A 55,666-nucleotide genomic window follows, 5' to 3' on the forward strand; every position below is an offset into this window, starting at 1 on the left:
CCCGGGGGAGCCGTCGCCCGACCTGACCGTCACCGTCCTCGACGACGGCGGCGGCGGCATCTTCCACCTGCTCGAACAGGGCGGCCCGGCGCACGCCCACGCCTTCGAGCGGGTCTTCGGCACGCCCACCGGCGTCGACCTCGTCGGCCTGGCCCGCGCGGCCGGGTGGCGGGCGGGCGACTGGAGCGGCGACCCGGCCGAGCTCGCGGCCCGCCCCGGATCGGGGCGACGGCTGGTCCGGGTCGCGGCGCGCCGCGAGGGGCTGCGCGACACGCACGCCGAGCTCCGCCGGGTGGTCGCCGCGGCGCTGGACTGAGCCGGTCCCGGTCCCGGTCCCGGGCCCCGGGCCGCGGCGGGGGATCCGCCGTCGCGTCCCCCGCGGCCCCGGCTCGGGCTCGGGCTCAGCCCTCCAGGGACTCGCGGACCGCGCGCATCTTGGCGGCGGCCTCGCGGACCTCGCCGTCCGGCTCGGAGTCGGCGACGATCCCGCACCCGGCGAACAGCCGCGCGGTGCGGCCGTCCAGCTCCGCGCAGCGCAGCGCGATGCCCATCTCGCCGGCACCCCCGGCGTCGACCCAGCCGACCGGGCCCGCGTAGCGGCCGCGGTCGAGCCCCTCGATCTCGGTGATCAGCGCCGTCGCGTCCGGGGTCGGGGTACCGCCGACGGCTGCCGTCGGGTGCACCGCGCCGATCAGCGTCAGCAGCGACGCCGGCCGGGCCGGGTCCAGGCGGGCGTGCACGTCGCTGGACAGGTGCGACACGTTCGGCAGGGTCAGCACCGACGGCGCGTCCGGCACGTGCAGCTCGGCCACCAGCGGGCGCAGCGACGCGGCCAGCGAGTCGACGGCGTAGGCGTGCTCGCGCCGGTCCTTCGACGAGCCGATCAGCGCGCCCGCGGTGTCGGCGTCCGGACCGGACCCGGGCCACATCGTGCCGGCGAGGACCCGGGACTCCACGGTCCGCCCGCGCAGCCGCAGGAGCAGTTCGGGGGTGGCACCGACCAGACCGTCGACGGCGTAGCTCCAGCACGTCGGGTAGCGCCGGGCCAGCCCGCGGAGCAGGAACCGGGGGTCCAGCGGGCGGTCGGCGAGGGCGAGCAGGTCGTGCGCGAGCACCACCTTCTGCAGCTCCCCCCCGCGCATCCGCCCGACCGCGGCGGCGACGGCACCCCGGTACCGGTGCGCGGAGACCTGGCCGTCGGCGTAGCGCAGCCGGCCGCTGGGGCGTACGGGTGCGGGGACGGGCAGCGCGCCCGGCGCCTCCGGGGCGTCGGCGGGGCCGATCTCGGTGATCCAGGCGCGGTGCCCGCGCCGCCCGACGATCACCCGCGGCACCACGAGAACGGAGCCCGGGCAGCCGTCGGCGAAGGTGAACGAGGCGAACGCGAGGGCACCGGTGCCGGGGAGGCGGACGTCGTCGTAGCCGGCCGAGGTGTCGAGCCGGTCGACCACCCCGCGCCACCAGCGGTCGGCCTCGGCGAACCGCTCGGGCCCGGACGCGGTGAACCGGGCGACCTCGCCCCACCCGACCAGACCCTCGCCGTCGCGCACCCAGGACAGCGCCCCGGCGGCGCCGGGCAGCACGTCCAACAGCCGCCCGTCGAGCCGCAGCGGGCGGGTCCGGACGCGCAGCGCGGTGCCGGCCGGTGCGATGGTCACCCTTCGAGAGTAGACAACGTGCGCCGCGGGGGCGGGTGCGAGGGTGCGAGGCACCGGACACACCCGGGTGCCGGAGCGCTCCTAGAATCGGTCCCCGTGACCAGTCCGAGCGGCCGCCCGACCGGCGATGTGCTGACCGAGACCTCGGCCGTCGCGGCCCGGCTCCTCGGCCGGACGCGGTACCACCTGCCCGAGATCGTCCTGGTCGTCGCGCTGACCTGGACGCTGGTCGCGCTGGTGGGGCTGGGGGGTGCGTTCCTGGAGGACGCGGCGATCGACGGCAACCGGGGCACCACCGCCGCGACCGTGCTCGACGGCTCGGACTACTGGCGCACACTGGTCAGCTTCGTCGACGACGAGGGCCGCCTGCAGACCCCGGCCGCCGGCATCTCCTACCCGGTCGGGCTCACCCCGGGCGAGAACATCTACGTCGAGTACGACACCGCGGACCCGACGCACGTGCGCGTCGCGGGCCGCACCGCCGTCGACGGGATCCTCCCGGTCGCCGGGCTCGTCGCGGGCGGCTGGGTGCTGCTGGGCCCGCTCCACGTCTGGCTGCGCCGCCGCCGGGCCCGCACCGGCACCGTCTGAGGACCTCGGCACCGGCCCCGTCCGCTCTCACCCCCGCGAGAGGAGCCCGACCTCGGCGGCCACCTGCGGTGCGGCGACGAGCAGCCCGCCCTCCGGCAGCGGTGTCGACCGGCCGTCGCGGCCCAGCACCAGCGCGCCGGCCTCGGTGGCCAGGCACAGCGCCCCGGCGACGTCCCACTCGTGGTAGCGGGTCAGGATCGCGGCGACCGCGTTGCCCAGCGCGACCTGGGCGATCGCCAGCGCGGCCGAGCCGAGCACCCGCACGCCGACGTGCGCGGCGCGGGCGCGTTCGACGAACCCGGGGTCGGGGTCCTCCGCGCAGATCAGCGACCCGGCGACCCGGGTGGGGCGCCGCGCGGGCACCGGCACGCCGTTCGCCCGGAAGCCGCGCCCGCGGGCGGCGGCGTAGATCTGGCCGCGGCCCGGGTCGGCGACGACGCCCACGGCCGGGCCGTCGCCGTCCACCAGGGCCAGGCTGTAGGCGCACCACGGCAGGCCCGCGACGTAGTTCGCGGTGCCGTCGACGGGGTCGACGACCCAGCGCAGCGGGGCCGAGTCCGCGCCCGCGTCGGCGCCGAACTCCTCCCCGACGACCGGGCAGCCGGGGAACTCCGCGGCCAGCACCCGGCGGGTGTGCCGTTCCAGGGTGCGGTCGGTGTCGGTGACCCAGTCGAACGGGTTGGCCTTGGCGGTCGCGTCGAGCGACCCGGCGTGCTCGCGGCCTAGCGTCGCGGTGATCACCTCGGCGGCGTCGTTGGCCAGCCGGCCCGCCGTCTCCAGCGCGCGGGACAGCACGGTGGGGTCCACCGGCCGGGGGGACGGCACCGGGGGCGGCACGGTGTGTGGCGGGGTGTGGGGCACGGCCGTCATGCGACCCGAGTGTCCGGGCGGGTGATGTCGTGGCGACGACGCCCGGGTGTCCACCTCCTGCCGGACGTGCCAACTCGTGACCCGCCCACCCGATGTTCGCCCAGGGTTGGACGGCTGATCACGCCGGGGACCCGTCCCGCTGTCCCGCCCCCGTCACCGTTCCGGTCCGTGCGCGTCGCAATCGTCTCGGAATGCTTCCTGCCGGTGGTCAACGGCGTCACCAACTCGGTGCTGCGGGTGTGCGAGCACCTGCGGGCGGGGGGCCACGACGTCGTGGTGATCGCGCCGGGGACGGCCGGGCCGGACTCCCACGAGGGGATCCCGGTCGTCCGGATCCCGGCGGTCGAGCTCCCGGTGGTGAACTCGATGCCGGTCGGGGTGCCCAGCAGACGGATCCTGACCGCGCTGCGCCGGTTCCGGCCCGACGTGGTCCACCTGGCGGCACCGTTCGTGGTCGGGGCACGGGGGCTGGCGGCGGCCCGGCGTCTGGGGGTGCCGACGGTCGCGGTCTACCAGACCGACGTCGCCGGCTTCGCCTCCGCCTACGGGCTCGGTCTGACCGCCCGGGCCGCGTGGCGCTGGACCTGCCGGCTGCACGGCATGGCCGACCGGACGCTCGCACCGTCGAGCTGGGCGACCGGGGCGCTGCGCGAGCGCGGCGTGCCGCGGGTGCACCAGTGGGCGCGCGGTGTGGACACCCGCCGGTTCACCCCGTCACGGCGCAGCGACGCCTGGCGCTCCGAGCTCGCCCCGGGCGGCGAGCGGCTCATCGGGTTCGTCGGCCGTCTCGCCCCGGAGAAGCAGGTGGAGCGGCTCGCCGTACTCGGTGACCTGCCCGGGACGCGGCTGGTCGTCGTCGGCGACGGGCCCAGCGCCGACGGGCTGCGCGAGCGGCTGCCCTCGGCGGCGTTCCTCGGGCACCGCGGCGGCGACGAGCTCGCGCACCTCTACGCCAGCCTCGACGTGTTCGTGCACACCGGACAGGCCGAGACGTTCTGCCAGGCGGTGCAGGAGGCGCTCGCCTCGGGGGTCCCGGTGGTCGCGCCCGACGCGGGCGGTCCGCGCGACCTGGTGCTGCCCGGCCGTACCGGTTACCTCGTCGCTCCCCGTCCCGAGGGGGGCGAGCCCGGCGACCCGGCCACCGACGCCGCCGACCGCGAGCTGGTCACCGCGGTCACGGCACTGTGCGAGCCGCAGCGCAACCGGGAGTTCGGGCTCGCCGCCCGCCAGTCGGTGCTGCGCCGGACCTGGACCGCGGTCGGCGACGAGCTGCTCGCCCACTACGGCGACGTGCTCCGCGCGGCGGCCCCGGAGCGCGTCGCGGCCTGAGCGGGCCGGCCTGCGTAGTCGTGCGGATCCGTGGTGGCGGCCCGGCGGGGACGGTGAACCCATGAGCCGCACCGTCGTCGTCGCACCCCGTGGTGAGCTCGCCGCGGTCGACACCTCCGCCACCGTCCGTCTGATGTCGAGCCTGCTCGACCCCGATCCCGCGGTCCGCGGCGCCGCGCGGTCCGAGACCCTCGCTGCGCCGCACCGCCGGATGCCGCCGGTGCTGTTCGCGCTGTCGGAGAACCTCGTGGCCGAGGGCGAGATGGCCGAGGCCGCGCGCTGGTTCTACGCGGGCCAGCTGCGGGCCCGCTACGACGCCTGCCGGTGCACCGACACCACGGCCGCCCAGGCGCTGGCCGTGCTGCGCGACCGGTTCGGTGAGCCGGTCAACCGCTGGGCGTTCGCCGACCCGGCCCGCGTCCGCCGTGCCGCCGTCCGCGCCGTCGCCTGGGACCGCTCGGCCCCGCACGACTACGACCACCGCTGGATCGCCCTGCACGGCATGGGCGCCTTCACCGGGGCCGGCACCGGGGTCAGCACGCCGCAGGCCGAGTGGGCGGGCGTCGCCGCCCGGGTGCGTGCCGAGTACCTGAGCGGTCTGCGCGAGGTGCTGCGCGAGCAGTTCGGCCGGCGGTGAAGCGGTGGTCGGGTCGCTAGGCTGGGGTGCGTGTCCCGCGCCGAGCTCGACAAGAACCCGACCGACGTCGCCCGCATGTTCGACGGCGTCGCCCGGCGCTACGACCTGACCAACACCGCGCTGTCGGGCGGGCAGGACCGCTACTGGCGGGTCCAGACCCGCCGGGCCCTGGGGCTGCGCCCGGGGGAGAAGGTCCTGGACCTGGCCGCGGGTACCGCGGTGTCGACCGTCGAGCTCGCGAAGGACGGCGCCTGGTGCGTCGCCGCGGACTTCTCCCTCGGCATGCTGCGTGCGGGCGCCCGCCGCGCGGTCCCGAAGGCCGCCGCCGACGCACTGCACCTGCCCTTCGCCGACGGCAGCTTCGACGCCGTCACCATCTCCTTCGGCCTGCGCAACGCGAACGACACCGTCGCTGGCCTGCGTGAGATGGCCCGCGTGACCCGCCCCGGCGGCCGCCTGGTCGTCTGCGAGTTCTCGACGCCGACCTGGACCCCCTTCCGCGTGCTCTACCAGAACGCGGTGCTCGGCCACGCCCTCCCCACGATCGCCCGCACGGTCTCGTCGAACCCCGAGGCGTACCTCTACCTGGCCGAGTCGATCCGGGACTGGCCCGACCAGCCGGCGCTCGCCGACAAGATCGCCGACGCCGGCTGGGAACGCCCCGCCTGGCGGAACCTGACCTTCGGCGCCGTCGCGCTGCACCGGGCGTACAAGCCGGCCTGACCCGCCGCTCCCGCCACCCCTGCCGTTCCAGCCCCCGGCCGCCCCGGCCGCCCCCGCCGTTCCCGCCGGCCCGCCCCCGCCCTCCGCAGGGCGGCCCCCGGAGTCGAGTCCCGGGGCCCGGGACCCACGGATCCGCTTACCCGGTAAGCGATTCGTCCCGACACTCCCTCGGCCTAGGGCCCCGTTCCGTCGCGGACCGGCTCCCGACCGCACCGCGTCACGGATTCGCGCCCTCCCCGGGACCTCGTGCCGCGGGCTTGCGCGATCCGCCCTCCCGGACGAGGAATCCGGGAGGGGGGAGGAGCTGTATCCGCTTACCGGGTAAGCGGATTCCGCGGCAGGAGGCGTCGGGGCCGGAGCCGGCGGGGGTGCCCGGCGGCCCGGCGGGCCTGCGGTGGCGGCGTGCGGGACGCAACGTCCGGCCGCGTCCGCGGCTCGGCCGCCCGGGTCCGCGAGCGCCGCCCGGGTCCACGAGCACCGCCCGGCCCGATCCGTGAACACCGACGGTCCCGACCGGCGAGCGCCGGCGGACCGATCGTCACCACCCGGTGACGCCGTGTCGAAGCGCGTTGCGCCGCAGGGAGTCCCGCGCCATCGCCCGATCCGCCCACGCGATCACGGCGGCGCCGTCCTACACTGCTCGCGCAGTTCGTGAACTTTTTCACAAGGGTGGTGCGGGCCACGCGGTCCGGAGCGCGCCGACCTGCACGGATGCGGATCACATGTGACCCGCGCCCCGTCACAGGTAAGGCTCGCCTGGGTTCTTGGTCACAGGGGACCGGACATAAGGTCGCCGCGACCGGCTCGTCGATCACCACCAACGACGGTGGCGCCGCGACAACGAAGGTGTAGGAATGCTCGATCCCTATCTCCCGCTCGTCCTGCTGTTCGTGTTGGCGGCGGGCTTCGCGGTGTTCTCGGTCGCCTCCGCGCCGTTGATCGGTCCGCGCCGGTTCAACCGGGCCAAGCTGGACTCCTACGAGTGCGGTATCGAGCCCTCGCCGCAGCCGGTCGTCGGCGGCGGACGCGTGCCGGTCGCCTACTACCTCACGGCGATGCTGTTCATCCTGTTCGACATCGAGCTGGTGTTCATGTACCCGTACGCCGTCGTCGCCGACGCGGTCGGTGTCTTCGGGTTCGTGGCCATCACGCTCTACATCGCCACGATCGCCTTCGCGTACGCCTACGAATGGCGTCGCGGCGGGCTCGAGTGGAGCTGAGGCTGTCATGGGACTCGAGGAGAACCTCCCCAGCGGCGTCCTGCTGACCAACGTCGAGAAGCTGGTCAACTGGACCCGGAAGTCGTCGCTCTGGCCCGCCACCTTCGGCCTGGCCTGCTGCGCCATCGAGATGATGACCACCGGCGCCCCGCGCTACGACCTGGCCCGGTTCGGCATGGAGGTCTTCCGGGCCTCGCCGCGCCAGGCCGATCTGATGATCGTCGCGGGCCGGGTGAGTAACAAGATGGCGCCGGTGCTGCGTCAGATCTACGACCAGATGCCCGAACCGCGCTGGGTGCTCGCGATGGGTGTGTGCGCCAGCTCCGGCGGCATGTTCAACAACTACGCGATCGTCCAGGGCGTGGACCACGTCGTGCCGGTCGACATGTACCTGCCCGGCTGCCCGCCGCGGCCGGAGATGCTGATCGACGCGATCCTCAAGATCCACGCAAAGATCATGGACGAGCCGCTCGGCCCGAAGCGTGCCGCCGAGCTCGCCGAGTCCGGGTACCGGACGCCGATGGTCCCGTCCTCGGTCAAGTACGCGCCGAAGCACAAGCAGCTCGGGGCGCTGCGGACCACCCACACCCCCGACGTCCCGAACTACCTGGAGCCGGGCTCGCAGCCCAAGCCGGCCCCGAACGCGCTCGCGCCGGGGGAGACCCTGGAGCTGCCGTCGCTGGCCGACGCGGCCCGCGGAGGTGACGCGAAGTGACCGAGCCGACCGGTACGTCCAAGGACGGGGCCGAGCCCACCGGCGGCGCGCACTCGTCGTCGCAGGAGAGCGGCGCAGCGGTCGAGGAGCAGCGCGCGGCGGGCGGCGAGGCCCCCGGCGACCTGGCGGGCCCCGGCGACGCGCTGGGCGGCGCCCGCCCCGCGCAGAAGATGACCGAGACGCGCACGCGCTCGGGCATGTTCGGCGTCCGTGGCTCCGGCGACACCTCCGGCTACGGCGGTCTGCGCCTGCCCGGCTGGGCCCCGGCGCCGGCCGAGCGGCCCTTCGGCGGCTGGTTCGACGAGTTCGCCGACGAGCTGGGCGCGGCGCTCGACGAGCGCAGCATCCCGCGGTCCGCGATCGAGCAGGTCACGATCGACCGCGACGAGATGACGCTCTACGTCGAACCCGCCCGGCTGCACGAGGTCGCGCGCACCCTGCGCGACGACCCCGGCCTGCGTTTCGAGTTCTGCTCCGGTGTGTCCGGTGTGGACTACTCGGCACCGGACGGCGCGCCGGTCGACCGGCCGCTGCACGTCGTCTACCACCTGCTGTCGATGACCTACCGGCGCCGGGTGCGGCTGGAGGTCGCCCTCGATCTCGAGAACCCGCACGTCATGAGCGTCGTCGACGTCTACCCGACGGCCGACTGGCACGAGCGCGAGACCTGGGACATGTACGGCGTCGTCTTCGACGGCCACCCGGCGCTGACCCGGATCCTCATGCCCGACGACTGGGACGGCCACCCCCAGCGCAAGAGCTACCCGCTGGGTGGCATCCCGGTGGAGTACAAGGGCGCGGAGATCCCCCCGCCCGACGAGCGGAGGGCCTACTCGTGACGACCGACGCCGATCCCACCACGAACCCCGCGACGCCGGACCCGTACGCCGCGACCGGCCGGGAGACCACCGAGGGCACGGTCTACACCGTCACCGGCGGCGACTGGGACGACCTGCTCGAGGTCGAGCACGACGACCGCATCGTCATCAACATGGGCCCGCAGCACCCGTCGACGCACGGCGTGCTGCGCCTGGTCCTGGAGCTGGAGGGCGAGACCGTCACCCAGGGCCGCGCGGTCATCGGCTACCTGCACACCGGTATCGAGAAGAACTGCGAGTACCGGACCTGGACCCAGGGCGTCACCTTCGTGACCCGCGCGGACTACCTGTCCCCGCTGTTCAACGAGGGCGCCTACTGCATGGCCGTGGAGAAGCTGCTCGGCGTCGAGGTCCCGCAGCGGGCCGAGCACCTGCGGGTGCTGCTCTGGGAGCTCAACCGGATCGGCTCGCACCTCGTCGCGCTGGCCACCGGCGGCATGGAGCTGGGCGCGCTGACCGGCATGACCTCCGGCTTCCGCGAGCGCGAGGAGGTGCTCCACCTGCTGGAGTTCCTCACCGGCCTGCGGATGAACCACGCGTTCATCCGGCCCGGCGGGCTCGCCCAGGACATGCCCGAGGGCTGGCAGGACAAGGTCCGCGACTTCCTGAAGGTCATGAACTCCCGGCTGCCCGACTACGACCGGCTGCTCACCGGCCAGCCGATCTGGCGCCAGCGCCTGGAGGGCGTCGGCTACCTGCCCGTCGACGGCTGCCTGGCCCTCGGCGCGTCCGGGCCGATCCTGCGTTCGGCCGGGCTGGCCTGGGACCTGCGCAAGCACATGCCGTACTCGGTCTACGACCAGTACGACTTCGAGGTCCCGACGGCCACCGAGGCCGACTGCTACGCCCGCTACCGGCTGCGCGTCGCCGAGATCCACGAGTCGCTGCGGATCATGGAGCAGGCCGTCACGAAACTCGACGACCTCGGGCCGGGCCGCGTCATGGTCGACGACCCGAAGGTCGCCTGGCCGGCGCAGCTGTCGGTCGGCAGCGACGGCATGGGCAACACCCTCGAGCACGTCCGCAAGATCATGGGTCAGTCGATGGAGTCGCTGATCCACCACTTCAAGCTGGTCACCGAGGGCTTCCACGTACCGCCGGGGCAGGCCTACGCGGCCGTCGAGTCCCCGCGCGGCGAGCTCGCGGTGCACGCCGTGTCCGACGGCGGCACCCGCCCGGTCCGCATCCACGTCCGGGACCCCAGCTTCGTGAACCTGCAGACGATGCCCGCGATGAGCGAGGGCGGCCAGGTCGCCGACGTCATCGCGGCCGTCGCCTCGATCGACCCCGTGATGGGAGGTTGCGACCGATGACGGTCCCCCCGCAGGAGAAGAGCCCGGTCTGGCCGGTCTTCGACGAGCTCACCCGGTCACGGACGGCGGAGATCATCTCCCTCTACCCCGAGCCCCGCTCGGCGCTGCTGCCGCTGCTGCACCTGGTGCAGTCGGTCGAGGGGTACGTCAGCCCCGACGGCATCCGCTACTGCGCGGAGGCGCTGGAGCTGACCACGGCCGAGGTCGCCGCGGTCGCGACGTTCTACACGATGTACAAGCGCACCCCGTGCGGTGAGCACTTGGTCAGCGTCTGCACGAACACCCTGTGCGCGGCGCTGGGCGGCGACGACATCTACGCCCGCCTGCGCACGCGGCTGGGTACCGAGGACCGTCCGCTGGGCCACGAGGAGACGGCGGGCGAGCCCGGGACCACCGGCTCGGTCACCCTCGAGCACGCCGAGTGCCTCGCGGCCTGCGACCTGGCCCCGGTGCTGCAGGTCAACTACGAGTACTTCGACAACCAGACCGTCGAGTCCGCGGTGGAGCTCGTCGACGCCCTGCGCCGCGGGGAGCGTCCGCAGCCGACCCGCGGGGCACCGCTGACCGACCTGCGCACCGTCGAGCTGGAGCTGGCCGGGTTCACCGACGACGCCGCCACCGTCGACACGACCGCCCGCGTCGAAGGCCCGTCCGGCGCGGTCGAGTCGGTGCGCGGGGCGCGGATGGCGCAGGAGAACGGCTGGACCGCCCCCGCGCTGCCCGACGAGCCGCCGGCGATGCCCGCGCTACCGGAGAAGAAGTGATCGCATGAGCACCACCGAGCCCGTGCGCAAGCCGGACCCGATCACGCCCGTCCTGACCAGGCGCTGGCTGTCGCCGCGGTCCTGGTCGATCGACACCTACGAGCAGCTGGAGGGCTACACCTCCCTGCGCACCGCGTTCGCCGCCCACCCCGACCAGCTCATCGCGCTGGTGAAGGACTCCGGGCTGCGCGGCCGCGGCGGTGCCGGGTTCCCCACCGGCATGAAGTGGGGGTTCATCCCGCAGGACGACGGCAGCGGCACGGGCCCCGGCGCGAAGCCGAAGTACCTGGTCATCAACGCCGACGAGGGCGAGCCGGGTACCTGCAAGGATATCCCGACGATGATGGCCGACCCGCACGCGCTCATCGAGGGCTGCATCGTCACCAGCTACGCGATCCGCGCCAACTTCTGCGCGATCTACGTCCGCGGTGAGGCGCTGCACTGCATCCGCAGGCTGCGCGCCGCCGTCCGCGAGGCGAAGGCCAAGGGCTACCTCGGCCGCGACATCCTCGGCTCCGGGTTCGACCTGGAGATCGTGGTGCACGCCGGCGCGGGCGCCTACATCTGCGGCGAGGAGACGGCGCTGCTCGACTCGCTCGAGGGCCGCCGCGGGCAGCCCCGGCTCAAGCCGCCGTTCCCGGCGACCGCCGGCCTCTACGCCTGCCCGACGGTGGTCAACAACGTCGAGACGATCGCCAGCGTCCCCGCCATCGTCAACGGCGGCGCGGCCTGGTTCCGCTCGATGGGCCGTGAGCGCTCGCCCGGCCCGAAGATCTACTCGGTCTCCGGCCACGTCGAGCGTCCCGGACAGTACGAGGCCCCGCTCGGCATCACACTGCGGGAACTGCTCGAACTCGCCGGCGGGATGAAGGACGGGATCCCGCTGAAGTTCTGGACCCCGGGCGGCTCGTCGACACCGCTGTTCACCGCCGAGCACCTCGACGTCCCGCTGGACTTCGAGGGCGCGGCCGAGGCCGGCTCCATGCTGGGCACGACCGCGGTACAGGTGTTCAACGAGACCGTGTCGGTGCCGTGGGCGGTCATGAAGTGGACCGAGTTCTACAAGCACGAGAGCTGCGGCAAGTGCACCCCGTGCCGGGAGGGCACGTACTGGCTGGTGCAGGTGCTGCAGCGGATGGTGCGCGGCGAGGGCACCCCGACCGACATCGACACCCTGGTCGACGTCTGCGACAACATCCTCGGCCGTTCCTTCTGCGCCCTCGGCGACGGTGCGACGAGCCCGATCACCAGCGCCGTGAAGTACTTCCGCCAGGAGTTCCTGGACCTGATCGCCGACCAGCCGGACGTCGAGCGCCCGGAGCAGCTGGCCGCACTCACCGGAGCGAGCGCATGACCCTCACACCGGAGCGGAACGCCACCGAGGACACACCCGTCCCCGAGGGGCACGTCCGCCTCACCATCGACGGCCAGGTCGTCGACGCCCCCCAGGGCGAACTGCTGATCCGCACCTGCGAGCGCCTCGGCATCGTGATCCCGCGGTTCTGCGACCACCCGCTGCTCGACCCGGCAGGCGCCTGCCGCCAGTGCCTGGTCGAGGTGGAGATGGGTGGCCGGCCGATGCCGAAGCCGCAGGCCAGCTGCACCATGACCGTCGCCGACGGGATGGTGGTGAAGACCCAGCACACGTCCGAGCGGGCCGACAAGGCACAGCAGGGCGTGATGGAGCTGCTGCTCATCAACCACCCGCTGGACTGCCCGATCTGCGACAAGGGCGGTGAGTGCCCGCTGCAGAACCAGGCGATGGCGCACGGCCGGGCGGACTCGCGGTTCGTCGAGAAGAAGCGGACCTTCCCCAAGCCGCTGCCGATCTCCAGCCAGGTCCTGCTGGACCGCGAGCGCTGCGTGCTCTGCCAGCGCTGCACCCGGTTCTCCGAGGAGATCGCCGGCGACCCGTTCATCGACCTGCTCGAACGCGGCGCGAACCAGCAGATCGGGATCGCCGAGGACCAGCCGTTCCAGTCCTACTTCTCGGGCAACACCATCCAGATCTGCCCGGTCGGCGCGCTGACCAGCGCCGCCTACCGGTTCCGGTCGCGTCCGTTCGACCTGCGCTCGACCCCGGGCGTCTGCGAGCACTGCAGCTCCGGCTGCGCCTCGCGCACCGACTCCCGCCGCGGGACCGTGCTGCGCCGGCTCGCCGGCAACGACCCGGAGGTCAACGAGGAGTGGCTCTGCGACAAGGGCCGCTTCGCCTTCCGCTACACCGGTAGCCAGGGCCGCATCACCCGGCCGATGGTCCGGCGCGCGGACGGCACGCTGGAGGAGGCCTCCTGGACCGAGGCGCTGCAGGTCGCCGCGGACGGGCTGCTCGCGGCCCGTGCGGGCGGCGGCATCGGCGTCCTGCCCGGTGGCCGGCTGACCGTCGAGGACGCCTACGCCTACGCCAAGTTCGCCCGCGTCGTCGCCGGCACCAACGACGTCGACTTCCGCGCCCGCCCGCACTCGGGGGAGGAGCTGGAGTTCCTCGCCGCGCACGTCGCCGGCGGGACGGTCGAGGACTCGGTGACGTTCGAGCGGGTCGAGAACGCCCCGGCGGTGCTCACCGTCGGCACCGACCCCGAGGAGGAGTCGGGCATCGTCTTCCTGCGTCTGCGCAAGGCGTACCGGAAGCGCGGGCTGCGCCACTTCCAGGTCGGTCCGTTCACCAGCTACGGCGCCGAGAAGACCGGCGCCACGGTGCTGCACGCGGTGCCCGGCGCGGAGGCCGCGGTCGTCGCCGACCCGGGGGCCGACGTCGTCGCCGCGCTGGAGCAGCCGGGCGCGGTGATCCTGGTCGGCGACCGGGCGGCGGAGTCGCCGGGCCTGTACTCGGCGGTGTCCGCGCTCGCCGCCCGCACCGGCGCGGCGATCGGCTGGCTGCCGCGCCGGGCCGGGGACCGCGGCGCGGTCGAGGCGGGCGCGCTGCCCACCCTGCTGCCGGGCGGCCGGCTCGTCACCGACGCCGCCGCCCGCGCCGAGCTGGAGCAGGCCTGGGGCGCCCCCGTCCCGGCCACCCCCGGCCGCGACGGCGACGCGATCCTCGCCGCCGCCGCGTCCGGCGAGCTGGCGGCACTGGTCGTGGGCGGGGTCGACCCGCAGGACATGGCCGACCCGACCGCGGCGATCACCGCGCTGCGCGAGGTGGGGTTCCTGGTCAGCCTGGAGATCCACACCTCGGCGGTCACCGAGCTCGCCGACGTGGTCCTCCCGGTCGCCCCGGACGCCCAGCGCTCCGGTGCCTACGTCAACTGGGAGGGGCGCCGCCGCGAGTTCGCCGTCGCGCTCGACGCGACCGGCGTGCTGCCGGACTGCCGGGTGCTCGACACCCTCGGCGTCGAGATGGACGCGGACCTGTTCACCCAGACTCCGGCCGCGGCGGCCGGGGAGCTGGAGCGGCTCGGCTCGCGCCGTCCCGGCGGCGTCGCACCGGACCACACGGCGGGCCGCCCCCGGCGTCCCGGCCACGGCCAGGCCGTCCTCGCCACCTCGCGCCAGATGATCGACGACGGCAGCCTCCAGATCGACGAGCCCGCGCTCGCCGGCACCGCGCGACGGCCCTACGTGAAGGTCAACGCGGCCACCGCGGAACGGCTCGCGCTGGTCGAGGGGGCCGAGGCGACGGTGCGCACCGACCGCGGGGCGATCACCCTGCCGGTCGCGCTGACCGACCTCCCCGACGGCGTCGTCTGGCTGCCGACCTGCTCGCCCGGATCGCACGTCCGCCCCACCCTCGGGGTGGGCCACGGTGACCTCGTGACGGTCGGCCCGGCCGGGAACGGAAGCGCGTCGTGAACCTGTCCCAGGTACCGCCGGCCCCGGTGGACCAGCTGACGACCACCCAGGCGCTGCTCGCCGACGACCCGATCTGGCTGATCCTGATCAAGGTCGTGGGGCTGTTCGCGCTCGGCGTCGTACTGACCTTGTTCATGATCAACTGGGAGCGCAAGGTCGTCGGCCGGATGCAGCACCGTCCGGGCCCGAACCGGACCGGCCCCGGCGGCTGGCTGCAGAGCCTCGCCGACGGTCTGAAGCTGGCGTTCAAGGAAGACATCATGCCGGCCAACGCCGACAAGAAGGTCTTCTTCATCGCCCCGGTGATCTCGACGATCCCGGCGTTCGTCGCCTTCTCGGTGATCCCGTTCGGTGGCCCGGTCACGATCTTCGGCGAGGAGACCGTGCTGCAGCTCGTCGACGTGCCGGTCGGCGTGCTCGTCGTGCTGGCCTGCTCCTCGATCGGCGTCTACGGCATCGTGCTCGGCGGCTGGGCGTCGGGCTCGCCGTACTCCCTGCTCGGCGCGCTGCGCTCGGCCGCCCAGGTCATCTCCTACGAGATCGCACTCGGCCTGGCCGTCGTCGGCGTCGTGCTCTACTCCGGCTCGCTGTCCACCGCGACGATCGTCGGGGCGCAGGCGTCGGGCTGGTACTTCTGGCTGCTGCTGCCGAGCTTCGTGGTCTTCGTGATCGCGATGGTCGGTGAGACCAACCGGGCCCCGTTCGACCTCCCCGAGGCCGAGTCGGAGCTGGTCGGCGGGTTCCACACCGAGTACTCGTCGCTGAAGTTCGCGCTGTTCTTCCTGGCCGAGTACGTGAACATGGTGACCGTCTCGGCGATGGCGGTGACGCTGTTCCTCGGCGGCGGTATGTGGCCCTGGCCGCTGAGCTTCCTCAACGAGTACGGCTGGCTGCAGTTCGTCGCCTTCATCATCAAGGTGCTGCTGTTCCTGTTCGTGTTCATCTGGCTGCGCGGCACGCTGCCCCGGTTCCGCTACGACCAGTTCATGAAGCTGGGCTGGAAGGTCCTGGTCCCGGTCATGCTGGTCTGGATCGTCGCGATCTTCGGCATCCGGGCGTTCGTCAACACCGGCTCGGACAACTACGTCCTGCTGCTGTCGCTGATCGGGTTCGCGCTGGCCGTCGTGCTGGCGGTCGCGTTCCTGCTGCCCGAACGGCAGATCGAGCCGCCGCCGGTGGAACCGGCGTCGGACTACCCGGTGCCGCCGCTGGACCTCACGGTCCCCGACTCACCCCCGAAGCGTCGGAAGGCCGTCACGGCCGGAAAGGACGCGCGCTAGATGTTCGACTTCTTCAAGGGATTCGGCGTCACCTTCTCGACGATGTTCAAGAAGGTCGTCACCGAGGAGTACCCGGAGGACTTCCCGCCCGCCGCGCCCCGCTACCACGGCCGCCACCAGCTCAACCGGCACCCGGACGGGCTGGAGAAGTGCGTCGGCTGCGAGCTGTGCGCCTGGGCCTGTCCCGCCGACGCGATCTACGTCGAGGGCGGGGACAACACCGAGGATGCCCGGTACTCGCCGGGTGAGCGCTACGGCGCGATCTACCAGATCAACTACCTGCGCTGCATCGGCTGCGGCCTGTGCATCGAGGCCTGCCCGACCCGGTCGCTCACGATGACCAACTTCTACGAGCTGGCCGACGACAACCGGCAGGACCTGATCTACACCAAGGAGCAGCTGATGGCCCCGCTGCTGCCGGGCATGGAGCAGCCCCCGCACCCGATGCGCCTGGGCTCCGACGAGCAGGACTACTACGTCTCCGGCCCGACGCTCGCGAAGGTCTCCGCCCAGGACCAGACGAAGGAGCAGACGCGATGAGCATCGGCGCGGTGCTCGCGCAGGCCGCGGGCGAGGTGAGCACGGGCGAGGCGGTCGCGTTCTGGATCCTCGGGCCGGTGGCGCTGGCCGGTGCGCTCGGCCTGGTCTTCGCCCGGCACGCGGTGCACGCCGCGCTGCTGCTGGTCCTGACGATGTTCTCGATCGCGGTGCTCTACCTGGTGCAGTCCGCACCGTTCCTCGGGTTCGTGCAGATCATCGTCTACACCGGCGCCGTGATGATGCTGTTCCTGTTCGTCCTCATGCTGGTCGGACGGGACTCCAAGGACTCGGTGATCGAGGTCCTGCGCGGGCAGCGGGCCGCGGCGCTGGTGTTCGGCGTCGCGCTGGCCGCGCTGCTGGTCGGCGGGCTCGCCCGCGGCCTCACCAGCGTGACCCCGGCGGGGCTGGAGGCGGGCGGCCTCGGGTGGAACGGCAACGTCCCCGGCCTCGGGCGGCTCATCTTCACCGACTACCTGCTGGCATTCGAGCTGACCGCGGCCCTGCTCATGGTCGCCGCGCTCGGCGCGATGGTGCTGTCGGGCTCGCAGAGCAGCCAGCACACCAAGATCGGCCAGCGGGCGACGGTGCTGAAGCGGCTGCGCGGCGAGCACGCCCGCATCTCCCCGCTGCCCGGCCCCGGCGTCTACGCGACGGCGAACTCCGTCGCGGTCCCGGCGATCCTGCCCGACGGCTCGATCGCCCCCGAGTCGCTGTCGGAGATCATCGAGTCGGTCGCGGTCGACGTGCCCGACACGACGACGCCGGACGCGCACGCGCTGACCGGCCGCCCCGCACCCGACCGGACCGCCGCCTCCGGTGAGGCCGCCGAGACCGGGGAGCACCGATGAGGCCCGAGTACTACCTGCTGCTCTCGGCGCTGCTGTTCACCATCGGCGCCGTCGGTGTCCTGGTGCGGCGCAACGCCGTGGTCGTGTTCATGTGCATCGAGCTCATGCTGAACGCGGTGAACCTGACCCTGGTCACCTTCTCGCGGATCAACGGCAACCTCGACGGCCAGGTGATGGCCCTGTTCGTGATGGTCGTCGCGGCCTGTGAGGTCGTCGTCGGGCTCGCGATCGTCACGGCCATCTTCCGCACCCGTCAGTCGTCCTCGGTGGACGACGCGAACCTTCTGAAGTACTAGGAGTGTGCGCGTGAACCTCGTCCTCGCACAGGCCGCCGCACCGGCGACCGGAGCCGCATCGCTGGCCTGGTTGCTGATCGCGCTCCCCGCGGCCGGTGCCCTGGTGCTCTTCCTCGCCGGACGGCGGGCCGACGGCTGGGGCCACTGGCTCGGCCTCGCCACCGTCGTCGGCGCCTTCGTCGTCGGTGTGACGATATTCCTGCAGACCCTCGGTCTGTCCGCCGACGACCGGCTGCGCGAGCAGTCGCTGTGGTCCTGGATGTCCTCCGGCGCGCTGAGCGTCGACTTCGGACTCCGGATCGACACGCTGTCGCTGACGTTCGTGCTGCTGATCACCGGGGTCGGGGCGCTCATCCACCTCTACTCGGTGGGCTACATGAGCCACGACCCGAACCGGCGGCGGTTCTTCGCGCAGCTGAACCTGTTCGTCGCCGCGATGCTGGTGCTGGTCCTCGGCAACAACTTCGTCATGCTCTACCTCGGCTGGGAGGGCGTCGGTCTGGCGTCGTACCTGCTGATCGGCTTCTACCAGGACCGGCCCGCCGCCGCGACGGCGGCGAAGAAGGCGTTCCTGATGAACCGGGTCGGCGACGTCGGCCTGGCCATCGCGATCTTCCTGCTCTGGCTGGAGCTCGGGACGCTGCAGTACACGGAGGTGTTCGCGCGCATCGGCGAGGTCGGCGGCGGCACGATCCTGGCGATCACGCTGCTGCTCCTGCTCGGTGCCTGCGGCAAGTCCGGCCAGTTCCCGCTGCAGTCCTGGCTCCCGGACGCGATGGAGGGCCCGACCCCGGTCTCGGCCCTGATCCACGCGGCCACGATGGTCACCGCGGGCGTCTACCTGATCGCCCGGGCCTCGCCGATCTACAACCTCTCCGAGACCGGACGGCTGGTCGTGGCGATCATCGGTGTCGTCACCCTGATGATCGGCGCGATCATCGGCTGCGCCTACGACGACATCAAGAAGGTCCTGGCCTACTCCACGGTGAGCCAGATCGGCTACATGATCCTCGCCGTCGGGCTCGGGCCGGCCGGGTACGCCCTGGGCATCCTGCACCTGCTGACCCACGGCTTCTTCAAGGCCGGGCTGTTCCTCGGCGCCGGGTCGGTCATGCACGCCATGAACGACGACGTCGACATGCGCCGCTTCGGCGGGCTGTGGCGGAAGATGCCGGTCACCTTCGTGACCTTCGGCCTCGGCTACCTCGCGCTGATCGGCTTCCCGTTCCTGTCCGGCTACTTCTCCAAGGACGCGATCATCGAGGCCGCGTTCGCCCAGGAGGGGTGGCAGGGCTGGGTGTTCGGTGGGCTCGCAACGCTCGCGGCCGGTCTGACCGCCTTCTACATGACCCGCCTGATGATCATGACGTTCTTCGGTGCGGAGCGCTGGCGCACGGTGCAGTCCACCGACGGCCGCGACTACCACCCGCACGAGTCCCCGGCGACGATGACCGTCCCGATGGTCGTCCTCGCGGTCGGCTCGGTGCTGGGTGGTGGCGTCCTGTACGGGCTGGTCCCCGAGTGGCTCGCCCCCTCGGTGGGGGAGCGGGTCGAGCTGGAGGGCGGCGCCCTGCCGCACGCGGTGATCCCGTTCCTCGTCGTCGGGATCTCGCTGCTCGGTGCGGTACTGGCCTACGTGTTCGTCGGCCGCTCCCCGGTGCCGGTGCAGCGCCCGCAGCGGGTGTCGCCGGTGGTCGCCGCGGCCCGAGCCGACCTCGGCGCGAACGCCTTCAACGAGGCGTTCATCGAGCGGCCCGGCATCGCGCTGACCCGGTTGCTCGCCTGGTTCGACGACCGCGGGATCGACGGGGCCGTCAACGGCACCGCGTCGGCGTTCGGCGGCGGCTCGAGCCGGCTGCGCCGGCTCCAGACCGGTTTCGTCCGGTCGTACGCACTCTCGATGCTCGGCGGGGCGGTCATCGTCGTCGCCGCGATGCTGGCGGTGAGGTTCGTCTCATGACCCCCCTGGACACGGCTCCCATCGTCCCCGACTCGGGGGGCAACCCGTTCCTGATCGTCCTGCTGCTGGTGCCGGTCGTCGGCGCGCTGGTCATGTACCCGTTGCGGGCCAACACCGGGCTCGCGAAGGCGGTCGCGATGGCGACGGCCCTGGTGGAGCTGGCGCTCGTCGTCGTCGCGTGGGCGCTCTACTCCATCCCCGCGGCGCAGGCGGGCGCCCGGTTCCAGCTCGAGTTCTCGATGTCCTGGATCCCCGCCTTCGGCACGCACATCGCGTTCGGCGTCGACGGCATCTCGCTGGCCCTGATCGGGCTCACCGCGTTCCTGGTGCCCGGCCTGATGCTGTTCGCGTGGGCGGAGAAGCTGCCCGAGGGCCGCTCGGCCGCCGGGTACTTCGCGCTGCTGCTGGCGACCCAGGCGACGCTGGTCGGCGTCTTCGCCGCCACCGACGTCTTCCTGTTCTACGTCTTCTTCGAGGCCATGCTGGTCCCGATGTACTTCCTGATCGGACGCTTCGGCGGGCCGCGCCGGCAGTACGCGGCGGTCAAGTTCTTCCTGTACTCGCTGCTCGGCGGCCTGATCATGCTGGCGTCGCTGATCGGGCTGTTCGTGGTCAGCGAGCAGCAGCTCGGCCAGGGCACGTTCACCTGGGCGGACCTGCAGGCCATGGCGTCGAGCGTGCCCGAGTCCACCCAGATCTGGCTGTTCCTCGGCTTCTTCGTCGCGTTCGCGATCAAGGCGCCGCTGGTGCCGTTCCACACCTGGCTGCCCGACGCCGGCGCCGAGGCCCCGATCGTGGGCGCGGTGCTGCTGGTCGGTGTGCTGGACAAGGTCGGCACCTACGGCTTCCTGCGCTACCTGCTGCCGCTGTTCCCGCAGGCGTCGCAGACCCTGGCGCCGCTGGTGCTGGTGCTGGCCGTCGCCGGGATCGTCTACGCCGCGCTGCTCGCGGTCGCCCAGACCGACATGGGCCGGTTCGTCGCCTACACCTCGGTGGCGCACTTCGGCTTCATCGCGCTCGGGGTGTTCGCGTTCTCCTCGCAGGCCTTCGCCGGTGCGACGCTGTACATGGTCAACCACGGTCTCTCGACCGGCATGCTGTTCGTGATGGTCGGCGTGCTGATCAGCCGTGGCGGCTCGCGCCTGATCGCCGACTACGGCGGCGTCGCGAAGCTGGCCCCGGTCATGGCGGGATGCCTCCTGCTGGCCGGGATGAGCTCACTGGCACTGCCCGGCACGAACTCGTTCGTCTCGGAGTTCCTGGTGCTGGTCGGCTCGTTCCCGAACCGGCCGGTCTTCACGGTGATCGCGACGATCGGCATCATCTTCGCCGCGCTCTACGTGCTGTGGTTCTACCAGCGCACGATGCAGGGCCCGGTGCGCGGCACCGCGGTCATGGCGGCGCTGGAGCGCGGCGGCGCGGGCGGCCCGGGGTCGATGATCGACCCCGCGGTCGCCGCGCAGCGCACGGGCTCCGGCTTCCCCGACCTCCCCGCCCGTGAGATCGGCGTGCTCGCGCCGCTGATCGTCGCGATCGTGGTGCTCGGCTTCTACCCGGGCCCGGTGCTCGACCTGATCAACCCGTCGGTGACGGCGACGATGACCGAGCTCGGGCTGCCCGACCCGGTCGTGGCTGGAGGGATCTCCCGATGAGTGTGCTCGCGCAGGTCGCGCCGATCGAGATGCCGGCGATCGACTGGGCGGCCACCGCGCCGCTGTGGATCGTGTTCGCCGGAGCGTGCGTGTCGGTGCTGCTGGAGGCGTTCCTCCCGCGGCACCAGCGTTGGCCCGTGCAGGTCGTGCTGACCGGGCTGACCCTCGTCGCAGCGCTCGTCGCGCTGGCCGGGTACGCGCTCGGCTCCCCGGCCGCGGTCCTGACGTTCGGTTCCGCGTTGTCGGTGGACGCGCCGTCGCTGTTCCTGTGGGGCACGCTGATCGTCCTGGCGATCCCCGGCCTGCTGCTGATCGCGGACCGGTCGGTGGAGCCGGGCGGGGTGTTCGTCGCCTCGGCCGCCGAGCGGGCCGCGGTCCGTTCCGGCGGCGGGCCGGCCACGCCGGTCGGTGGCGAGCACGTCGACCGTTCCTACGGCGCGCCCGACGAGGCGCCGACCATGCAGACCGAGCCGTTCCCGTTCGTGCTGTTCGCACTCGGCGGGATGATGGCGTTCGTCGCGGCCAACGACCTGCTGACGATGTTCATCGCGCTCGAGGTCCTGTCGCTGCCGCTGTACCTCATGTGCGGGCTGGCGCGCCGCCGTCGCCTGCTGTCGCAGGAGTCCGCGGTCAAGTACTTCCTGCTCGGTGCGTTCGGCTCGGCGTTCTTCCTCTACGGCGTCGCACTGCTCTACGGCTACGCGGGCTCGGTGCGGCTCTCCGCGATCTCGCAGGCCGCCGCGGGCACCCTGGCCTCGGACACGCTGCTGTTCGCGGGCCTGGCACTGTTGCTGGTGGGGCTGCTGTTCAAGGGCTCGGTGGCCCCGTTCCACACCTGGACCCCGGACGTCTACCAGGGCGCCCCGACGCCGGTCACCGCGTTCATGGCGGCCTGCACGAAGGTCGCCGCGTTCGGTGCGATCGCCCGGGTGCTCTACGTCGGCTTCGGCAGCACCGTCTGGGAGTGGCGCGGCGTGCTGTGGGTGGTGGCGGTCGTCTCGATGGTCGTCGGCGCGGTGCTGGGACTCACCCAGACCGACGTGAAGCGCATGATCGCCTACTCCTCGATCGCGCACGCGGGCTTCCTCCTGCTCGGTGCGATGGCGCTGACCCCGCAGGGCACCGCGGGCCTGCTGTTCTACCTGCTGGCGTACGGGTTCACGACGATCGCGATCCTCGGGATCGTCTCGCTGGTCCGCACCGGGGACGGCGAGGCCTCGGACCTGGCCGCGTGGGCGGGCCTGGCGAAGCGGTCCCCGCTCGTCGCCGGGATCATGACGTTCCTGCTCCTCGCACTGGCCGGGATCCCGCTGACCAGCGGGTTCACCGCGAAGTTCGCGGTGTTCTCGGCGGCCTCGGCGGACGGCATGGTGCCGCTGGTGGTGATCGCCCTGGTCGCGTCCGCCGTGGCCGCGTTCTTCTATCTGCGCATCGTCGTGCTCATGTACTTCTCCGAGCCCGCGCAGGACGGTCCGGCCGTCGTCGTGCCCGGTGCGTTCACCACGGTGGCCATCACCCTGGGCACGCTGGCGACGCTCGTTCTCGGGATTCTTCCCACACCGGTCCTCGAATGGGCCGCCAGCGGCGCGTTCTCCGGCTGACGTTCGTAGGCTGTGGGGGTGGAGACACAGAGTGTGGCCGGGATCCGGATGGCCGATCCGGTCCTGGCCGAGGCCACGGCGGACGGGCTCAAGCGGGTCGAGGACCTGCTGCATCGCGAGGTGCACAGCGACTACGAGTTCGTCACCGAGACCTCGTTGCACCTGATCGAGGCGGGCGGCAAGCGGTTCCGACCGCTGTTCACGCTGCTCGCGGCGCAGGTCGGACCGCATCCCGAACGCGACGAGGTGATCACGGCGGCCGCCGTGGTGGAGCTGATCCACCTGGCGACGCTGTACCACGACGACGTGATGGACGAGGCGTCCATGCGACGGGGCGCGGAGTCCGCGAACTCGCGCTGGGACAACTCGGTCGCGATCCTGACCGGGGACTTCCTCTTCGCGCACGCGTCGCGGCTGGTCGCCGACCTCGGCCCGGACGCCGTGCGGATCATCGCCGAGACGTTCGCGCTGCTCGTCACCGGTCAGATGCGCGAGACCCGTGGGCCCAAGGCGACCGACGACCCGGTGCAGCACTACCTGCGGGTGGTCGCGGAGAAGACCGGGTCGCTGATCGCGACCTCGGGCCGTTACGGCGGCATGTTCTCCGGCGCTCCCGCCGAGCACATCGAGGCACTGCGGACCTTCGGCGAGGTCATCGGGGCGGCGTTCCAGATCTCCGACGACATCATCGACATCGCCTCGCCGTCGGACGACTCGGGCAAGACGCCCGGCACCGACCTGCGGGAGGGCGTGCACACCCTGCCGATGCTCTACGCCCTGCGGGACGGCGACGACTCCGCCGACGCCCGCAGGCTGCGGCAGCTGCTGGCCGCCCCGATCACCGACGACGCCGAGGTGGCCGAGGCGCTGGAGCTGCTGCGCTCCGGGGACGCGCTGGTCAAGGCCCGGGAGACCGTCGCCGGGTACGCCGACCGGGCGCGGGCCGAGCTGGCGGTGCTGCCGCCGTGCCCGGCGATCGAGGCGCTGCGGACGCTGACCGACTACACGGTGGAGCGGGTGGGCTGAGCCGCGGCCGGTCGTCGCCGTCGCACCAGGTCGACGGTGAAGACCGCCAGCGCCAGCCAGACGAGGGCGAACCCGGCCCAGCGGGCCGGGGCCATCGTCTCGCCGACCACCAGCACGCCCCACAGGAACTGCAGGGTGGGGTTGATGTAGAGCAGCACGCCGAGGGTCGTGAGCGGCAACCGCCGCGCCGCCGAGCCGTAGAGCAGCAGCGGCAGTGCCGTCACCGGGCCCGCGGACAGCATGAGCAGCAGGTGCCAGGGCCCGTGGCCGGTGAACGTGCCGCCGCCGGAGAGCGTGACGACGACCAGGAACACCGCGGCCGGGACGACGAGCACGACCCCCTCCGCGGTCAGCCCGGCCGCGGCGGGCAGCGGTGCGGTCGCCTTGAACAGCCCGTAGATCCCGAACGAGCAGGCCAGCGCCATCGACAGCCACGGCACGGTGCCGTTGCCGACGGCGATCACGACGACGGCCGTCGCCGCGAGCCCCAGCGCCACCCACTGCGCGGGCCGCTGCCGCTCCCGCAGGACGAGGACGCCGAACAGCACCCCGACCAGCGGGGTCATGTAGTAGCCCAGAGCGGACTCGACGACCTTCCCCACCGAGACGCCCCAGATGAACAGGCCCCAGTTCACCGCGATGAACACCGCGGCGGCGGCCGTCGAGAGCCAGCCGCGGGCGCCGAGCCCGCGTACGTCGCCCCAGCCGCGCAGCAGGGTCAGCACCACCGACATCAGCACCGCCGTCCACAGGACGCGGTGGGCGAGCACCTCCAGCGGCGCCGCCGGGTCCAGCAGCGGCCAGAACGCCGGGAACAGGCCCCACAGGACGTACGCGCCGACGCCCGCGGTGAGGCCGGCGGGACTCCGCTCACTCCGTTCGGGCGTGGTTCGTTCGGGGGAACGAGCGGTGGTCATGGTCGCTTCGGGTGGTCGGTCACGGCACGATGATCCGATACGGGTGTGCCCTCGCGCGAGAGGGCGGTGGGGCGGGCACGATCCGTGATACCAAGCACGGCGACAGTGGTCCGGGACGGTCCCGGGCGGACGGAGGTCCGGCATGGGCTGGATGTGGGTACTGCTGGCGGTGCTCGTGGTTCTCGTGGCGGCGGGCCTGGTGGTGTCCCGCCGTCGGGGACGGGCACTCGACGACGGTCCCGGTGCCACGGGGCCGGGCGACACCCCGGCCGCGACCGGCGGCCCGGAGCCCTCGGGGACCGCCGGGACGGTGGGACTGTTCGAGCCCGCGGGGACGGCCGAGCCGTCGGCCGGGGCGTCCACCCCGCCACCGGACGCCGTTCCGGGCCCGGCCGGACCGGGAGCCGGTGCGGCCGGGCCGGACGACCCCGGGACCACGGTGGCCGGGACCGACGGGGATCCCGCGCCGGGCCGGGAGCCCGCCGGGTCCGGGGAGGTCGGTCGCGCGGAGGCCGACCTGCCGGTCGGGGCGGCGGGGAGCGGTCCGGAGCAGCTCGTCCCCGGTGGCGCCGGATCGGGCCCGGACGGCGCCCCGTCGGGCCCGGACACCGCGGGACCGGCGTCGGACACGGTCCCGTCGGACACGGCGCCGTCGGACACGGCCCCGTCGGATCCGGCCGGCCGCGGGTCGGTCCCGGGCGGCGCCGGGTCGGTGTCGGGCAGCGCCGGGCCCGAGCCGGACGGCGCCGCATCCGACCGATTGGCGGCCGTCGGGGACGGGACCGCCGCGGACGGCATCGTGGCGGACGGTGTGGTGGCGGACGGCGTCGTGGCGGACGGGACGGTGGCGGACCGCGACCCCGCGGACGGTGCCGGTCCCGGCGCCGACGGCGCCGTGCGCTCCTCGACCGAGGACCCCGCCGCGGTGAGCGCGGACCCCGTCGCCGCGGCCGAGGACGGGTCGACCGGCCGCGCCCCGGCCGCGGGGGAGGGTGGGAGCATCACCGGTGCCCCGGTCGTCCCCCGCCCACGTTCCGAGGACGACGCGGTGCCGCAGGACGACGCCGTACCGCAGGACGACGCCCTGCACCAGGACCGGGCGGCACCGCAGGACCGGGGCGCACCGCAGGACCGGGCGGTGGCGCAGGGCGACGCGGTCGTGCCGGACGAGGAGCCGTCCGGCCGGCACGCGCTGCGTGACGACGTCGAGCCGGCCCCGTTGCCGGAGCCGGACCCCGCGTCGTCGTCCGACGAGGGTCCCCCCGCGCCGTTGCCGATCCCGTCGCGGCAGCGCCGGGACGCCGGCGGTTCGGCGCTGGCCGCGCTGGACTCGCTCGTCATCGGCCCGTCCGCGGCGTCGGCGCCGTTGCCCCCGGGGGTACGCCCCGGACCGTACCCGGACTCGGTGCTCGCCCCCGCCGTCGGCGACGACCCGCCCGAGACGCACCGGGTGAAGGTGCACAGCGGGTCGCGGCGGTTCCACCCGCCCGAGTCGCCGTACTACGTCCGGACCCGCGCGGACCTGTACTTCACCGGGGAGGGCGCGGCCCGGGCGGCCGGGTTCATCGCGTGGCACGAACGTCCCGGGGCTCGCTGAGGCAGGCACCCGGCGGACGCACGCCGGCCCCGCTGCTCCGAGGAGCGGCGGGGCCGTCGTCCGTCGTGGGCCGGTGTCAGACGATGGTCCAGGTGTCGCGGCCGTTGAGCAGGGCCTGCAGGTCCGCGTCGGGCTTCGCGTCCCGGGCCGCCTGCACCTGGGCGCGGGCGGAGTCGTCGTAGGTGGGGCGATCGGTGTTGCGGAAGACCCCGGTGACGGTGTGGGTGAGGTCCTGGTCCGAGAGCCGGGACAGGGCGAAGGCGAGCTCGTGGTCGGCCTGGTCGTGGACCACGATCCTCGACGGGTCGACCGACGCGGTCTCCACGACCGCGAGCCCGAACCCGTCCTGGACGACGGCGTGCGAGCCGCGACCGTCCTCGCCGGGGGCGCCGAAGGTGATCGGCTCGCCGTGCACGACGGGGATGAGGCGGTTCTCGGTGTCGCCCTTGCGCAGGACGTCGAAGCTGCCGTCGTTGAAGATCGGGCAGTCCTGGAAGATCTCGACCAGGGCGGAGCCGCGGTGCTCGGCGGCGGCCTGCAGCACGGCGGTGAGGCTCTTGCGGTCGGAGTCCAGCGCCCGCCCGACGAAGCTCGCCTCGGCCCCCAGGGCCAGGGAGATCGGGTTGAACGGGTGGTCCAGCGAGCCCATCGGGGTCGACTTGGTGACCTTGCCGACCTCGGAGGTCGGCGAGTACTGGCCCTTGGTGAGGCCGTAGATCCGGTTGTTGAACAGCAGGATCTTGATGTTGACGTTGCGGCGCAGCGCGTGGATCAGGTGGTTGCCGCCGATCGAGAGCGCGTCGCCGTCGCCGGTCACGACCCACACGCTCAGGTCCTCGCGTGAGGTGGCGAGGCCGGTGGCGATGGTGGGGGCGCGGCCGTGGATCGAGTGCATCCCGTAGGTGTTCAGGTAGTACGGGAACCGCGACGAGCAGCCGATGCCGGAGACGAAGACGGTGTTCTCGCGCTTGATGCCCAGGGTGGGCAGGAACTGGCGGACGGCGGCGAGGACCGCGTAGTCGCCGCAGCCGGGACACCAGCGGACCTCCTGGTCGGAGGTGTAGTCCTTCGCGGTCTGCTTCGCGTCCGTCGTCGGGACCCCGTCGAGGCCGCCGATGGACGGCAGGCCCAGGTCGGTGGCGGTCATGCCTGCGCTCCAGTGGTCTCGTCGGCGATCTCGGCCGCCGACTCCGGGTGCTTGCCGGTCAGGTAGTCCAGGAACACGTCCTGCAGCTCCTCGGCGCCGAACGGGAGCCCGGCGACCTTCGTGTAGCTCTTGACGTCGACCAGGTGCTCGGCGCGCAGCAGCATCGCGAGCTGGCCGAGGTTCATCTCGGGGCAGAGCACCGTGCGGTAGCCGTTCAGGACGTCGCCGAGGTTGGCCGGCATCGGGTTCAGGTTGCGCAGGTGCACCGTGGCGACCGAGTGACCGAGCTTGCGCACGCGGCGGGCCGCGGCGTTGATCGGGCCGTAGGTCGAGCCCCAGCCGATGACGAGGAAGTCCGCGTCGCCGTCGGGGTCGTCGACCTCGAGGTCGGGGACCTCGATGCCGTCGATCTTCGCCTGGCGCAGGCGGACCATGCGGTCGTGGTTGTCGGGGTCGTAGGAGATCGAGCCGCGCCCGTCGGCCTTCTCCAGCCCGCCGACGCGGTGCTCCAGGCCCGCGGTGCCGGGGATCGCCCACGGCCGGGCGAGGGTCTCCGGGGCACGCAGGTACGGCCAGAACTCGCCGGACCCGTCGGGGGCGTTGGGCTCGGTGGCGAACCCCGGGTCCACCGTCGGCAGGGTCTCGACGTCGGGGATCCGCCACGGCTCGGAGCCGTTGGCCAGCGCGCCGTCGGACAGCAGCATCACCGGGGTCCGGTAGCGCACCGCGATCGCCGCGGCCTCGACCGCGGCGATGAAGCAGTCGCCCGGGGTGCAGGGGGCGATCACCGGGAGCGGCGCCTCGCCGTTGCGCCCGTGCAGGGCCTGGAGCAGGTCGGCCTGCTCGGTCTTGGTCGGCAGCCCGGTCGAGGGGCCGCCGCGCTGCACGTCGATCACCAGCAGCGGGAGCTCCAGGGCCACGGCCAGGCCGACGGTCTCGGCCTTGAGCGCGACCCCCGGACCCGAGGTGGTGGTGACGCCGAGCGCGCCGCCGAACGCCGCACCCAGCGCGGCGCCGACACCGGAGATCTCGTCCTCGGCCTGGAAGGTGGTCACGCCGAAGGCCTTGTGGCGCGACAGCTCGTGGAGGATGTCCGAGGCCGGGGTGATCGGGTAGGTGCCGAGGAACACCGGCAGGCTGGTCGTCCGCCCCGCGGCGATGATCCCGTAGGCCAGCGTGACGTTCCCGGTGATCTGGCGGTAGGTGCCCGGCGCGAGGCGGGCGGGGGCGACCTCGTAGGTCACCGCGAACGCCTCGGTGGTCTCGCCGTAGGCGTGCCCGGCGCGGAAGGCCAGGATGTTCGCCTCGGCGATGTCGGGCTTCTTCGCGAACTTCTCCCGCAGGAACCGCTCGGTCGACTCGCTGGGGCGGTGGTACATCCAGGACAGCAGGCCGAGGGCGAACATGTTCTTCGCCCGCTCGGCGTCCTTCTTGGACAGCCCGGTCTCCTCCAGCGCCCCGCGGGTCAGGGTCGCCATCGCGACCCCGTGCACCGCGTAGGGCTCGAGCGAGCCGTCCTCCAGCGGGTTCGCGGCGTAGCCGACCTTGGTCAGGTTCCGCTTGGTGAACTCGTCGGTGTTGACGATCAGCACCCCGCCCTGGGGCAGGTCGCCGATGTTGGCCTTCAGCGCCGCCGGGTTCATCGCCACCAGCACGTCGGGGCGGTCGCCGGGGGTGAGGATGTCGTAGTTCGCGAAGTGCAGCTGGAACGACGAGACACCCGGCAGGGTCCCGGCAGGTGCCCGGATCTCGGCGGGAAAGTTCGGCAGGGTCGACAGGTCGTTGCCGAAGTTCGCGGTCTCGGAGGTGAAGCGGTCCCCGGTCAGCTGCATGCCGTCACCGGAGTCGCCGGCGAACCGGATGACCACCCGGTCGCGCTGGACGACCTCGGAGTCGCGTGCCTCGACGGGGGTGTCGCTGGTCGTCATGGGCTGATGGTCCCCAGTTCGGCGTCGAAATGTCCCTCGATACGTCGAGGTTAACTCCCGGTTCGGGCCCCTGTCCGGAGACCCGGGGCCACGTCACATAACGTGAGTTACGTTCGTGGTGACGGTCACTTCTTGCTGATCTTCCTCTGCAGCGCGGCGACCCGCTCCGCGAACGCCGCGGAGTGGACCGTCTCGGCCTGCGCGCGGACCTCGATGTCGGTGGCGGCGGCGTGGGCGTCGAGCCGGGAGGTGATCCGCATGGTCGCCTTCGTGGTGACGATGAGGTCGCGCGGCGCGGCGGCGGCCCTGCCCGCGAGCTCACGGGCGCCCGCCAGGAGGGCCTCGTCGCTGTCGTAGGCGCGCCAGACCAGCCCGACGCGCTCGGCCTCGCGGGCGTCGAGGACGTCACCGAACAGCGTCATCGCCGCGCTGCCCTGGGCGCCGAGGGCGCGCTGGGCCATCCACGTGTAGCCGCCGCCGGGGTGCAGACCCAGCTGCATGAAGCGGACGTCGAACCGGGCGGTCGGACCGGCCAGCCGGACGTCGCAGGCCAGGGCCAGGTTGATGCCCGCGCCGACGGCGGCCCCGTTGACCGCGGCCAGGGTCGGCAGCGGCGAGGAGGCGATGGCGAGGAACCCGGAGTAGACGCGCTTGAGCGTCGCCGGGTCCGCCTCCTGCAGCTCCGCGAGGTCACCGCCGGCGCAGAACGCGGGCGCCTGCCCGGTGACGACGATCGCGCCGACCGAGTCGTCGGCGTTCGCGTCCTCGACGGCGGCGACGAGCTTCTGCGACAGATCCAGGTTCAGCGCGTTGCGCCGCGCCGGGTTCGAGACGGTGAGCACCGCGACACCGTCGGTGACCTCGGTCCGGACCTCTGTCGTGACATCGCCGTCGCTCATGGGCCCGACTCTTCCACGCCGGTCCGCCCTCCCGCACCCGACGGGTGCGCGGGTGCCCGGGCCGGCCCGCCCGGGTCACACCCGGGAACGCGCTGCCCGGTTCGTCCGTTGACCAGGGTGCCCCCGCAGGACCGCACGGAAAGGTGACCCCGGCGTGCACAGCCACATGAACGGTCTGAAGACGGCCGTCCTCCTCGGCGCGATGAGCGCCCTGATCCTCGCGATCGGCGGGGTCCTGGGCGGTCGCGGCGGACTGGTCATCGCCCTCGTCGTCGCGTTCGCGGTGAACGGGTGGGCCTACTTCAACTCGGCGAAGACGGCCCTGCGCTCGATGCACGCGCAGCCCATCACCGAGGCCGAGTACCCGCAGCTGTTCCGGATCGTGCGCGAGCTCAGCCAGCGCGCCCGCCAGCCGATGCCGTCGCTGCACATCAGCCCCACCGACGCCCCCAACGCGTTCGCCACCGGCCGCAACCCGCGCCACGCCGCGGTCTGCGTGACCACCGGTCTGCTGCACCTGCTCGACGAGCGCGAGCTGCGCGCCGTCATCGGGCACGAGCTCAGCCACGTCTACAACCGCGACATCCTGATCTCCTCGATCGCCGGGGCGCTGGCCACCGCGGTGCAGTTCATCGCCAACTTCGCCATGTTCGCCTCCCTGTTCGGCGGGAGCGACGAGGACCGGCCCAACCCGATCGCGATCATCCTCGTGGCGTTCCTCGGGCCGGTCGCGGCGGGCGTGGTACAGATGGCGGTCAGCCGGTCGCGGGAGTACCAGGCCGACGCGTCCGGCGCCGACCTCACCGGGGACCCGCTGGGGCTGGCGTCGGCGCTGCACAAGCTCAGGTACGGCACCGCTGCCGCCCCGCTGCCGCCGGACCCCCGGCTCACCTCGCAGTCGCACCTGATGATCGCCAACCCCTTCCGGCCGGGTGAGCGGATGGCGAAGTGGTTCTCCACCCACCCGCCGATCGAGGACCGCATCGCGCGCCTGCAGCAGATGGCGCGCCGCTGACCATGTCGTTCCGCAGACGGTTGTGCGTCCCCGGGTCGCTGTTCGGTAACGGTTCGGGGCCCGGGAGCGATGACACCGGAAGGGCAGAGCTCCCCCTGCGGAAGAGGACCCATGAGCGAGATCCCGTCCCAGCGGCCCCGCCACGCGCTGACCGACACCGGCGGGACGCCGTCGGTGCCGCTGCAGGGCGGTCCGGCCGAGGTGCCGTCACCGGCCCGCCCGGGGGACGACGCCACGGGCGGACCCGTACCGGGGGAGCAGGTCGCGGTGCCGTCGGCCCGCTCCACCGCGGACCCGGACCCGGACCCGGACACGCCGGTCACCGCGCCCGCGGACACCGACCCGCCGGCCACCACCACCGACCCCGACGCACCGGTCGCGCCCGCGCCCGGGGCGGCCGAGCCGCCCCCGGCCGTCACTGCGGCGGCCCCGGGCGCGGCGCCCGGCACCCGCCCGGCCGACGACGACGCGCCCACCACCGCCCTGCCGGTCGTGCCGCGCCCCCGTGACGAGCTGGGCCCCGGCGGGCGACGACCCGTCCGCGTCGGGCACCCGCGGGCACCGGGCGCGTTCGTACCGGGGCAGTACGCCCCCGGGCAGTACGCCGCGGCGGCGCGGCGGCACCCGTCCCGTCCGGTGGGGCCCCCACACCCCACCGCGGCCCGGTACCCGGCGTCCGCACAGCGGCCGCCGGCGCGGTTTCCCTCGGCGCCCCGCGCGCAGGCCCCGGCCGTCGAGCGGCTCCCCGAGCCGTCCCGTCCGGCGCCGCTGCCCGCTGCCACCGGTGTCCGGAGCTCCGGCGGGTTCCGGCTGCCGGACTTCCCGGCCCGTACCCGCCCGGTCCTGCCCGTCGTCCTGGGGGCGGCCACGGCGGTCGTCCTGGCGCTCGGCGTCGTCGCCGGGGTCACCGGCACGTCGGACGCGGGGCCGGCCCCGGCGCCCGCCCCGGTGTCCACTCCCTGAGCGATCTGCTTGTATCCCCGCCGTGGGGATCTCCTGGGAGGACTACCGCAGCCACGACGCCGTCGGGCTGGCCGCACTCGTCGCCGCGGGTGAGGTGAGCGCGGCCGACCTGCTCGAGGCCGCCGTCGCCCGTGCCGACGCCGTCGAGCCGGGCCTCAACGCCATCCGGCTGCGGCTCGACGACGCCGCCCGTTCCCGCGCACGCGGGCCGTTGACCGGACCGTTCGCCGGCGTCCCGTTCCTGGTGAAGGACCTCGCCCAGCACATCGCCGGGGTCCCGACGGCGTCCGGCTGCCGGCCGCTCGCCGACCACCCGCGCCCCGAGACGTCCACCGTGGTCCGGCGCTGGACCGGGGCCGGTCTCGTCGTGTTCGGACGGACCGCCACCCCCGAGTTCGGCGCCCGCGCCGTCACCGAGCCCGCACTCGGTGGGCCGACCCGTAACCCGTGGGACCCCACCCGCACCCCGGGCGGCAGCTCCGGCGGGTCCGCCGCGGCCGTCGCCGCCGGGATCGTCCCCGCGGCCGGTGCGAGCGACGGCGGCGGCTCCATCCGCATCCCGGCCGCCGCCTGCGGGCTGTTCGGGCTGAAGCCGGGCCGCGGTGTGACACCGTCCGGACCGGACGTCGCAGAGGGCTTCCACGGGGCCGCGGTGCAGGGCGTCCTGTCGCGGACCGTGCGGGACTCGGCGGCCCTGCTCGACGTGACGGCCGGGCCGGAGGCGGCAGGGCCCTACGTGGTGCGTCCGCCGGAGCGCCCCTACGCCGACGCGGTCCGCGACGACCCGGCGCCGCTGCGGATCGGGCTGGCGACCGCGTCGCCGCTGGGCACCGGGGTCGACCCCGAGGCGGTCGCCGCGGCCACCGACGCGGCCGAGCTGCTGACCTCGCTCGGACACGTCGTCGAGGAGTCCGCTCCCGCGCTGGACGGCCGTGCGCTGGCGACCGACTTCCTCACCACCTGGTTCTCCACGATCTCGGCCCAGGTGGCCTCGGCGCGGGCGTTGACCGGCTGCGGGGACGACGCGTTCGAGACCGAGACCCGGGTGATGGCCGCGATCGGCCGGGCCACCCCCGCGCCCGCCTACCTCGCCGCGCTCGCCCGCCGCCAGGACCACACCCGAGCGCTGGCCGCGTTCCACGAGCGCTACGACCTGCTCCTCACACCGACCCTCGCCCGCCCGCCGTGGCCGATCGGGGAGCTGGCGCTGCCCGCCCCGGCGCGGCTCGGTGCGCAGGTGCTGCTGCGTGCCGGCGCATCCGGCCTGTTCGGGCGGCTCGGGCTGGTCGAGAGCCTGGTGGACGCCAACTTCGCCCCGGTGCCCTACACCCAGCTGGCGAACCTGACCGGGCGGCCGGCGTCGTCGGTGCCGCTGTACCGGACGGCGTCCGGGCTTCCGCTGGGGGTGCAGTTCGTCGGACGGCCCGGGGCCGAGCCGCTGCTGCTGGCGCTGGCGGCGCAGCTGGAGCGGGCGCGACCGTGGGCGCACCTGCGGCCCACCGTGGTCTAGCGGTCGACGAGCCGCGCGAGCTCCCGCACCCGTTGCCGCTGCACCTGCGCGGCGGCCGGCGCGTGGTGGAGCAGGCCGTCGACGGCGAGCACCAGGGTGCGGGCGAGCCCGTCCGGGTCGGCGGTGCCCGGCCGCCGGGACAGGTGGAACGCCACCTCCCGGACACAGTCCTCCCGTACGGCCTCGACGGCGGCCACCCCGCCCGGCGTGCGGGTCGCGAACGCCGCGAAGAGCGCGTGCAGACGGGGACGGTCGGCATGCAGGGTGACGGCGGTGTCGGCGATCCGCAGTACGGCCGTGCGCGGGTCGGGCGGATCCGCGCGCAGCTCGGCGCAGACCGCGTCCAGACCGGCTCGGGCCTGCCGGACGTGCCGGGCGACCAGCTCGTCGAGCAGCGCCTGCTTGTCCGGGAAGTACTGGTACAGCGAGCCGACGGCCACGCCGGCCCGGTCGGCGATGCGGTTGGTCGTCGCGGCGAGCCCCTCCCGCGCGAAAACCTGAGCAGCGGCGGTCAGGAGGAACTCCACGGTCGCCCGCGACCGCTCCTGAGCCGGTGTTCTCCGCACCACGCACCCCTCTCCGCGTGACCGCGAACGCGAGTTGTCCCACGCCATCGCAGCACGAACGCTGGTCCGGTGACCAGCACCTTCCTCGTGGACTACCCGTTGCGGCTGGGGCCCGGCCTGATCGTTCTCGGGGCGGGTCTCGTCCTCGTCGGCCGCTCCTCCCCGCTGCTGCGGATCGTCCTTCTCGTGTGGGGGTTCGTACTGGTCCGGGACGCGATGACGCCGCTCGGCCTGTGGTCGATCGGCCTGGCGCCCCACGGTCTGCTGTGGTTGCGGCTGTCGCCGGACCCGGTGGTGTTGCTCGGTATGGGGACGCTGGGGGTCGTGGCGTCGCTCGTCGTCGCCCATGGCCCCCAGGACCTGCGGGGGACGGTCGTCTGGGGCCGTATCGGGCCGCGGTCGCTGCTCGCCGCCCTCGGCGCCGCCGCGGTGCTGCTCGTGCCGCTGACCACGGTGTTGCGGACGGTCCCGGTCGAGCAGCGCGGAGGGGCGGTGGCGATCGGGCTGCTCCCGGCACTGGCCGTGCTCGCGTTCGGCGGCAACCTGCTGGAGGAGGTCCTGTTCCGCGGGCTGCTGCAGGGCAGGCTCGCCGAGCTCCCGGGATTCGGTCCGGCGCGCACCGTCGCCGCGTCGGGACTGCTCTTCGCGGCGGGACACGTCTTCCTCGCCACGACGGTGACCGATCTCGGTTGGCCGATCCTGGCGTTCACCGCCGCCGAAGGACTGCTGTGTGCCTGGGTACGGCACGGGCACGGCGTACTGGCCGCGACCCTCACGCACGGGACGGTGATCCTGGTGTTCGCCTCGGGGCTGTGAGCGGTCCCCGACCCCTGACACCGGTGACGGTCGACACGATGGCCACGACGTCTGCCGAACCAGGACAGTTCCCGACCGGGTCGGCCGTCAGGGTCGGAGCGACCGACGGGCGGCGGCGGGGCGCATCGAGGGGTTGCGTCCCGCAGGAGCCGGCCCGCCCGCGACCCTCACCGGAGGACCCGACCGTGCGCACCGTCTTCACCGATGTCCGCGTCTTCGACGGGGAGCAGGTGCACCCGTCCACGACGGTCCTCGTCGAGGACGGCCTCGTGGCCGGCGTCGGAGGGCCCGCGCCACAGGGCCACGTCGACCGGACCGTCGACGGCACCGGCCGCACCCTGCTGCCCGGTCTCGTGGACTCCCACGCCCACACCCTGCCTGAGGACCTCACGACCGCGCTGCGGTTCGGGGTCACGACCGTGCTGGAGATGGGGGGCCCGTCCTCGGCCGCGGACCGCGCGGCGTGGGCGGCCCGTCCCGACAGCGCCGACGTCCGCAGCGCCGGACAACCGGTCACGGCCCCGCACGGTCATCCCACCCAGCTGTTCGCGGGCCTGAGCGGCCCCGGCGTCCCCGATCCGGCGCAGTGGCCGCAGACCAGCTCGCCCGACGAGGCGCGGATCCTGGTCGATCGTCTCGTCGCCGGCGGCTCCGACTACGTCAAGTTCATCCTCGAGGAGGGCACCGTCATGGGCGCCCCCGGTCTCCCGTTGCTGCCCCACGACGCCTACGACGCCGGAGTGCGGGCCACCCACGAGCACGGTCGCCTGGCGATGACCCACGCCCAGACGGCCGCCACCTGGGACCAGGCGGTCCGGGGCGGTACCGACGCCCTGGTCCACCTGTTCATCGACCGGCCGCACGACGACCGGCTGGTCGACGCGGTGGCCGCCTCGGGGGCCTTCGTCACCCCCTGTCTGGTGCTCGCCCGCTCCTTCATGGGCATCCCCGCCACCGAGCCGGCCGCCGACCCACGCGTCAGCGGCCGGCTGACTCCGGCCTGGAACGCGGCCCTGGGCCGGTCACTGTCCACCTGGGACGCGCCGTTCGACGACGCGCTGGCCACCGTGGCAGCCCTCGACACGGCCGGTGTGGACGTCCTCGTCGGCACCGATGCCTCTGTGGACTTCCCCTCCGGTGGTGGCCTGGCGCACGGCGCGAGCGTGCACCACGAGATGGCCCTGCTCGTCGAGGCGGGCTTCTCCCCGGTCCGCGCGCTGCGGGCGGCGACGGCGGTTCCGGCCCGGCGTTTCGGCCTCGACGACCGTGGACGCATCGCCGCCGGGCTGCGCGCCGACCTGCTGCTCGTCGACGGCGACCCGACCACCACGATCGGCGACAGCCTGTCGATCGTGGGCGTGTGGCGGGGCGGGCAGGAGACGACCGGGCGTCCCTGACCGACGCCCCCGCGGTCGGAGACGTCGACCGTGCCCGTCCCGGCGTCGCGTCGTGGACCGGCGTCGGGAGGTCCTCGCAGCCGCACCCCGACGGCGCCCGGGCCATCATGGCGGCATGGATCCCGAGCGGCGACCGGCCGTCGCCGCGACGTCCGCCGGCGGGCGCCCACCGGCGGAGGTGCTCGCCATCCGGCTCCGGCAGGCGCTGCCGGCCCGGCAGGGACCGCTCGTCGTCGGGGTCGACGGCCGCAGCGGGGCCGGGAAGTCGACCCTCACCGCGCAGGTGGCGGCGTACCTCGCGCGACACCCCGACGGGGTGGGACGGGTCACGGTCGTCGAGGGCGACGACTTCTACGCCGGCGGCAGCGCGGGGACCTGGGACGCGAGGACCGCTCCGGAGAGGGTGGACCTGGTCATCGACTGGCACCGTCAGCGCGACGTACTGGAACGGCTGCGCGCGGACGGTGTCGCACGATGGCGCGGCTTCGACTGGGACAGCGAGCACTGGGACGCCGAGGTCGCCCCGCTGACCGCGTCGGCGACCACCGCGGTGGCCGCCCCGCTGATCCTGCTCGAGGGTGCCTACAGCTGCCGGCCCGAGCTGCACCCGCTGCTGGATCTGCGGGTGCTGCTGACGGCCCCGGGCGAGGTCCGCCTGCGGCGGCTGGTGCAGCGTGACGGTGACGACCACGACGCCGGCTGGACGGCCCGGTGGTCGGCGGCCGAGGACCACTACTTCGGGAGCGTGATGCCCCCGGAGCGCTTCGATCTCGTTCTCGGAGCAGGGTGACCTCGTCGTCCGGCGCGACACCGGGACGACCGGCGCGCGGAACCGGGGGCCGCCGGGTTCCCGCCGGCCGGTCGTCCGGGTCCGGACCGGGGCGGCTCCGGCGGTGCCGGGACGCCGGTGGACCCGGCACACGGCGATCCCGTGCCCGCCCCGGGCCCGGCGCCCGGTTCAGCGGGAGCCGGTCACCGGTAGTTGGTGAACTGCAGCGCGATGCCGAAGTCCCGGGACTTGAGCAGCGCGATGACGGCCTGCAGGTCGTCCTTCTTCTTGCCCGAGACGCGCAGCTGGTCACCCTGGATCTGGGCCTGGACACCCTTGAGCTTCTCGTCGCGGATGGCCTTGCTGATCTCCTTGGCCTTGTCCTGCGCGATGCCCTGCAGGATCGTGCCGCCCGCCTTGTAGGACTTGCCCGACAGCTGGGGCTCGTCCACCTCGAGCGCCTTGAGGCTGATCGACCGCTTGATCAGCTTCTCCTTGAACACCTCGATCCCGGCGAGCAGACGCTCCTCGGTGTCGGACTCGAAGGTCACGGCCTCCTCGCCGGCCCACGCGACCGTCGTGTTGGTGCCGCGGAAGTCGAAGCGCTGGGACAGCTCCTTAGCGGCCTGGTTCAGGGCGTTGTCCACCTCCTGGCGCTCCACCTTGCTCACGACGTCGAACGACGGGTCGGCCATCGGTCACTCCCTCGGGGTCGGTCGGGGCCCCCTCGTGGGGGGCCGTCGGTCGTGTCGTATCCTCGTCCACGCACTCAGCGAGAGCGACGTGCACCCCGGCTGGTTGCCCGAGCGGCCAAAGGGAGCGGACTGTAAATCCGTCGGCGTAGCCTTCCCAGGTTCGAATCCTGGACCAGCCACAGCAGGTGAAAAAGACCCCCGACCAGCGGAAACGCTGGAACCGGGGGTCTCTTTCGTTGTCCGGGTCCGTCCGGCTGTGACCGGGCTTCTACGGGTGTTCACGGACGCATCACGGACGCGATCATGAAAGGCCGTCGCGGAGAGCCTGCTCGACCCGGCGGCGCAGGGCGTCGTCCTGACCGGCGATGCACTTGGCGTAGACCCGCAGCAGGACGTTGACGCTGTGCCCGGCCCACTGGGCGACCTGGGTGGCAGGGACGCCCCCGTTGAGCCACGTCGACACCGCGGCGTGTCGGAGGTCGTAGGGGCGGCGGGCGAGCGGCGAGGTGGCCTCCTCCGGCGAGAGCGCGGCCAGTCGGGCAGCAGCCCACAGACGCCCGTAGTGGCTCTCGGACAGGGCACCGCCGCGCGCTCCGCGGAACAGGCGACCGTCCGATGTGGTGCCTTGCTCGGTCAGGTGCTCGCGCAGGATCGCGGTCAGCTCCGGCGGGCTCGGTACCACCCGCACCTCGTCCACGCTGCGGTGCTTGAGCTGGCGCGGTTCCCGACGGGTGCCGGACTCACTCCACGACCGACCGGCGGCCGGGGCGGACGTGCTCAGGTACAGCTCACCCCACCCGGACTCGGGCAGCGCCAACGCCTCCTTGCGAAGATCCACAGCCTCACCGGGACGCAGAGCGGCGTAGTACATGACCGCGAAGAACGCCACGAGCGGCGGGCCTGAGCGCAGTTGCCGAACAGCGGCGAACAGGGTGCGGGCCTGACCGTGGTTGAGCACGACGCGCGGGTCCACGGCCTCGGCGAGCTTCGGCGTCCGCCACTTGATCGACGTCAGCGGGTTCCCGGTCAGGTGCCCCCGCTCGACGGCGAACTCGACGGCGTTGAATAGGATCGCCCGTTTCCGGCTGACCGTGGACGGCGCGGCCGGTCTTCCGTCGAGGCGCAGTGCCAGGGCGTCGAGGACCGGGCGCAGCACACGCGGATCGGCGAGATCGGTGACCGGACGGGTGTTCTTCGCGACCCAGCGTTCTGCCCGGGCGAGGTGTGCCGGTGGCGGCCCCTCGGCTCGGCGGCGGGCGTTGAACGACCAGCCGTAGAGCAGCTCTCGCAGCACCGGCAGCGAAGGCCGGCCTTTCGTCGTGGCCAACAGCTCGGGAGTGACCGTCGCCAGGGACTCGGCGATACCCTGACGACTCTTACCGGCGGCGTGCGGCCACTTCATGTCGACGTAGGCACAAGCGTGGTCGTACCAGCTCGTGGTCACGACCTCGGTGCGCTGCCAGGACATCGGGCGCCCGGAGGCGACGTCAAAGGGCTCACCCTGGCGCGTCAGGCTCAGCAGGTCCGCGCGGAAGCTCTCGGCGAGCGCCCGGGTGGCGAACGAGTCGTGCCACTCCTTCCGTCCCACCAGCCAACGCACCCGGTACGTCGTGCCCGAGCGCCAGGCGCGCTTGCTGATACCCCAGATGCGGACGTCGTAGGTCGTCTCGCGGTCCCCACTCACGCCGCATCCGCCAGAGCAGCGAGCCAGGCATCCAGGTCCGCCCGGCAGACTCGGATCGCACCGTTCGGGAGCCGGACGCAGCGCGGCCCCCTTCCGAGCTGACGCCACTGGTAGAAGGTCGAACGAGCCACCTGCAGCTCCGCGCACAGCTGCTCCACCGTCAGCTGCTCCGTGCCCGCGACCGGAGTCCAATCCTTGGCCTTCATGCCGCTGCTCCCTCGGTTGCCGAACGGTCGTCGGGTGGTGCGTCGGTGGTGGCGAGGAGGGCGGCGTCGTAGTCGGCGCGCCATCGGGAGCGTTGGTTGATCGCGTGCAGAAGCAGCACCGTGCGGGGTGGTACGTCGCTGTCCCCGGGCTTGGTCGTCTCCCAGGTGAACGGGCCGTCGTCGACGGCATAGGCGGGCTTCACCCCGGCCTGGTCGAGCAGTTGCCGAACGAACGCGGTCCGCTCGGCCCGGTGGTCCGACAGCGACTTGTTGGACCACTTCCGTGAGACCAGCACCCGGCGCCCGGCAATCCCGAGGTGCTCGGGCTTGTGTGCTTTGCCCGTGCAATGCCCTGGCGTCGTGCCGGGTCGGGCGCCCTTGGGCTCGATGCCGTAGAGCAGCCAGATCGGGCAGCGCGGCGAGCACGGCGTGATCGCGAGTTCGGCGGCGAGGCGGCGGGCGTGTTCCCGCTGAGGGGACGTGGCGGTGTCGTCGAGGCCGGCGGCCTGCCCGACGGACTTGGTGAGGTACTTGGTCAGGTAGCCGATGTGGCGGCCGGCCTCCTCCGAACCGCCGAGGATGCCCTTCACGTGGACCTGCGGCCCGAACACCACCGTGTGCGCCGGAGTGGTCAGTGCGTCCGGGTCGGTGGCCTCGTCCCAGGTCGGCAGCGGCTCGCGAGTCTCGGGGTCGACGAACGCCTTGTGGTGGTTGTCCCAGCGCGGGAGCCGGTCCCCGCTGTAGACGATCTCGTCGTGGGTCGGCCACCACACCTGGTGGTAGGTCGCGGCCGTGATCGCGCGCAGCTCGGAGCGGGGGATGGTGCCGCGGATGGCGGCGTGGAAGTGCGGTGCTCCGCGTTTCTGGGGCTCGACGGTGCCGAAGTACTGCACGTCCCAGCCCACGCACCGGCGGGTGTTCTGCCAGAACCGGTCGAGCAGCTTCGGGAAGTGGATCGCGTCCCGCGCGGCGCGGCGGTAGTCGTAGGAGTCGGGGTCGAGGGCGGCGCCGTGCTTGTCCACCCGCCCATAGGTATCCAGCGTGAGCGTGAGGAAGGTCGAGGGCCGGTACTTCCCGCCGAACACCCGGCCCACGGTGCGGTCCTCCACCGGACGCCGCGGAAGGTTCGGCGCGTCCTGCCGACGCCGGGTCGAGCGACGCACGGTCTGCGGGCCGGGGTCGAGCGGGGCGAGCCGTCCTCGGACGCCGAGGGCGCGTAGTTCCTGGTCGAGCTCGGCGACGGTCTCGCGGATCTCCTCGCACTCGGCGTCGTCGCCCTTGGCGCGGGCGTCGGTGTAGGCGGCGTGCAGGTCGGCGCGGACCGTCATCAGCTCCTTCTGCGCTGTGGTGGGGTCGGCGGGCTTGGCGATGGGTTCGTTCTCGAGGTGCCAGCCCTCGCGGCACTGGACCATCCGCAGGCGTCGGGCCTTCTCCGCGCACGGGCGGCACTGGTCCTCCCGCGTCGACCCGCACGGCACGGGAACGACGTCGACCCGACCCGTGCTCTGGTCGATCCGGCGCATCGCGAGCGGTCGGACGCACACTCCGTGGTCCTCGGCGAGCTGGTTCGCGACCTCGGCCGAGAGGGCGAGCATCGCCTTCTGGGCGCGGGTCATCGACTCCTGGTCCACAGCCGCCGGGGCGGTCTGCTCGGCGGTCATGCGGCACCTCCGGTGGGCAGAGCGGGCGTACCAGGCCGGAACGGCAGCACCGGCGCCGGCCGTCGGGCCGGGTCCGGGGAGGGTGCGGTCACGAACCGTTCGAGAGCCTTGATCGCCTCGTCCGGCACCCAGGACGCCCGGACCCGCAGGGGTTCGCGGACGCCCTCGCCGAACAGGTAGCCGACGCCGGGTTCGGACTCGCCGATGCGGTTCGCCCACGCGCCCCGGTCATAGACCTGGTCCCCGAGGACCATCCCGACGTGGCTCTTGGAGGCCACGCGCAGGCAGATGCGGCGCGGGAACAGCTCCCGGACCGGGACGGTGTCCTTGGTCGGCTCCTGCACGTAGCCGCGGACGGTGTATCCGAGGGCGCGGCCCTGGGTGGTCAGCAGCGCGATGCGCTCGGTGATCGCTTCGCGGGTTTTGCGGTCGCCGACGTAGCGGAGCAGGGCGCCGATCTCGTCGAACTCGACGATCTCCAACGGGGTGTCGCGGGTGATCGGCACGAGGCGGGTGGTTCCGGCGTGGGCGCGTTTGCGGGTCTCCATCTGCTCGACCAGGTCGTCGAGCAGCGCCAACGCGTCGCGGGAGGTGACGGCGTAGCGGTGGAAGACGTCGCGGCCGTAGGCAAGTTCCATGCCCTTGGGGTCGATCCCGTTGACCCGCACCAGGCCGTCCCGGATCGCGGGTGCGATCGAGAGCAGGGGCGCCCACATCAGGGAGCCCTTGCCCGCGCCGGTGGCGCCGCCGACCAGGGTGTGGCTGCCGCGGATCGACTGCCGCCACTCGGTCCCGTACTCCGTCGCCCCGGACACGACTCGGTCCAGGTCGATCGCGTCGCCGGTGAGGCCGGCCATCGCGTCGAGGACGGGGGCGTCGATGACGCGGTCGAGCAGGTTGCGGCGCTGGTAGTCGATCGACACCACGTTCGGGCCCAGCTCGCGGACCTGGCAGCGGTTCACCCCGCGAGCGACGGCCAGCGCCCGGGCGGCGGTGTCGAAGTCCTCCGGGGTCTGCCCGGGCACCAGACGCACCGTCACTTCGTCCCAGGACGGGCCGGAACGCACCGACAGGATGCGCGGGAGCTGGTCGCGGCGCGGCCGGGACCGGGGCGCGGTCGCGGTCCGTCGGAGCGGGTTGACCTGGATGACCGTGGCCCCGGCCCGGTCGGGGACGGTCAGGTTGCAGGAGCGCAGCCAGCGCGGCATCCGCGGGGCGTAGACGGCCCAGCGCTGCCACCACGACCGGATCCGCCGCCCGGCCCAGTGGTCGAACGGCAGCGGCGCCGCGACCCGCCACAGCCCTAGCGCGGCCGCGACGGTGAGCGCGACGAGCAGCAGCGACGGCCAGCCCCACCACCAGCACCACGCCGACACCACCGTGATGGTGGAGGTGGTGCGCCAGTGCCGGGCCGCCCACACCAGCGCGAGGACGATGCCCTTGGCGGCGAGGTAGAGGGCGACGAACACCACGGCGGCGGTGGCGAGGGCTTCCAGGACCCGCGCGAGGTAGTGCCCGACCCGGTACAGGACGTAGAGCACGGCTGCCAGGGCGGCGCCGCCGACCATGCTGATCTGCTCCCAGGACAGCGGCACGTCCGCAGCCGGGGTGACGACGGCGGCGAGGGTGGTGGTGATCATCGACGGTCTCCCTTCCGACGGACGGTGGTGAGCGGAACGAGCACGAGCTGGTCGAGGTGATCGGCGCACCGACGGCGCCGCGGGTCGGGGCGCTCGTGCAGCGGGGTCCGGCAGACCTCGCACCGCGGCGGGCGCGGCGGCTTCGCGGCGCTCATGCGACGTCACCCCCGGCCGTCGGGACCGTGGTGGCGGGGGCGGTGGTGATGGTGAGTCCGGCGCGGTGCAGGGTCCGGCGCTCCGCGGGGGTGGTGCCGCCGGTGATCCCGAACCGCCGCGCCGGGTCCTCCGTGGCGAGGACGTCGGCCAGGCAGGCGGCGCGCACGGGGCAGCCCCGGCACACCCGACGCGGCGGCTCTACCGAGGCGGCGCGGTCGTCGACGGGGAAGAACAGCTCGGTGTCCAACCCGCGGCAGGCGGCGTCTTGGCGCCAGCCTGGTCCGGTGACGGCGACGGTGGGGTCGGTGATGGGGACCAGCCGCAGCACCGGCCGGCCGGACGACACGGGGCTCATCGGGCCACCGCCGTCGAGGTGTCGGGGAGGCCGGGGGCGGTGGGCTCGGTCAGGCCGAGGTCGTGCCAGTTCGACATGGCCCCCGCGACCTCGGAGGTCGGACGCCGGTCGGCGCGGGCCTGCCAGTCGTCGGCGGTGTCGGACCAGAACCGAGCCTCGCGCTCGGCGACCGAGACCGCGGCGTAGGCGGCCTGGGCGTGGATCATCGGCATGGCGTGGTCGGCGACGATGCTGCGCTCCAACACCGCCCACCAGCGGGCCCGGCGCGAGTGCAGCTCGGCCAGGCGCCGGGCGCGGGCCGCGTGCGCGACCGGGTCCAGCGACGGAACCGGGTCGAGTGTGGCCGCGATGGCGACGGCGACCCGGCGGAGGCCGGCCTCCACGAGACGTGCCACCGGCACGACCTCGGCGTTGGTGGGAGTGGTCGTGGTCAGGGCATGACGGGGTAGGGACGAGTGCATCTACGCTCGGTGTCCTTCTGAGTCTTGAGTGCCTGGCAGGGCTACGAGGGGCGAAGAAGATCGGAGGGGAGCCCGGTTCCAGCGGGCTTCCCTCCACCTGGTGCAGCGGCGGTGAGTGGCAGCTCAGGCCGCGTCCTGGTTCTTGCCCGGCGCCGGTCGGTGGCCGTGACCGGCGGGGGCACGCATCCCGGCGGCGCGGAAGCTGTAGGCGACGCGGGGCCGGCCGCCGGTCTCCTGCACGTACGGGGTGACGGTGAGGCCGTCGAACTCGACCGGGCGGAACGGCAGCCCGGCGGCGGCCTCGGGCGGGACCGGCTGGTGCGGCGCCGCGATCTTCACCGTGACCGTCTTGTCGGTGCGACGTGCCTCGGGGTCGGCGTCGAGGACCGAGACCGACCACACCGGCAGGCCGGAGTCCTTGTCGGTCTGCTGCACGGGGCGGCCGGGGGAGGACTTGTCGAAGTCCCGGACCGGCTCGACCTCGGACACCACGAACGCGCCGTGGGGGAACACGTCGCCCATCGCGACGGGGAACTTGTTCTTGATCGCCATGACTGGACCTCTCGTTTATCCCCCTAAACTCGAACGGCCGGGTTGGTCGCGAGTTGGTTGAGGGGGGCTAAACGCAAGAGTGACCGGTTGGCGCTGGGCTGTCAAGTCCCCCTAAACTCGCTGTGGTGAGTGGTCCCGACGACTTCGACGCCGTGCGCGCCGACCCGGACCCGATCAGCCGTGGGCGTCGGGCGACGGCGCTGATGTCGCTCTACCAGCAGCGGGCGACCGAACTGGCCCGCCTGCGACGCGAGGCCATCGAGCAGGCGCACGCAGAGCAGGACATGACCTACTCCGAGATCGCGACCGCGCTCGGGATCACCAAGGGTCGGGTCACCCAGATCCGCAGCGGGGCACCGGCACGCGAACGGGTGTTCTTCGGGGTCGGGCCGGTGTCGGTCGGGGTGCCGCTGCGCGAGGGCACCGACACCCGGATGCGGTCCTACGTCGACGTCACCGACCTCACCAGCCAGGCCGAGGCCGAGACGCTGCTCGGGACGCTGGCCCTGACCGTCGAACCGGTCACGATCGCCCCGGACCAGGGAGTCCCACCCGGTGGCGACGCCATCGTGATCTGCGGACCGAAGTCCGCGCCCGTCGGGGCCGCGCTGCTCGACAGCGACCCGGCCCTGGGGATGGTGCGCGAGGCGGACCGCTGGTGGATCGCCGTCCGCGAGACGGGGGAGCGGCTCGGGTCCCCGCTCGGAGACACGCCGCCTGCCAACGCCGATCTCGGCTATCTGTCGCGTCGTCGCGACGGCGACCGGGTCGTGGCGCACATCGCGGGCATCCACAGCCCAGGGTCGCTCGGCGTCCTGCACTACCTCGCCGGGAACCTCGCATCGCTGCACCGGGCGGTCGGCGATCGAGATTTCAGCCTGGTCGTGCGCTGCGAGCTCGACGGCCCGAAGATCGCCGATTCGGTGCTGGTCAGCGGCCCGCACTTCTGGTGATGCGCGCGGCCACGGCCCAGCTCGCAGGCGGCGAGCGCAACGCCGACCGCGTCCTGATCGGCGAGGATGCGGTGGTGGTGCTCGACGGGGCGACGGCGTTCGAGCCCGTCGACCTGGACCCGGGGGAGTACGCGGAGGCCATCGGTCGGCAGATCATCCGACGGCTTCCCGGCGCCACGATCGCCGACGCCGTGGCCGGAGCCATCCGCGACACCGCCGACGCCTACGACCTGCGCGCCGGGCGGTCGCCGTCGAGCACCGTGAGCGTGCTGCGAGTAGGCGACGGTGAGACCGACCTCTATGTGCTGGGGGACAGCCCGATCCACTACGGGACAGAGCAATCTGTGCACGTCCTGCGGGACACTCGACTCGACGATCTCGCATCCTCCGAACGAATCGCCTACGTCGAGGCGCTCCGGGCCGGACACGGCTACACCGAGCAGCACCGGCGCGCTCTGGTGCAGCTCCAACGGGAACAGCGGCGGCACCGGAACCGGTCCGGCGGCTACTGGATCGCCGAAGCCGACCCCTCGGCGGCCTACCACGGGGTCACCCGCACCGTCCCACGAGACGCGATCTCCTGGGCGCTCCTGGCAACCGACGGCGCGGCCGACCTGCTGGGCGAACGGCCCCACCATGCGTGGTCGGACATCGCCGCCTACGACGGCGACCAGCTCCGGGACCTGCTCGACCGGCTGCACCAGTGGGAACGCGACGTCGATCCGGACGGCCAGCGGCTACCGCGGGCCAAGCGCCACGACGACAAGACGCTGGTCGCCGTGCCCGACGTGTTCGCCTGACTCGTCCCGACCCGACGAGCGGTCACGTCCCCATGCTGCCGAATCCGCCTCTTGAGGATCAAGGCGCCGCCTCCGGCGGCGCGGGGGGCCGGCCACGCCGGCCCCCGTCGCTCGCTCACTACACCTCCGGCCCGTTCGCGGCGCCGTGGTCCGGCTACCCGGCCCCCCGAGCCACGGGGCAACGCACTGACCCCAGAAGCGATCGGTCAGGAGCCGTTCAGCGCGACTCGACCGCGAGACGCCCGGCGAACAGCACGCAGGTGGCCGCGAACGTGCGCCGCAGCCAGGCCATGACCTTCGGCCGGGTGATGACCTGGTTGCGCATGGCGGTCGCGAAGATCCCGTAGGCGGCGAACACCACGAAGGTCACGGCCATGAACACGAGGCTCAGCCACACCATGTGCCAGGTTCCGTTGATCTCCCCGGCGGGCACGAACTGGGGCAGGAACGCGAAGAAGAAGATCGTCAGCTTCGGGTTCAGCAGGTTGATCAGCACGGCGGTGTGGATGATCCGCCAGGACGCGATCGGGGCGGTGTCCTCCTGCACCTGGACCGCGGAGGTGTCGCGCGGTGTCTGCCAGGCCAGGAACAGCAGATAGGCCACGCCCACCCACTTGATGGTCTGGAACGCGACGGCGGAGGCGTTCAGGATCGCCGCGAGGCCGGTGATCGCGGCGACCATGTGCGGGACGCCGCCGAGCGTGCAGCCGAACGCGGCGACGATGCTGGGCCGTGCGCCGCGCGAGAGCCCGGTGGCGATCGAGTACACGGCACCGGTGCCCGGGGTGGCGACCACGACAAGGGTGGTCAAGAGGAACGCGACGCTCATCGGCCTGCCTTCGGGGAGTCGTTTGAGCGAACAGTACGACGCTCGTCCCTGGTGGTCACGGCTGTTGAACGGTTCGCTTGGCTGGCGGTGGCAGACGATGCGCGGTCCCCCTCGGCCGGATAAGAGGTCATTTCAGAACGAGGTCGACGTGTCTGTTGTAGACGACAAGCGGCTATCTGACCTGCCGTTTGATCTGTCGTCGAGGGGTCAATGGAAACTCGACAAGTCGTTCTGAAACGACCTCTAAGTGTCCACGCCGCGCCGCCGGCCGCAAGGGCGCCTGCGGCGTCGCTACGCGATGGCTGCGCCACCCTTGCCCCCGTCGCCACGACGAGGAGAGCGGCCAGTACGAGGGGGACGGGGGAGGAGCGGGCGCAACACCAGTCGGAGTCGCCCGCGCCGAATACGTGTCGAAGTTCGTCACCAACGACGACGGAGGATCACGACGCCGCAGGTCAGAGGCCGTGACTAGTCGTCAGTCAGGCTCCCTTAAAAGGGTCCCAGTGTCGGTTCGAGTCCGACCGGGGGACCCCGTTTCCACGGCGAGACTACCCCTCTGACCAGCCGTTACACCCGCCACCGCCACCATGGTGTTGCCCGGCGGGCACCGGTGCTGACCGGGGTTCACCGGGTGCCTGCGCTAGGGCGCGTCTCCTAACCCGGCTGGTCGGGCCTGCGCGATGATCAGTAGGTGTCGCGCCGTGCCGTCCTGACCGATGCCCAGTGGGACCGACTCGAGCCGTTACTGCCCTCGTCGGACGGGATGCCAGGGCGCCCGTTCGCCGATCACCGCAGAGTGATCGAGGGGATCATCTACCGGTTCCGCTGCGGGCTGGCCTGGCGTGATGTCCCGGTCGAGTTCGGGCTGTGGCAGACCCTATGGAAACGCCACCGCCGCTACTGCGGTGACGGCACCTGGGACCAGGTTCTCGCAGCTCTGCTCGCCGATGCCGACTCCGCCGGTCTCGTGGACTGGGCCGTGTCGGTCGACTCGACGATCATCCGCGCTCACCAACACGCCGCGACCCTGCAGCGAGACACAGGGGGCCGGATCGAACTACAAGAATCTGCTGATCGAGCCACCCGATCACGCCTTGGGCCGCTCCCGCGGAGGGCTCGGCACGAAGATCCACCAGCTCGTTGACGGACACGGCCGCCCGCTGGTCGTACTCGTCGGCCCCGGACAGGCCGGTGACGCCCCGATGTTCGCGCACCTGATGTCACATCTGAGCGTCGGACGGGTCGGTCCGGGCCGACCGCGGACCCGACCCGAGCGGGTCCGCGCAGATAAGGCCTACTCCTCACGCGCCATCCGCGCCCACCTGCGCAGACGACGGATCGTCGCGGTCATCCCGGAGCCGGCTGACCAGCAGGGACACCGGAAACGACGCGGCACATGCGGCGGTCGACCACCGGCGTTCGACCGGGTCGACTACCGCGGCCGCAACGTCGTCGAACGCGGGTTCTGCGAGGTCAAGCAGTGGCGCGGCCTCGCGACCCGCTACGACAAACTCGCCCTGACCTTCCGCGGCGGGGTCGTCCTGAAGACCATCGTGACCTGGTTGCGCACTTTAGAGGTCGTTTCAGAACGACTTGTCGAGTTTCCATTGACCCCTCGACGACAGATCAAACGGCAGGTCAGATAGCCGCTTGTCGTCTACAACAGACACGTCGACCTCGTTCTGAAATGACCTCTTAGGAGACACGCCCTAGGCGCTGAACCCCCCGGCCCGTTCGCGGCGCCGTGGCTCGGCGACCCGGCCCCTGGGCACCGTGACGTGTCCTTGCTCCTAGAAGGGCTTTCGGGCGAGGAGGACTCCGCGGTCAGCGATCGTCGACCGGTGCTCGACATCGACGAAGCCGATCAGCTCGGCCATGTCGCTCAGCTCGCCGACGGACCAGCACTTCCCCGGGGTGGAGTGCATCAGCAGCACCGAGTACTCAGCTACCGGCAGCGGGCCACGCTTGTCGCGAGCGATGTGCGTGTCGTGCTCCAGTAGCCAGCCACCCGGTCGCAGCGCGTCGAATGATGCGCGGAGCAGGTGCTCGACCCTGGCCTTGTCCCAGTCGTGCAGGACCTGGGAGAACAGGTGCACGTCGTGATCGCCCGGCAGGGCGTCGGTGAACATGTCACCGGTCACGACGCCGAGGCGACCGGTGTAGCCGCGGTCCTCGATCAGGGTTCGGGCAGCGACGTCGACGGGGGATCGTTCGAAGACCGTCCCGCGCGCTTCGGGGTGTGCATCGAGCAGTGCCGAGGCGTAGATCCCGGAGCTACCTCCGACATCGAGAATCCGGTCCATCGGTATGTCGCTCACCGCGGCAGCCAGTCGTGGGGCCAGGAACGCCCCTCGCGCATCCATCGCAGCGGTGATCCGCCCCGCGAATGCCACGTCTCCCAGACGACCCGACCAGTCACCGGCGGCGGTGGCCGGCTTCGCGCTGGCCCACGCGGCCTGCTCATCGGTACGCAGAACGTGGGCGAGTTCGAGTGCGGCCGGCCTCTCCGACAGGGACCCGTAGTAGGGGCGAAGATCGAGCGGCGAACCTGCGACGAGGTGGGCGCGGCCGAGCTCGGTCACCTCGATGACGTCGCCGTTCTGGACGTCGCGCTCGATCAACCCGTGCGCGGCGCAGAGCGTGAACAGGACGTCGGCGGGCCGGGGGGCCAGACCCAGTGCCGCGCACGCGGCGGACACCGTCGTGGGTCCGTGCTCGGCGAGCCAGGTGAACAAGTCGAACTCCGACACTGCCGTGATCAGTAGGTCAGCGGCGTAAGCGCCGTCCCTGATGCGGTACAGGCCGGTGGGGTCCGGAGCGTCGTCGACTGCGACCACCATCGGACCCTAACGCTGCTCGTCCTGGTTGTGAGCAGTTATCGAGTGCGTGGGCTCCGCACCGACTCGACACCGCTCGGGAGATCACCAGCAGGCCGGGGGGTGGGTGAAAAGCCCCCGCCGGGTGTCGTTCACGGACGCTGTGGGCGCAGACAGGCGGTCCGTACTCGCGCTGCAGGTCAGAGCCGGTCTGACGGCTCTCTGCGCCTTCGCTCCCGTGCGGGCGGTGGCCCGGGCCTATGGTCATGGCTCATGACCGACGGGTTCCGCATCGTCTGCGAGATCGAGCCACCGACGAGGCCCGATCTCACCCACGCCCGCCACCAGATCGGCGTCCTGAGCCCCGTGGCGCACTCGTTCCTGATCCCCGACAACCACCTCGGTCGAGCCACGGTGTCCAGCATCGCGGTCGCCAACGAGGTCCGTGCGATGGGTGGCACCAGCATCGCCTGCGTGAACTCCCGCGACCGCAACCTGCTCGGGTTCCGACGGGATCTCCTGACCGCCGCCGCCTACGGTGTGGACCAGTTCCTCTTCGTGCAGGGCGACAAGCCGTCCGCCGGTGATCGCACCGGAGAGCTGACGGTGCGAGCCATGATCGAGGAGGCGCGTGCGGCGACCGACCAGGAAGCCTTCGCGGGGGTGGCTCCTTTCCGCCTCGGCGTGACTGCCGGGCACCGGCGTCGGATGGCGGCCTGGAAGCAGGAAGCCGACTTCGTCTTCATCCAGGTCGGCTTCTCGGTGGAGACGTTCCTGCGGTGGCGTGAGGCGAACCCGACCGACCTGCCGGTGTACGCCGGCGTCATGGTTCTCGCGAGTCCCGGGATGGCGACCAGGTTGCGCGCCGGCATCCCCGACATCGACATCCCGGACGAGCTGGTCGACCGCGTCACGACGTGCCCGACCGCGGGGGTCGACGCGGCGTGCGAGCAGATCGAGGCGCTCCGTGACACCGGAGCGTTCGCCGGAGTCCACCTCGTGCCGGTCAGCCGCTTCCGCGAGGTGGCGGCGAAGCTCGAACGGCAGCCGCTGCCGCGCCGGAACCACCCCTCTGACCGGTGACGACACCCGCCGCGACCGCGATGAGCTGTCCGGTGGGCACGGGCGCCGACCGGGGTTCCGCGGGACAGGCGACCGCTGCCTCGTGACCTCGTCCGCTCGTACGAGTCGTGGTCGGCGGAGGAGACGGGACCCCGAGCCGGTTCCGCGACGGCACCGGGCCAGGAGGCGCGATCAACCGCTCGGGCAGGTGGCCGACGAGAATCGGACACCCCGACGGTCAACCCTTCCGACGGCGCCCGCACCGGCGGGCCGGCGCAGGGAGATCACATGAGCGACACGTCCACATCGCGGCCGAAGGTCGGTATGTACGCCTTTCGCACGCCCGACCCCCGCCGGTTGGGGGCGTTCTGGGCCGAGGTGATGAGCCTGCCGGTGTCGGAGCACTCGACCGACGACCTCGTCATGCTCGATCTCGACCACCAGGTCGCCCCGATCACCTGGATGTTCGAACGCGACGACTCCGCCGGGAACGGCCCCACCCGCACCGGGCTGGACCTCACCCACGACGACGAGGGCGCGTGGCGAGCGATCGCGGATCGGGCCGAGAGCGCCGGCGCCACCCGGGAGGGCGAGCACGAGAACGGCGGCGTCCGATGGATCGCCATGACCGACCCCGACGGCAACGCGTTCCGGGTCTTCGCTCCCCGTCCCTCCTGAACGATGCGAGCCCGGCGGGTTCCGCCCGCGCCCGGTACCGCTTCGGGGATCAGGGTGCGCGGCGAAGCCGGTGAGGAGTGCAACGGTCCTCGGCACGTCCGCCGCCGGGCCCCGGAACGCGTGCCCCTGAGACGATCCGACCCGGGCACGGCGAGGGGGAGGCGGCCATGCTGGATCCGAGCTGGGTCTTTCTCAGCGCCGCGCTCGGTCTGGTCGGCAGCATCCGCTACGCGATCGCGACGCTCGCCGGGACCGCCCGCCCCAACCTCGTGACCTGGGTCCTCTGGGCGGTCGCACCGCTGGTGGGCTTCTCCGCGCAGCTCTCCGCAGGGGTCGGTCTCCCCGCCGTGCTCACTCTGGCGGCAGGGCTCGGCCCGCTCGTCGTCGTCGCATCGGCCCTCGCGACCAGACACGGCCACGCGGCGATCGGCCCCGTCGACATCGTCTGTGCGGTGATCGCCGCCGCGGCGCTCGCCGTCTGGATCGGCTTCGACGCGGCTCCCACCGCGGTGGCCCTCGCCGTCGGAGCCGACGCGGCGGCGGCGCTGCCCACCATCCGGAAAGCCTGGCGCGATCCCGGCTCGGAGAACCTGCTGTTCTACGTCCTGGTCGGCCTCGGAGCCACGATCACGCTGCTGACGCTGGACAGCTGGGCGCCGTCCGAGTGGGCCTTTGCGACGTACATGCTGGTCCTGTGCGCCGTGCTCGTCGGAGTCGTCTCCGCAGCCCGGCGACCGCGGGAGCACCCCGCTTCCCGATCGAGACCACCCCTCTGACCATCGGTGCCGTCCCGGCGCCCCGGTGTCCGTCCACGCCTCCGCGGCTCAGCCGGAGTCCGGCCCCGACCGCGCCCGCGGCACCGGTGCGGCCCGCTCCTCCGCCTCGCGGCAGAGCACCGTGGCCACCTCACCGAGCTTCATGTTGAGGTCCTGGGAGGACCGCACGAGGAGCTGGAAAGCGCCGTCGTCGCCGAGCTGGAAGCGCTCCATCAGGATGCCCTTGGCGCGGCCGATCACGTCACGGCTCCGCAGGGCTCTCGCCAGGTTCTCGGCCTGCTGCGCGCCGGACACCGCCACCGCGGCCTGGGCGGCGAGCACGGCCATGATGGTGCGCGAGCGCTCGTCGCCGAACGCGCCGACCTCGTCGGACCACACCGTCAGCTCCCCGATCGGACGGTCGCCGGGGGCCATGGCACGGCACAGGACGCTGCGCATCCCCGCACGCGCGGCGGCCGGGGCGAAGACCGGCCACCGATCGCCGGCCGCGGTGACGTCGTCGACCACGACCTCGGTCGCCGAGCCGGCGGCGATGGCGTCGAGGCACGGCCCGTGACCGCAGTCCGCCATCACCCGGGCCAGCTCCGGCGTCCGCTCGTCGGTGGCGCCCAGGCAACGCAGGCCGGAACGGTCCCGCGTGGCCAGCGTCGCCCACCTGGCGCGGGGTACCGCCTGCACCAGGCCGTCGCAGATCCGGGCGTACTGCTGCGCCGGGGCCCGGGCGGACCCCGGTTCGCCGAGCAGGAGCTCTGCCTGCGCACGCAGGACCGAGTGCAGTTCCTGTGTCTCCACGACGATCAGACCCTCCTCGCCGGTCGCGAAGCGTCAGCCCTCGGGCTGGCCCGACGGAACCGTGCCACGACCCGCGGCTGGCGACCGAGTGTCGCGGCACGGCCGCACCCCATCGGGGCTGCGCAACAGATCCCCGGCGGCCGCACGGGACGAGGGCGCCGACGCCTCCTCGGGTCGGGCCGCCCGGCGGATTTCCACCGTCGCGCTTCCGGGCGATGAGTTCCGCGGCGTCGGGCGGTCGACCACGGTGGTCCGTGACCACCGAGGAGGCCCCATGTCCCGCACCCGGGTGCACAACCTGAACATCTCGCTCGACGGCTGTGCGGCCGGCGACCACGTGACCCTCGACGCCCCGATCGGCGACGCCCGGGCGCTGTTCTCCGGGTTCGACGGGCGGTTCATCCACGGGATCGACGGGGTGGACGCCCCCGTCACCCTGGACGGTGCCCTGACCTCGCTCTGGGGGCAGGGGATCGGCGCCGAGATCATGGGGCGGCGCAAGTTCGGACCGCAGACCGGTCCCTGGCCCGACGACGGCTGGCAGGGCTGGTGGGGTGACGAGCCGCCGTTCCGCACGCCGGTGTTCGTCATGACCCACCACCCGCGGCCGCCGATCGAGTTCGCGAACGGGACGAGCTTCCACTTCGTCGACGGGTCGGCGCAGGAGGTGCTGACGGTCGCGCAGGAGGCCGCGGGCGACCTGGACGTCCGGCTCGGCGGGGGCCCCTCGACGATCCGGCAGTTCCTCGGCGCCGACCTGGTCGACGTCATGCACGTGGTGATCCTGCCGGTCGTGCTGGGACGTGGGGTGTCCCCGTGGGAGGGGCTGAGCGGCGTCGAGGACCGGTTCACGGTCGAGTCGGTCGCCTCGCCGAGCGGGCGCATCCACCAGTTCTGGAACCGGAAGGGCTGACACCCATGGGCCGCGTGACCTACTCCATGAGCATGTCCCTCGACGGCTTCGTCGAGGACCCCACCGGCAGCATCGCCTTCGGCGACCCCGACGAGGAGGTGCACCGCCTGTCCAACGACCAGACGCGTGCGACGTCGGTGTTCCTGTTCGGGCGCAACCTCTACGACATCATGGAGGACTTCTGGACCGCCCCCGAGCGGGCCGACGGCCACCCGGTGGAGGCGGAGTTCGCGCAGCTCTACACCGCGATCCCGCGGGTGGTGTTCTCCGACTCGTTGACCTCCGTCGCGCCCGGGTGCCGTCTCGTCCGCCGCGCCGACGCCCTGGGGGAGGTGGCCCGGCTGAAGGAGGAGACCGACGGCGAGCTGGCCGTGGTCGGGCCCGGGCTGGCCGCGTCGCTGCTGGACCTGATCGACGAGTTCCGCCCGCGGGTGGTGCCGGTCGTCCTGGGCGGCGGGAAGCCGTTCCTGCCGCCCGGCGCCGACCTGCGGCTGCGGCTGGTCGAGCAGCGGGTGTTCGACGGCGGGACCGTGCACCTGCGCTACGAGCGCGTCCGCTGAGCCGGGAGGCGTTCGCAACGGCAGCGCTCGCCGGGGTGGGGCGCGCCGCGGGAGCGTCGGCGGGACCACGGCCTCATCGGTCGCGCAGTGCGTCGTCCAGCGCGGTCGTCAGCGCGGCGACGCGGCTGCGGCCGGGTGCCGCACGCGGGTAGCGGCACAGGACGTCGACCAGCTCCGGGGTCGCGCGGCGCCGGGCCCGGTCGAGCTGCGCGTCGCCGGACCGGGGTGCGTCGCCGTCGGCCAGCTCGACGGCGTGGGCGGCGTGCGCGGCCGCGCGCAGGATGTGGCCGACCTGGGTGGCCCTCGCCAGCGGGTGCAGGTAGGCGGACGCGGCGGCGTCGGCGGCGGCCAGTGCGGCGTGCCGGCCGGACGGGGTGGCGGCGAGCTTCGCCGCCCGCGCCGCGTCGACGGCGGTCACCCGCTGCAGCCGGGACCGCTCGGCGCCGCAGGCGAAGGACCACGCCGCGGCGAGCGCGGCCCGGGGACGGTCGTCGCCGGGGACGTCGAACAGGGGGAGCGCCTCGGCGGCGCACGCCGCGGCGAACCCGGTCACGACCCGCAGGTCGGCCATGGTGAGCGCGACGTCCCCCGGTCCGATGTGTGCCACCGCAGCACCTTCCCGCAGCGGAGGGGCATCGGCCAGGATGGGTCCGTGCCGACCACGGTGGACCTCAAGCGGGAGCTGCCCTGCTACGCCGCGCGTCGGGACACCCCCGAGCTGGTCGACGTCCCCGACATGCGCTTCCTCATGATCGACGGCCACGGCGACCCGAACACGCCCGTCTACACCGACGCCGTCGGGGCGCTGTACCCGGTCGCCTACGCCTGCAAGTTCGCGAGCAGGCGCGAGCTCGGGCGCG

General features: G+C 72.9%; 56 protein-coding genes, 1 tRNA gene and 1 pseudogene (2 of these 58 running past the window's edge). 38 read left to right on the top strand and 20 right to left on the bottom strand.

What is annotated here, in order from left to right; genetic code table 11:
• A protein-coding gene (gene menD, locus KPF47_RS13955) for a 2-succinyl-5-enolpyruvyl-6-hydroxy-3-cyclohexene-1-carboxylic-acid synthase (RefSeq protein WP_224389238.1) crosses the window boundary here: on the top strand, nt 1-316 show its end. 1,376 nt of this gene lie to the left of the window's left edge; 316 of the gene's 1,692 nt are visible here — the last part of the coding sequence; its start codon lies beyond the left edge, outside the window; the stop codon is at nt 314-316.
• An 85-nt stretch (nt 317-401) separates the two neighbouring features.
• Here the strand turns inward: menD and KPF47_RS13960 are convergent, their stop codons facing one another.
• Nucleotides 402-1,658, bottom strand: a complete 1,257-nt coding sequence (locus KPF47_RS13960) for an isochorismate synthase MenF (RefSeq protein WP_224389239.1) — start codon at nt 1,656-1,658, stop codon at nt 402-404.
• A gap of 96 nt (nt 1,659-1,754) precedes the next feature.
• Between KPF47_RS13960 and KPF47_RS13965 the strand changes: the two genes are divergently transcribed.
• Nucleotides 1,755-2,249 (top strand): DUF3592 domain-containing protein, encoded by a 495-nt coding sequence (locus KPF47_RS13965; RefSeq protein WP_224389240.1) that lies wholly within the window; start codon nt 1,755-1,757, stop codon nt 2,247-2,249.
• 27 nt (nt 2,250-2,276) lie between these two features.
• Here KPF47_RS13965 and KPF47_RS13970 read toward each other — a convergent pair whose 3' ends face one another.
• Entirely contained in the window at nt 2,277-3,119 is an 843-nt protein-coding gene (locus KPF47_RS13970) for an inositol monophosphatase family protein (protein WP_224389241.1), read from the bottom strand.
• A 168-nt stretch (nt 3,120-3,287) separates the two neighbouring features.
• Here KPF47_RS13970 and KPF47_RS13975 point away from each other — a divergent pair, with 168 nt between their 5' ends.
• The 18 genes from KPF47_RS13975 to KPF47_RS14060 all read left to right on the top strand — a co-directional run bounded on the left by KPF47_RS13975 (nt 3,288) and on the right by KPF47_RS14060 (nt 23,693).
• Nucleotides 3,288-4,448, top strand: coding sequence for a glycosyltransferase family 1 protein (locus KPF47_RS13975; protein WP_224389242.1), 1,161 nt, complete (start codon nt 3,288-3,290; stop codon nt 4,446-4,448).
• Between the two features lie 61 nt (nt 4,449-4,509).
• Nucleotides 4,510-5,085 carry a hypothetical protein gene (locus tag KPF47_RS13980; RefSeq protein ID WP_224389243.1) on the top strand — a complete coding sequence of 192 codons (576 nt, stop codon included), beginning with the start codon at nt 4,510-4,512 and terminating at the stop codon, nt 5,083-5,085.
• 30 nt (nt 5,086-5,115) lie between these two features.
• Complete coding sequence (locus KPF47_RS13985) at nt 5,116-5,808, top strand: demethylmenaquinone methyltransferase (RefSeq protein ID WP_224389244.1); 693 nt, start codon at nt 5,116-5,118, stop codon at nt 5,806-5,808.
• 854 nt (nt 5,809-6,662) lie between these two features.
• Nucleotides 6,663-7,028 (top strand): NADH-quinone oxidoreductase subunit A, encoded by a 366-nt coding sequence (locus KPF47_RS13990; RefSeq protein ID WP_062397987.1) that lies wholly within the window; start codon nt 6,663-6,665, stop codon nt 7,026-7,028.
• A 7-nt stretch (nt 7,029-7,035) separates the two neighbouring features.
• Nucleotides 7,036-7,743 (top strand): NADH-quinone oxidoreductase subunit B family protein, encoded by a 708-nt coding sequence (locus KPF47_RS13995; protein WP_308015395.1) that lies wholly within the window; start codon nt 7,036-7,038, stop codon nt 7,741-7,743.
• Nucleotides 7,740-8,582, top strand: coding sequence for an NADH-quinone oxidoreductase subunit C (locus tag KPF47_RS14000; protein WP_374108845.1), 843 nt, complete (start codon nt 7,740-7,742; stop codon nt 8,580-8,582). Before KPF47_RS13995 ends, KPF47_RS14000 begins: the two co-directional genes overlap by 4 nt.
• On the top strand, nt 8,579-9,934 hold the full coding sequence (locus KPF47_RS14005) for an NADH-quinone oxidoreductase subunit D (protein WP_224389245.1): 1,356 nt from the start codon (nt 8,579-8,581) through the stop codon (nt 9,932-9,934). Before KPF47_RS14000 ends, KPF47_RS14005 begins: the two co-directional genes overlap by 4 nt.
• On the top strand, nt 9,931-10,698 hold the full coding sequence (nuoE, locus tag KPF47_RS14010; protein WP_224389246.1) for an NADH-quinone oxidoreductase subunit NuoE: 768 nt from the start codon (nt 9,931-9,933) through the stop codon (nt 10,696-10,698). The genes KPF47_RS14005 and nuoE overlap by 4 nt, the downstream gene beginning before the upstream one ends.
• 4 nt (nt 10,699-10,702) lie before the next feature.
• The gene (gene nuoF, locus KPF47_RS14015) at nt 10,703-12,052 is read left to right on the top strand and encodes an NADH-quinone oxidoreductase subunit NuoF (protein ID WP_224389247.1); all 1,350 of its coding nucleotides are present in this window, start codon (nt 10,703-10,705) and stop codon (nt 12,050-12,052) included.
• The gene (locus KPF47_RS14020) at nt 12,049-14,490 is read left to right on the top strand and encodes an NADH-quinone oxidoreductase subunit G (RefSeq protein WP_224389248.1); all 2,442 of its coding nucleotides are present in this window, start codon (nt 12,049-12,051) and stop codon (nt 14,488-14,490) included. The genes nuoF and KPF47_RS14020 overlap by 4 nt, the downstream gene beginning before the upstream one ends.
• Before the next feature lie 35 nt (nt 14,491-14,525).
• A complete protein-coding gene (gene nuoH / locus KPF47_RS14025; protein ID WP_224389913.1) occupies nt 14,526-15,770 on the top strand; it encodes an NADH-quinone oxidoreductase subunit NuoH in 1,245 nt (414 codons plus the stop codon).
• Complete coding sequence (gene nuoI, locus KPF47_RS14030) at nt 15,771-16,310, top strand: NADH-quinone oxidoreductase subunit NuoI (RefSeq protein WP_224389249.1); 540 nt, start codon at nt 15,771-15,773, stop codon at nt 16,308-16,310. It abuts the gene before it with no gap.
• Entirely contained in the window at nt 16,307-17,158 is an 852-nt protein-coding gene (locus tag KPF47_RS14035) for an NADH-quinone oxidoreductase subunit J (RefSeq protein ID WP_224389250.1), read from the top strand. Before nuoI ends, KPF47_RS14035 begins: the two co-directional genes overlap by 4 nt.
• Complete coding sequence (nuoK, locus tag KPF47_RS14040) at nt 17,155-17,454, top strand: NADH-quinone oxidoreductase subunit NuoK (RefSeq protein WP_224389251.1); 300 nt, start codon at nt 17,155-17,157, stop codon at nt 17,452-17,454. The genes KPF47_RS14035 and nuoK overlap by 4 nt, the downstream gene beginning before the upstream one ends.
• A 10-nt stretch (nt 17,455-17,464) precedes the next feature.
• Complete coding sequence (gene nuoL, locus KPF47_RS14045; RefSeq protein WP_224389252.1) at nt 17,465-19,414, top strand: NADH-quinone oxidoreductase subunit L; 1,950 nt, start codon at nt 17,465-17,467, stop codon at nt 19,412-19,414.
• The gene (locus KPF47_RS14050; RefSeq protein ID WP_224389253.1) at nt 19,411-21,066 is read left to right on the top strand and encodes an NADH-quinone oxidoreductase subunit M; all 1,656 of its coding nucleotides are present in this window, start codon (nt 19,411-19,413) and stop codon (nt 21,064-21,066) included. The genes nuoL and KPF47_RS14050 overlap by 4 nt, the downstream gene beginning before the upstream one ends.
• Nucleotides 21,063-22,667 carry an NADH-quinone oxidoreductase subunit NuoN gene (gene nuoN / locus KPF47_RS14055; protein ID WP_224389254.1) on the top strand — a complete coding sequence of 535 codons (1,605 nt, stop codon included), beginning with the start codon at nt 21,063-21,065 and terminating at the stop codon, nt 22,665-22,667. The genes KPF47_RS14050 and nuoN overlap by 4 nt, the downstream gene beginning before the upstream one ends.
• A gap of 48 nt (nt 22,668-22,715) precedes the next feature.
• On the top strand, nt 22,716-23,693 hold the full coding sequence (locus KPF47_RS14060; RefSeq protein WP_224389914.1) for a polyprenyl synthetase family protein: 978 nt from the start codon (nt 22,716-22,718) through the stop codon (nt 23,691-23,693).
• Here the strand turns inward: KPF47_RS14060 and rarD are convergent.
• Complete coding sequence (rarD, locus tag KPF47_RS14065; protein WP_224389255.1) at nt 23,669-24,610, bottom strand: EamA family transporter RarD; 942 nt, start codon at nt 24,608-24,610, stop codon at nt 23,669-23,671. The two genes, KPF47_RS14060 and rarD, sit on opposite strands and share 25 nt — an antisense overlap.
• 142 nt (nt 24,611-24,752) lie before the next feature.
• On the opposite strand from rarD, the gene KPF47_RS14070 reads away from it, so the two are divergent.
• Nucleotides 24,753-26,207: a hypothetical protein gene (locus KPF47_RS14070; RefSeq protein WP_224389256.1), complete on the top strand. Its 1,455-nt coding sequence runs from the start codon at nt 24,753-24,755 to the stop codon at nt 26,205-26,207.
• A 76-nt stretch (nt 26,208-26,283) separates the two neighbouring features.
• Here the strand turns inward: KPF47_RS14070 and KPF47_RS14075 are convergent, their stop codons facing one another.
• The 3 genes from KPF47_RS14075 to KPF47_RS14085 form a co-directional block, all read right to left on the bottom strand.
• Complete coding sequence (locus tag KPF47_RS14075; protein ID WP_224389257.1) at nt 26,284-27,354, bottom strand: 2-oxoacid:ferredoxin oxidoreductase subunit beta; 1,071 nt, start codon at nt 27,352-27,354, stop codon at nt 26,284-26,286.
• Nucleotides 27,351-29,282, bottom strand: coding sequence for a 2-oxoacid:acceptor oxidoreductase subunit alpha (locus KPF47_RS14080; protein ID WP_224389258.1), 1,932 nt, complete (start codon nt 29,280-29,282; stop codon nt 27,351-27,353). The genes KPF47_RS14075 and KPF47_RS14080 overlap by 4 nt, the downstream gene beginning before the upstream one ends.
• 125 nt (nt 29,283-29,407) lie before the next feature.
• Nucleotides 29,408-30,181: an enoyl-CoA hydratase gene (locus tag KPF47_RS14085; RefSeq protein WP_224389259.1), complete on the bottom strand. Its 774-nt coding sequence runs from the start codon at nt 30,179-30,181 to the stop codon at nt 29,408-29,410.
• A 154-nt stretch (nt 30,182-30,335) separates the two neighbouring features.
• On the opposite strand from KPF47_RS14085, the gene htpX reads away from it, so the two are divergent.
• The 3 genes from htpX (at nt 30,336) to KPF47_RS14100 (ending at nt 33,669) form a co-directional block, all read left to right on the top strand.
• Nucleotides 30,336-31,196, top strand: a complete 861-nt coding sequence (gene htpX / locus KPF47_RS14090; protein ID WP_224389260.1) for a zinc metalloprotease HtpX — start codon at nt 30,336-30,338, stop codon at nt 31,194-31,196.
• Between the two features lie 111 nt (nt 31,197-31,307).
• Entirely contained in the window at nt 31,308-32,159 is an 852-nt protein-coding gene (locus tag KPF47_RS14095) for a hypothetical protein (RefSeq protein WP_224389261.1), read from the top strand.
• Nucleotides 32,160-32,187: 28 nt separating this feature from the next.
• Nucleotides 32,188-33,669 (top strand): amidase, encoded by a 1,482-nt coding sequence (locus KPF47_RS14100; RefSeq protein ID WP_224389915.1) that lies wholly within the window; start codon nt 32,188-32,190, stop codon nt 33,667-33,669.
• Here the strand turns inward: KPF47_RS14100 and KPF47_RS14105 are convergent.
• Complete coding sequence (locus KPF47_RS14105) at nt 33,666-34,235, bottom strand: TetR/AcrR family transcriptional regulator (RefSeq protein WP_224389262.1); 570 nt, start codon at nt 34,233-34,235, stop codon at nt 33,666-33,668. The genes KPF47_RS14100 and KPF47_RS14105 overlap by 4 nt on opposite strands.
• A 69-nt stretch (nt 34,236-34,304) precedes the next feature.
• On the opposite strand from KPF47_RS14105, the gene KPF47_RS14110 reads away from it, so the two are divergent.
• The 3 genes from KPF47_RS14110 (at nt 34,305) to KPF47_RS14120 (ending at nt 37,238) form a co-directional block, all read left to right on the top strand.
• Nucleotides 34,305-35,051 (top strand): CPBP family intramembrane glutamic endopeptidase, encoded by a 747-nt coding sequence (locus tag KPF47_RS14110; protein WP_224389263.1) that lies wholly within the window; start codon nt 34,305-34,307, stop codon nt 35,049-35,051.
• 185 nt (nt 35,052-35,236) lie between these two features.
• Nucleotides 35,237-36,448 carry an amidohydrolase family protein gene (locus tag KPF47_RS14115; protein WP_224389264.1) on the top strand — a complete coding sequence of 404 codons (1,212 nt, stop codon included), beginning with the start codon at nt 35,237-35,239 and terminating at the stop codon, nt 36,446-36,448.
• 115 nt (nt 36,449-36,563) lie between these two features.
• Nucleotides 36,564-37,238, top strand: coding sequence for a uridine kinase (locus KPF47_RS14120; protein WP_224389265.1), 675 nt, complete (start codon nt 36,564-36,566; stop codon nt 37,236-37,238).
• Between the two features lie 182 nt (nt 37,239-37,420).
• Here the strand turns inward: KPF47_RS14120 and KPF47_RS14125 are convergent, their stop codons facing one another.
• A complete protein-coding gene (locus tag KPF47_RS14125; protein WP_224389266.1) occupies nt 37,421-37,912 on the bottom strand; it encodes a YajQ family cyclic di-GMP-binding protein in 492 nt (163 codons plus the stop codon).
• A gap of 97 nt (nt 37,913-38,009) precedes the next feature.
• On the opposite strand from KPF47_RS14125, the gene KPF47_RS14130 reads away from it, so the two are divergent.
• Nucleotides 38,010-38,091: transfer RNA gene (locus tag KPF47_RS14130), tRNA-Tyr, on the top strand.
• A 122-nt stretch (nt 38,092-38,213) separates the two neighbouring features.
• Here KPF47_RS14130 and KPF47_RS14135 read toward each other — a convergent pair.
• From KPF47_RS14135 to KPF47_RS14165, 7 genes are all read right to left on the bottom strand, one after another.
• Complete coding sequence (locus tag KPF47_RS14135) at nt 38,214-39,596, bottom strand: tyrosine-type recombinase/integrase (protein ID WP_224389267.1); 1,383 nt, start codon at nt 39,594-39,596, stop codon at nt 38,214-38,216.
• Nucleotides 39,593-39,802 (bottom strand): AlpA family transcriptional regulator, encoded by a 210-nt coding sequence (locus tag KPF47_RS14140; RefSeq protein ID WP_224389268.1) that lies wholly within the window; start codon nt 39,800-39,802, stop codon nt 39,593-39,595. The genes KPF47_RS14135 and KPF47_RS14140 overlap by 4 nt, the downstream gene beginning before the upstream one ends.
• Nucleotides 39,799-41,463: a helitron helicase-like domain-containing protein gene (locus KPF47_RS14145; protein ID WP_224389269.1), complete on the bottom strand. Its 1,665-nt coding sequence runs from the start codon at nt 41,461-41,463 to the stop codon at nt 39,799-39,801. Before KPF47_RS14145 ends, KPF47_RS14140 begins: the two co-directional genes overlap by 4 nt.
• Nucleotides 41,460-43,031 (bottom strand): FtsK/SpoIIIE domain-containing protein, encoded by a 1,572-nt coding sequence (locus KPF47_RS14150; RefSeq protein ID WP_224389916.1) that lies wholly within the window; start codon nt 43,029-43,031, stop codon nt 41,460-41,462. Before KPF47_RS14150 ends, KPF47_RS14145 begins: the two co-directional genes overlap by 4 nt.
• A 223-nt stretch (nt 43,032-43,254) precedes the next feature.
• Nucleotides 43,255-43,614, bottom strand: coding sequence for a WhiB family transcriptional regulator (locus tag KPF47_RS14155; RefSeq protein WP_224389270.1), 360 nt, complete (start codon nt 43,612-43,614; stop codon nt 43,255-43,257).
• The gene (locus KPF47_RS14160; RefSeq protein WP_224389271.1) at nt 43,611-44,009 is read right to left on the bottom strand and encodes a hypothetical protein; all 399 of its coding nucleotides are present in this window, start codon (nt 44,007-44,009) and stop codon (nt 43,611-43,613) included. The genes KPF47_RS14155 and KPF47_RS14160 overlap by 4 nt, the downstream gene beginning before the upstream one ends.
• Before the next feature lie 189 nt (nt 44,010-44,198).
• Nucleotides 44,199-44,627: a plasmid replication, integration and excision activator gene (locus KPF47_RS14165; protein WP_224389272.1), complete on the bottom strand. Its 429-nt coding sequence runs from the start codon at nt 44,625-44,627 to the stop codon at nt 44,199-44,201.
• A 125-nt stretch (nt 44,628-44,752) separates the two neighbouring features.
• On the opposite strand from KPF47_RS14165, the gene KPF47_RS14170 reads away from it, so the two are divergent.
• Together KPF47_RS14170 and KPF47_RS14175 are read left to right on the top strand one after the other, a co-directional pair.
• Nucleotides 44,753-45,580 (top strand): sigma factor-like helix-turn-helix DNA-binding protein, encoded by an 828-nt coding sequence (locus KPF47_RS14170; protein ID WP_224389273.1) that lies wholly within the window; start codon nt 44,753-44,755, stop codon nt 45,578-45,580.
• Entirely contained in the window at nt 45,580-46,380 is an 801-nt protein-coding gene (locus KPF47_RS14175; RefSeq protein WP_224389274.1) for a hypothetical protein, read from the top strand. Before KPF47_RS14170 ends, KPF47_RS14175 begins: the two co-directional genes overlap by 1 nt.
• A gap of 217 nt (nt 46,381-46,597) precedes the next feature.
• On the opposite strand, the gene KPF47_RS14180 is transcribed toward KPF47_RS14175, so the two are convergent.
• Nucleotides 46,598-47,191, bottom strand: a complete 594-nt coding sequence (locus tag KPF47_RS14180) for a LysE family translocator (protein WP_374108846.1) — start codon at nt 47,189-47,191, stop codon at nt 46,598-46,600.
• 115 nt (nt 47,192-47,306) lie between these two features.
• On the opposite strand from KPF47_RS14180, the gene KPF47_RS14185 reads away from it, so the two are divergent.
• Nucleotides 47,307-47,444 carry a hypothetical protein gene (locus KPF47_RS14185; protein ID WP_224389276.1) on the top strand — a complete coding sequence of 46 codons (138 nt, stop codon included), beginning with the start codon at nt 47,307-47,309 and terminating at the stop codon, nt 47,442-47,444.
• Nucleotides 47,445-47,900: 456 nt separating this feature from the next.
• Nucleotides 47,901-48,777 (top strand): annotated as a pseudogene (locus tag KPF47_RS14190) (IS5 family transposase); the annotation flags it as partial.
• A gap of 15 nt (nt 48,778-48,792) precedes the next feature.
• Here KPF47_RS14190 and KPF47_RS40110 read toward each other — a convergent pair.
• Together KPF47_RS40110 and KPF47_RS14195 are read right to left on the bottom strand one after the other, a co-directional pair.
• Nucleotides 48,793-48,915 (bottom strand): hypothetical protein, encoded by a 123-nt coding sequence (locus KPF47_RS40110; protein ID WP_255659617.1) that lies wholly within the window; start codon nt 48,913-48,915, stop codon nt 48,793-48,795.
• Between the two features lie 84 nt (nt 48,916-48,999).
• Nucleotides 49,000-50,046, bottom strand: a complete 1,047-nt coding sequence (locus tag KPF47_RS14195) for an acetylserotonin O-methyltransferase (RefSeq protein ID WP_224389277.1) — start codon at nt 50,044-50,046, stop codon at nt 49,000-49,002.
• Between the two features lie 252 nt (nt 50,047-50,298).
• Between KPF47_RS14195 and KPF47_RS14200 the strand changes: the two genes are divergently transcribed.
• From KPF47_RS14200 to KPF47_RS14210, 3 genes are all read left to right on the top strand, one after another.
• On the top strand, nt 50,299-51,108 hold the full coding sequence (locus KPF47_RS14200; RefSeq protein ID WP_224389278.1) for a methylenetetrahydrofolate reductase: 810 nt from the start codon (nt 50,299-50,301) through the stop codon (nt 51,106-51,108).
• A 267-nt stretch (nt 51,109-51,375) separates the two neighbouring features.
• Nucleotides 51,376-51,765 (top strand): VOC family protein, encoded by a 390-nt coding sequence (locus KPF47_RS14205; protein WP_224389279.1) that lies wholly within the window; start codon nt 51,376-51,378, stop codon nt 51,763-51,765.
• 167 nt (nt 51,766-51,932) lie between these two features.
• Entirely contained in the window at nt 51,933-52,541 is a 609-nt protein-coding gene (locus tag KPF47_RS14210) for a hypothetical protein (protein WP_224389280.1), read from the top strand.
• Nucleotides 52,542-52,589: 48 nt separating this feature from the next.
• Here KPF47_RS14210 and KPF47_RS14215 read toward each other — a convergent pair whose 3' ends face one another.
• The gene (locus KPF47_RS14215; protein ID WP_224389281.1) at nt 52,590-53,333 is read right to left on the bottom strand and encodes an ANTAR domain-containing protein; all 744 of its coding nucleotides are present in this window, start codon (nt 53,331-53,333) and stop codon (nt 52,590-52,592) included.
• A 274-nt stretch (nt 53,334-53,607) separates the two neighbouring features.
• On the opposite strand from KPF47_RS14215, the gene KPF47_RS14220 reads away from it, so the two are divergent.
• The gene (locus KPF47_RS14220) at nt 53,608-54,246 is read left to right on the top strand and encodes a dihydrofolate reductase family protein (protein WP_224389282.1); all 639 of its coding nucleotides are present in this window, start codon (nt 53,608-53,610) and stop codon (nt 54,244-54,246) included.
• A gap of 5 nt (nt 54,247-54,251) precedes the next feature.
• Nucleotides 54,252-54,806: a dihydrofolate reductase family protein gene (locus KPF47_RS14225; protein WP_224389283.1), complete on the top strand. Its 555-nt coding sequence runs from the start codon at nt 54,252-54,254 to the stop codon at nt 54,804-54,806.
• Nucleotides 54,807-54,879: 73 nt separating this feature from the next.
• Here the strand turns inward: KPF47_RS14225 and KPF47_RS14230 are convergent, their stop codons facing one another.
• Entirely contained in the window at nt 54,880-55,413 is a 534-nt protein-coding gene (locus KPF47_RS14230) for a putative immunity protein (protein WP_308015396.1), read from the bottom strand.
• Nucleotides 55,414-55,458: 45 nt separating this feature from the next.
• Between KPF47_RS14230 and KPF47_RS14235 the strand changes: the two genes are divergently transcribed.
• Nucleotides 55,459-55,666 carry the 5' end (the start) of a GyrI-like domain-containing protein gene (locus KPF47_RS14235; RefSeq protein WP_224389284.1) on the top strand. The gene runs 410 nt beyond the window's last position, so the window shows 208 of its 618 coding nt (coding positions 1-208); the start codon lies at nt 55,459-55,461; its stop codon lies off the right edge, out of view.

It is taken from the genome of Pseudonocardia sp. ICBG1293 (genome assembly GCF_020131355.1).
GTDB lineage: Bacteria > Actinomycetota > Actinomycetes > Mycobacteriales > Pseudonocardiaceae > Pseudonocardia.

Excerpts from the sequence above, each read along its gene's own strand:
- KPF47_RS14050 (WP_224389253.1), top strand. The coding sequence starts at position 19,411 with ATGACCCCCCTGGACACGGCTCCCATCGTCCCCGACTCGGGGGGCAAC.
- KPF47_RS14070 (WP_224389256.1), top strand. The coding sequence starts at position 24,753 with ATGGGCTGGATGTGGGTACTGCTGGCGGTGCTCGTGGTTCTCGTGGCG.
- nuoI (WP_224389249.1), top strand. The coding sequence starts at position 15,771 with ATGTTCGACTTCTTCAAGGGATTCGGCGTCACCTTCTCGACGATGTTC.
- KPF47_RS14185 (WP_224389276.1), top strand. The coding sequence starts at position 47,307 with ATGCGCGGTCCCCCTCGGCCGGATAAGAGGTCATTTCAGAACGAGGTC.
- KPF47_RS13970 (WP_224389241.1), bottom strand. The coding sequence starts at position 3,119 with ATGACGGCCGTGCCCCACACCCCGCCACACACCGTGCCGCCCCCGGTG.
- KPF47_RS14220 (WP_224389282.1), top strand. The coding sequence starts at position 53,608 with ATGTCCCGCACCCGGGTGCACAACCTGAACATCTCGCTCGACGGCTGT.
- KPF47_RS14165 (WP_224389272.1), bottom strand. The coding sequence starts at position 44,627 with ATGGCGATCAAGAACAAGTTCCCCGTCGCGATGGGCGACGTGTTCCCC.
- KPF47_RS14020 (WP_224389248.1), top strand. The coding sequence starts at position 12,049 with ATGACCCTCACACCGGAGCGGAACGCCACCGAGGACACACCCGTCCCC.
- KPF47_RS14175 (WP_224389274.1), top strand. The coding sequence starts at position 45,580 with ATGCGCGCGGCCACGGCCCAGCTCGCAGGCGGCGAGCGCAACGCCGAC.
- KPF47_RS13980 (WP_224389243.1), top strand. The coding sequence starts at position 4,510 with ATGAGCCGCACCGTCGTCGTCGCACCCCGTGGTGAGCTCGCCGCGGTC.
- nuoK (WP_224389251.1), top strand. The coding sequence starts at position 17,155 with ATGAGGCCCGAGTACTACCTGCTGCTCTCGGCGCTGCTGTTCACCATC.
- nuoF (WP_224389247.1), top strand. The coding sequence starts at position 10,703 with ATGAGCACCACCGAGCCCGTGCGCAAGCCGGACCCGATCACGCCCGTC.
- KPF47_RS14155 (WP_224389270.1), bottom strand. The coding sequence starts at position 43,614 with ATGAGCCCCGTGTCGTCCGGCCGGCCGGTGCTGCGGCTGGTCCCCATC.
- KPF47_RS14145 (WP_224389269.1), bottom strand. The coding sequence starts at position 41,463 with ATGACCGCCGAGCAGACCGCCCCGGCGGCTGTGGACCAGGAGTCGATG.
- KPF47_RS14125 (WP_224389266.1), bottom strand. The coding sequence starts at position 37,912 with ATGGCCGACCCGTCGTTCGACGTCGTGAGCAAGGTGGAGCGCCAGGAG.
- KPF47_RS13990 (WP_062397987.1), top strand. The coding sequence starts at position 6,663 with ATGCTCGATCCCTATCTCCCGCTCGTCCTGCTGTTCGTGTTGGCGGCG.
- rarD (WP_224389255.1), bottom strand. The coding sequence starts at position 24,610 with ATGACCACCGCTCGTTCCCCCGAACGAACCACGCCCGAACGGAGTGAG.
- KPF47_RS14095 (WP_224389261.1), top strand. The coding sequence starts at position 31,308 with ATGAGCGAGATCCCGTCCCAGCGGCCCCGCCACGCGCTGACCGACACC.
- KPF47_RS14150 (WP_224389916.1), bottom strand. The coding sequence starts at position 43,031 with ATGGTCGGCGGCGCCGCCCTGGCAGCCGTGCTCTACGTCCTGTACCGG.
- KPF47_RS14140 (WP_224389268.1), bottom strand. The coding sequence starts at position 39,802 with ATGAAGGCCAAGGATTGGACTCCGGTCGCGGGCACGGAGCAGCTGACG.
- KPF47_RS14205 (WP_224389279.1), top strand. The coding sequence starts at position 51,376 with ATGAGCGACACGTCCACATCGCGGCCGAAGGTCGGTATGTACGCCTTT.
- KPF47_RS14120 (WP_224389265.1), top strand. The coding sequence starts at position 36,564 with ATGGATCCCGAGCGGCGACCGGCCGTCGCCGCGACGTCCGCCGGCGGG.
- KPF47_RS14225 (WP_224389283.1), top strand. The coding sequence starts at position 54,252 with ATGGGCCGCGTGACCTACTCCATGAGCATGTCCCTCGACGGCTTCGTC.
- KPF47_RS13995 (WP_308015395.1), top strand. The coding sequence starts at position 7,036 with ATGGGACTCGAGGAGAACCTCCCCAGCGGCGTCCTGCTGACCAACGTC.
- KPF47_RS14075 (WP_224389257.1), bottom strand. The coding sequence starts at position 27,354 with ATGACCGCCACCGACCTGGGCCTGCCGTCCATCGGCGGCCTCGACGGG.
- KPF47_RS14060 (WP_224389914.1), top strand. The coding sequence starts at position 22,716 with ATGGCCGATCCGGTCCTGGCCGAGGCCACGGCGGACGGGCTCAAGCGG.
- KPF47_RS14035 (WP_224389250.1), top strand. The coding sequence starts at position 16,307 with ATGAGCATCGGCGCGGTGCTCGCGCAGGCCGCGGGCGAGGTGAGCACG.
- nuoN (WP_224389254.1), top strand. The coding sequence starts at position 21,063 with ATGAGTGTGCTCGCGCAGGTCGCGCCGATCGAGATGCCGGCGATCGAC.
- KPF47_RS14210 (WP_224389280.1), top strand. The coding sequence starts at position 51,933 with ATGCTGGATCCGAGCTGGGTCTTTCTCAGCGCCGCGCTCGGTCTGGTC.
- nuoE (WP_224389246.1), top strand. The coding sequence starts at position 9,931 with ATGACGGTCCCCCCGCAGGAGAAGAGCCCGGTCTGGCCGGTCTTCGAC.
- KPF47_RS14080 (WP_224389258.1), bottom strand. The coding sequence starts at position 29,282 with ATGACGACCAGCGACACCCCCGTCGAGGCACGCGACTCCGAGGTCGTC.
- KPF47_RS14200 (WP_224389278.1), top strand. The coding sequence starts at position 50,299 with ATGACCGACGGGTTCCGCATCGTCTGCGAGATCGAGCCACCGACGAGG.
- KPF47_RS14085 (WP_224389259.1), bottom strand. The coding sequence starts at position 30,181 with ATGAGCGACGGCGATGTCACGACAGAGGTCCGGACCGAGGTCACCGAC.